Annotated in this window: 52 protein-coding genes (1 of these 52 cut by a window edge); 26 read left to right on the top strand and 26 right to left on the bottom strand. The window is 67.7% G+C overall.

The window, feature by feature from the left end; genetic code table 11:
• Positions 1 to 780, top strand: the 3' portion of a protein-coding gene (locus tag F9Z44_RS01305) for a LysM peptidoglycan-binding domain-containing protein (RefSeq protein WP_159602926.1). 471 nt of this gene lie to the left of the window's left edge; the window shows 780 of its 1251 coding nt (coding positions 472–1251); its start codon lies off the left edge, out of view; the stop codon is at positions 778 to 780.
• A 6-nt stretch (positions 781 to 786) separates the two neighbouring features.
• Positions 787 to 1902, top strand: a complete 1116-nt coding sequence (gene dprA / locus F9Z44_RS01300; protein ID WP_159602924.1) for a DNA-processing protein DprA — start codon at positions 787 to 789, stop codon at positions 1900 to 1902.
• 9 nt (positions 1903 to 1911) lie between these two features.
• Here dprA and F9Z44_RS01295 read toward each other — a convergent pair whose 3' ends face one another.
• Both F9Z44_RS01295 and F9Z44_RS01290 read right to left on the bottom strand, forming a co-directional pair.
• On the bottom strand, positions 1912 to 2550 hold the full coding sequence (locus F9Z44_RS01295) for an MBL fold metallo-hydrolase (RefSeq protein ID WP_159602922.1): 639 nt from the start codon (positions 2548 to 2550) through the stop codon (positions 1912 to 1914).
• Positions 2551 to 2586: 36 nt separating this feature from the next.
• The gene (locus tag F9Z44_RS01290; protein ID WP_159602920.1) at positions 2587 to 3495 is read right to left on the bottom strand and encodes an AraC family transcriptional regulator; all 909 of its coding nucleotides are present in this window, start codon (positions 3493 to 3495) and stop codon (positions 2587 to 2589) included.
• A 233-nt stretch (positions 3496 to 3728) separates the two neighbouring features.
• Here F9Z44_RS01290 and F9Z44_RS01285 point away from each other — a divergent pair, with 233 nt between their 5' ends.
• From F9Z44_RS01285 to F9Z44_RS01275, 3 genes are read left to right on the top strand one after another with little or no spacing between them, the layout of a single operon-like run.
• Positions 3729 to 4202: a (2Fe-2S)-binding protein gene (locus F9Z44_RS01285; protein ID WP_159602918.1), complete on the top strand. Its 474-nt coding sequence runs from the start codon at positions 3729 to 3731 to the stop codon at positions 4200 to 4202.
• Between the two features lie 11 nt (positions 4203 to 4213).
• Positions 4214 to 6451, top strand: coding sequence for a xanthine dehydrogenase family protein molybdopterin-binding subunit (locus tag F9Z44_RS01280; protein WP_159602916.1), 2238 nt, complete (start codon positions 4214 to 4216; stop codon positions 6449 to 6451).
• Between the two features lie 19 nt (positions 6452 to 6470).
• A complete protein-coding gene (locus tag F9Z44_RS01275; protein ID WP_159602914.1) occupies positions 6471 to 7517 on the top strand; it encodes an XdhC family protein in 1047 nt (348 codons plus the stop codon).
• Positions 7518 to 7520: 3 nt separating this feature from the next.
• Here F9Z44_RS01275 and F9Z44_RS01270 read toward each other — a convergent pair whose 3' ends face one another.
• A complete protein-coding gene (locus F9Z44_RS01270; protein ID WP_159608540.1) occupies positions 7521 to 8312 on the bottom strand; it encodes an exodeoxyribonuclease III in 792 nt (263 codons plus the stop codon).
• A gap of 10 nt (positions 8313 to 8322) precedes the next feature.
• On the opposite strand from F9Z44_RS01270, the gene pyrE reads away from it, so the two are divergent.
• Both pyrE and F9Z44_RS01260 read left to right on the top strand, forming a co-directional pair.
• The gene (gene pyrE, locus F9Z44_RS01265; protein WP_159602912.1) at positions 8323 to 9039 is read left to right on the top strand and encodes an orotate phosphoribosyltransferase; all 717 of its coding nucleotides are present in this window, start codon (positions 8323 to 8325) and stop codon (positions 9037 to 9039) included.
• An 11-nt stretch (positions 9040 to 9050) separates the two neighbouring features.
• The gene (locus F9Z44_RS01260) at positions 9051 to 9743 is read left to right on the top strand and encodes a DUF4124 domain-containing protein (RefSeq protein WP_159602910.1); all 693 of its coding nucleotides are present in this window, start codon (positions 9051 to 9053) and stop codon (positions 9741 to 9743) included.
• A gap of 27 nt (positions 9744 to 9770) precedes the next feature.
• Here the strand turns inward: F9Z44_RS01260 and gatB are convergent, their stop codons facing one another.
• Genes gatB through gatC form a run of 3 tightly spaced genes read right to left on the bottom strand, consistent with a single transcriptional unit; the run spans position 9771 to position 13029 of the window.
• The gene (gene gatB, locus F9Z44_RS01255; protein ID WP_159602908.1) at positions 9771 to 11240 is read right to left on the bottom strand and encodes an Asp-tRNA(Asn)/Glu-tRNA(Gln) amidotransferase subunit GatB; all 1470 of its coding nucleotides are present in this window, start codon (positions 11238 to 11240) and stop codon (positions 9771 to 9773) included.
• A gap of 2 nt (positions 11241 to 11242) precedes the next feature.
• Positions 11243 to 12733: an Asp-tRNA(Asn)/Glu-tRNA(Gln) amidotransferase subunit GatA gene (gatA, locus tag F9Z44_RS01250; protein WP_159602906.1), complete on the bottom strand. Its 1491-nt coding sequence runs from the start codon at positions 12731 to 12733 to the stop codon at positions 11243 to 11245.
• Entirely contained in the window at positions 12730 to 13029 is a 300-nt protein-coding gene (gene gatC / locus F9Z44_RS01245) for an Asp-tRNA(Asn)/Glu-tRNA(Gln) amidotransferase subunit GatC (protein WP_159602904.1), read from the bottom strand. The genes gatA and gatC overlap by 4 nt, the downstream gene beginning before the upstream one ends.
• A gap of 294 nt (positions 13030 to 13323) precedes the next feature.
• Between gatC and F9Z44_RS01240 the strand changes: the two genes are divergently transcribed.
• The 4 genes from F9Z44_RS01240 to mrdA all read left to right on the top strand — a co-directional run bounded on the left by F9Z44_RS01240 (position 13324) and on the right by mrdA (position 17952).
• Entirely contained in the window at positions 13324 to 14367 is a 1044-nt protein-coding gene (locus F9Z44_RS01240; protein ID WP_056264671.1) for a rod shape-determining protein, read from the top strand.
• A 60-nt stretch (positions 14368 to 14427) separates the two neighbouring features.
• Positions 14428 to 15366 (top strand): rod shape-determining protein MreC, encoded by a 939-nt coding sequence (mreC, locus tag F9Z44_RS01235; protein WP_159602902.1) that lies wholly within the window; start codon positions 14428 to 14430, stop codon positions 15364 to 15366.
• Positions 15363 to 15893 carry a rod shape-determining protein MreD gene (gene mreD, locus F9Z44_RS01230; RefSeq protein ID WP_159602900.1) on the top strand — a complete coding sequence of 177 codons (531 nt, stop codon included), beginning with the start codon at positions 15363 to 15365 and terminating at the stop codon, positions 15891 to 15893. Before mreC ends, mreD begins: the two co-directional genes overlap by 4 nt.
• A 109-nt stretch (positions 15894 to 16002) precedes the next feature.
• Positions 16003 to 17952, top strand: a complete 1950-nt coding sequence (gene mrdA / locus F9Z44_RS01225; protein WP_159602898.1) for a penicillin-binding protein 2 — start codon at positions 16003 to 16005, stop codon at positions 17950 to 17952.
• A gap of 25 nt (positions 17953 to 17977) precedes the next feature.
• Here the strand turns inward: mrdA and F9Z44_RS01220 are convergent, their stop codons facing one another.
• A complete protein-coding gene (locus F9Z44_RS01220) occupies positions 17978 to 18736 on the bottom strand; it encodes a sulfite exporter TauE/SafE family protein (protein WP_159602896.1) in 759 nt (252 codons plus the stop codon).
• A gap of 434 nt (positions 18737 to 19170) precedes the next feature.
• On the opposite strand from F9Z44_RS01220, the gene F9Z44_RS01215 reads away from it, so the two are divergent.
• Both F9Z44_RS01215 and F9Z44_RS22725 read left to right on the top strand, forming a co-directional pair.
• A complete protein-coding gene (locus F9Z44_RS01215; protein ID WP_159602894.1) occupies positions 19171 to 20496 on the top strand; it encodes an ammonium transporter in 1326 nt (441 codons plus the stop codon).
• 11 nt (positions 20497 to 20507) lie between these two features.
• Positions 20508 to 20948, top strand: coding sequence for a hypothetical protein (locus F9Z44_RS22725; RefSeq protein WP_201449993.1), 441 nt, complete (start codon positions 20508 to 20510; stop codon positions 20946 to 20948).
• 115 nt (positions 20949 to 21063) lie between these two features.
• On the opposite strand, the gene F9Z44_RS01205 is transcribed toward F9Z44_RS22725, so the two are convergent.
• The 3 genes from F9Z44_RS01205 to F9Z44_RS01195 are packed head-to-tail and all read right to left on the bottom strand — an operon-like array spanning position 21064 to position 24611.
• Complete coding sequence (locus F9Z44_RS01205; protein WP_159602892.1) at positions 21064 to 22773, bottom strand: GMC family oxidoreductase; 1710 nt, start codon at positions 22771 to 22773, stop codon at positions 21064 to 21066.
• Positions 22770 to 23066: a putative signal transducing protein gene (locus F9Z44_RS01200; protein ID WP_159602890.1), complete on the bottom strand. Its 297-nt coding sequence runs from the start codon at positions 23064 to 23066 to the stop codon at positions 22770 to 22772. The genes F9Z44_RS01205 and F9Z44_RS01200 overlap by 4 nt, the downstream gene beginning before the upstream one ends.
• Positions 23067 to 23099: 33 nt before the next feature.
• Positions 23100 to 24611 (bottom strand): CoA-acylating methylmalonate-semialdehyde dehydrogenase, encoded by a 1512-nt coding sequence (locus tag F9Z44_RS01195; protein ID WP_159602888.1) that lies wholly within the window; start codon positions 24609 to 24611, stop codon positions 23100 to 23102.
• 117 nt (positions 24612 to 24728) lie between these two features.
• On the opposite strand from F9Z44_RS01195, the gene F9Z44_RS01190 reads away from it, so the two are divergent.
• Both F9Z44_RS01190 and F9Z44_RS01185 read left to right on the top strand, forming a co-directional pair.
• The gene (locus F9Z44_RS01190) at positions 24729 to 25673 is read left to right on the top strand and encodes a LysR family transcriptional regulator (RefSeq protein WP_159602886.1); all 945 of its coding nucleotides are present in this window, start codon (positions 24729 to 24731) and stop codon (positions 25671 to 25673) included.
• Positions 25674 to 25805: 132 nt separating this feature from the next.
• The gene (locus tag F9Z44_RS01185) at positions 25806 to 26708 is read left to right on the top strand and encodes a Tim44 domain-containing protein (RefSeq protein WP_159602884.1); all 903 of its coding nucleotides are present in this window, start codon (positions 25806 to 25808) and stop codon (positions 26706 to 26708) included.
• Between the two features lie 84 nt (positions 26709 to 26792).
• On the opposite strand, the gene F9Z44_RS01180 is transcribed toward F9Z44_RS01185, so the two are convergent.
• The 3 genes from F9Z44_RS01180 to F9Z44_RS01170 form a co-directional block, all read right to left on the bottom strand.
• On the bottom strand, positions 26793 to 27221 hold the full coding sequence (locus F9Z44_RS01180) for an ankyrin repeat domain-containing protein (RefSeq protein WP_159602882.1): 429 nt from the start codon (positions 27219 to 27221) through the stop codon (positions 26793 to 26795).
• Positions 27222 to 27307: 86 nt separating this feature from the next.
• A complete protein-coding gene (locus F9Z44_RS01175; protein WP_159602879.1) occupies positions 27308 to 30592 on the bottom strand; it encodes a response regulator in 3285 nt (1094 codons plus the stop codon).
• 7 nt (positions 30593 to 30599) lie between these two features.
• Positions 30600 to 31565, bottom strand: coding sequence for an ABC transporter substrate-binding protein (locus F9Z44_RS01170; RefSeq protein ID WP_159602876.1), 966 nt, complete (start codon positions 31563 to 31565; stop codon positions 30600 to 30602).
• Between the two features lie 359 nt (positions 31566 to 31924).
• Between F9Z44_RS01170 and F9Z44_RS01165 the strand changes: the two genes are divergently transcribed.
• Positions 31925 to 33223 carry a BLUF domain-containing protein gene (locus F9Z44_RS01165; RefSeq protein ID WP_159602874.1) on the top strand — a complete coding sequence of 433 codons (1299 nt, stop codon included), beginning with the start codon at positions 31925 to 31927 and terminating at the stop codon, positions 33221 to 33223.
• Here F9Z44_RS01165 and F9Z44_RS01160 read toward each other — a convergent pair.
• From F9Z44_RS01160 to F9Z44_RS01150, 3 genes are read right to left on the bottom strand one after another with little or no spacing between them, the layout of a single operon-like run.
• The gene (locus tag F9Z44_RS01160; protein ID WP_162147745.1) at positions 33199 to 33894 is read right to left on the bottom strand and encodes a hypothetical protein; all 696 of its coding nucleotides are present in this window, start codon (positions 33892 to 33894) and stop codon (positions 33199 to 33201) included. The two genes, F9Z44_RS01165 and F9Z44_RS01160, sit on opposite strands and share 25 nt — an antisense overlap.
• On the bottom strand, positions 33887 to 34996 hold the full coding sequence (locus tag F9Z44_RS01155; protein WP_238407289.1) for an extracellular catalytic domain type 1 short-chain-length polyhydroxyalkanoate depolymerase: 1110 nt from the start codon (positions 34994 to 34996) through the stop codon (positions 33887 to 33889). Before F9Z44_RS01155 ends, F9Z44_RS01160 begins: the two co-directional genes overlap by 8 nt.
• Positions 34997 to 35017: 21 nt before the next feature.
• Positions 35018 to 35452 carry a CopG family transcriptional regulator gene (locus F9Z44_RS01150; RefSeq protein ID WP_238407288.1) on the bottom strand — a complete coding sequence of 145 codons (435 nt, stop codon included), beginning with the start codon at positions 35450 to 35452 and terminating at the stop codon, positions 35018 to 35020.
• Between the two features lie 128 nt (positions 35453 to 35580).
• Between F9Z44_RS01150 and F9Z44_RS01145 the strand changes: the two genes are divergently transcribed.
• The gene (locus F9Z44_RS01145; RefSeq protein ID WP_236574221.1) at positions 35581 to 36771 is read left to right on the top strand and encodes an AI-2E family transporter; all 1191 of its coding nucleotides are present in this window, start codon (positions 35581 to 35583) and stop codon (positions 36769 to 36771) included.
• Positions 36772 to 36783: 12 nt separating this feature from the next.
• Here the strand turns inward: F9Z44_RS01145 and F9Z44_RS01140 are convergent, their stop codons facing one another.
• Positions 36784 to 37671, bottom strand: a complete 888-nt coding sequence (locus F9Z44_RS01140) for a LysR family transcriptional regulator (RefSeq protein WP_159602870.1) — start codon at positions 37669 to 37671, stop codon at positions 36784 to 36786.
• Between the two features lie 97 nt (positions 37672 to 37768).
• On the opposite strand from F9Z44_RS01140, the gene F9Z44_RS01135 reads away from it, so the two are divergent.
• From F9Z44_RS01135 to F9Z44_RS01110, 6 genes are all read left to right on the top strand, one after another.
• A complete protein-coding gene (locus F9Z44_RS01135; protein WP_159602868.1) occupies positions 37769 to 38464 on the top strand; it encodes a Bax inhibitor-1/YccA family protein in 696 nt (231 codons plus the stop codon).
• 34 nt (positions 38465 to 38498) lie between these two features.
• On the top strand, positions 38499 to 38909 hold the full coding sequence (locus F9Z44_RS01130) for a hypothetical protein (protein ID WP_159602865.1): 411 nt from the start codon (positions 38499 to 38501) through the stop codon (positions 38907 to 38909).
• The gene (locus tag F9Z44_RS01125; protein ID WP_159602863.1) at positions 38906 to 39544 is read left to right on the top strand and encodes an exopolysaccharide biosynthesis protein; all 639 of its coding nucleotides are present in this window, start codon (positions 38906 to 38908) and stop codon (positions 39542 to 39544) included. The genes F9Z44_RS01130 and F9Z44_RS01125 overlap by 4 nt, the downstream gene beginning before the upstream one ends.
• A gap of 72 nt (positions 39545 to 39616) precedes the next feature.
• Complete coding sequence (locus F9Z44_RS01120; protein WP_159602861.1) at positions 39617 to 41092, top strand: UbiA family prenyltransferase; 1476 nt, start codon at positions 39617 to 39619, stop codon at positions 41090 to 41092.
• A gap of 9 nt (positions 41093 to 41101) precedes the next feature.
• Positions 41102 to 41461, top strand: coding sequence for an SMR family transporter (locus F9Z44_RS01115; protein WP_159602859.1), 360 nt, complete (start codon positions 41102 to 41104; stop codon positions 41459 to 41461).
• A gap of 7 nt (positions 41462 to 41468) precedes the next feature.
• On the top strand, positions 41469 to 43022 hold the full coding sequence (locus F9Z44_RS01110) for a glycosyltransferase family 39 protein (protein ID WP_159602857.1): 1554 nt from the start codon (positions 41469 to 41471) through the stop codon (positions 43020 to 43022).
• A 19-nt stretch (positions 43023 to 43041) separates the two neighbouring features.
• On the opposite strand, the gene alr is transcribed toward F9Z44_RS01110, so the two are convergent.
• A complete protein-coding gene (gene alr / locus F9Z44_RS01105) occupies positions 43042 to 44154 on the bottom strand; it encodes an alanine racemase (protein ID WP_159602855.1) in 1113 nt (370 codons plus the stop codon).
• A 196-nt stretch (positions 44155 to 44350) separates the two neighbouring features.
• Here alr and lplT point away from each other — a divergent pair, with 196 nt between their 5' ends.
• A complete protein-coding gene (lplT, locus tag F9Z44_RS01100) occupies positions 44351 to 45634 on the top strand; it encodes a lysophospholipid transporter LplT (RefSeq protein ID WP_159602853.1) in 1284 nt (427 codons plus the stop codon).
• Here lplT and F9Z44_RS01095 read toward each other — a convergent pair.
• Positions 45631 to 46830: a hypothetical protein gene (locus tag F9Z44_RS01095; protein WP_159602851.1), complete on the bottom strand. Its 1200-nt coding sequence runs from the start codon at positions 46828 to 46830 to the stop codon at positions 45631 to 45633. The genes lplT and F9Z44_RS01095 overlap by 4 nt on opposite strands.
• Before the next feature lie 182 nt (positions 46831 to 47012).
• Here F9Z44_RS01095 and F9Z44_RS01090 point away from each other — a divergent pair, with 182 nt between their 5' ends.
• Positions 47013 to 47495 carry a glutathione peroxidase gene (locus tag F9Z44_RS01090; RefSeq protein ID WP_159602849.1) on the top strand — a complete coding sequence of 161 codons (483 nt, stop codon included), beginning with the start codon at positions 47013 to 47015 and terminating at the stop codon, positions 47493 to 47495.
• A gap of 65 nt (positions 47496 to 47560) precedes the next feature.
• Positions 47561 to 48658 (top strand): IS630 family transposase, encoded by a 1098-nt coding sequence (locus F9Z44_RS01085; protein WP_159602847.1) that lies wholly within the window; start codon positions 47561 to 47563, stop codon positions 48656 to 48658.
• Here the strand turns inward: F9Z44_RS01085 and F9Z44_RS01080 are convergent.
• The 7 genes from F9Z44_RS01080 to glnK form a co-directional block, all read right to left on the bottom strand.
• Positions 48655 to 49395 (bottom strand): LrgB family protein, encoded by a 741-nt coding sequence (locus tag F9Z44_RS01080; RefSeq protein WP_159602845.1) that lies wholly within the window; start codon positions 49393 to 49395, stop codon positions 48655 to 48657. The two genes, F9Z44_RS01085 and F9Z44_RS01080, sit on opposite strands and share 4 nt — an antisense overlap.
• Positions 49392 to 49736 (bottom strand): CidA/LrgA family protein, encoded by a 345-nt coding sequence (locus F9Z44_RS01075; RefSeq protein ID WP_159602843.1) that lies wholly within the window; start codon positions 49734 to 49736, stop codon positions 49392 to 49394. The genes F9Z44_RS01080 and F9Z44_RS01075 overlap by 4 nt, the downstream gene beginning before the upstream one ends.
• Entirely contained in the window at positions 49733 to 50974 is a 1242-nt protein-coding gene (glcF, locus tag F9Z44_RS01070) for a glycolate oxidase subunit GlcF (RefSeq protein ID WP_159602841.1), read from the bottom strand. The genes F9Z44_RS01075 and glcF overlap by 4 nt, the downstream gene beginning before the upstream one ends.
• Before the next feature lie 5 nt (positions 50975 to 50979).
• Positions 50980 to 52104 carry a glycolate oxidase subunit GlcE gene (gene glcE, locus F9Z44_RS01065; RefSeq protein ID WP_159602839.1) on the bottom strand — a complete coding sequence of 375 codons (1125 nt, stop codon included), beginning with the start codon at positions 52102 to 52104 and terminating at the stop codon, positions 50980 to 50982.
• A gap of 72 nt (positions 52105 to 52176) precedes the next feature.
• The gene (locus F9Z44_RS01060; RefSeq protein WP_159602837.1) at positions 52177 to 52404 is read right to left on the bottom strand and encodes a hypothetical protein; all 228 of its coding nucleotides are present in this window, start codon (positions 52402 to 52404) and stop codon (positions 52177 to 52179) included.
• A 176-nt stretch (positions 52405 to 52580) separates the two neighbouring features.
• On the bottom strand, positions 52581 to 54128 hold the full coding sequence (locus F9Z44_RS01055) for an ammonium transporter (RefSeq protein WP_159602835.1): 1548 nt from the start codon (positions 54126 to 54128) through the stop codon (positions 52581 to 52583).
• 31 nt (positions 54129 to 54159) lie between these two features.
• Complete coding sequence (glnK, locus tag F9Z44_RS01050; RefSeq protein ID WP_056264790.1) at positions 54160 to 54498, bottom strand: P-II family nitrogen regulator; 339 nt, start codon at positions 54496 to 54498, stop codon at positions 54160 to 54162.
• Positions 54499 to 54617: the final 119 nt, after the last annotated feature.

Raw genomic sequence — 54617 nt, 5'->3', positions numbered from 1 at the left:
GCCGTGCCGCCGGTCAACCTGCAGGCCATCGAGTCCTTCCTCACCGAGCCGCTGATCGTGGACGAAGCCACGTTCTCGCGGGCACCTCGCATCGTCGCCACGCAGGAAAACCGCGTCATGCTCAGCCGCGGCGACCGGGCCTACGCCCGTGCCCAGTACAGCGACGGACCACAAGCCGAGCCCCTGTCGGTGATCGATGGCCGCTCCACCCAGTACCGCGTCTTCCGCAACGCCACGCCACTGCGCGACCCCACGACCAGCCAGATCCTGGGCTATGAAGCGCAATACGTCGGCAAGGCCAGCGTGGTCAGCGGCGAAACCACCCGCCCTGGTGTCGATGCCAAGGGCCAGACCGTCACCGAGCTGGTGCCGGCCGCCATCGACATCCTGGCCGCCAAGGAAGAAATGCGCGTGGGCGACCGCCTGCTGCCCGAACCCCCACGCGAGCTCACCAACTTCGTTCCGCGCGCTCCCGAAGGCGTGCAGACCGGCCAGATCGTCTCGGTGTACGGCAACGCAGTGAACTACGCCGCCCAAAACCAGGTCGTGACCATCAACCGTGGCAAGGAACATGGGCTGGAGCGCGGCCACGTGCTGGCGCTGCAGCGCGAGAGCAACCTCATCACCGACAGCACGGACACCACGCGCACCCAGCTGCGCCTGCCCGGTGAACGCAACGGTCTCATGATCGTCTTCCGCACCTTCGACAAGGTGTCCTACGCCCTGGTGCTGCAGATCAGCGACGGCGTCAAGGTCGGCGACCGCTTCATCAATCCCTAAGCCGCCATGCAGCGGCAGGAGTTGGCCGCCTGGCTGCGGCTGCTGCTCACGCCCGGCGTGGGCAAGGAAACGGCCCGCAAGCTGCTGGCAGCCTTCGGCTTGCCCGAGGCCGTCTTCCAACAAGGTCTAGACGCCTTGCAGACCGTGGTGGGGCCCAAGACCGCCCACGCGCTGCAACAAGCCCCCGACGAACTCGATGCCCAGGTGGAGCGGGTGCTGGCCTGGCTGGCAGAAGGCGCCCAGCGCCACGTGTTGACACTCGCCGACCCCCGCTTCCCGCCTGACCTGCTGCAGATGGCCGACCCGCCTGTGTTGCTCTACGTGATGGGCGACCTGGAGGTGCTGGCGCACCCACGCCGCCTGGCCATGGTGGGCAGCCGCAACCCCACGCCGCAAGGTGAAGCCAATGCGCACCAGTTTGCCCACGCGCTGGGCCAGGCCGGCGTGTGCGTGGTCTCGGGCCTGGCGCTGGGTGTGGACGGCGCGGCCCACACGGGCGCACTCGAAGGCGGCGCGCCCACCATCGCCGTGGTGGGCTCCGGTCTGGACCGCGTCTACCCCAGGCGCCACCTCTCGCTGGCGCACCGCATCGCCGCACACGGCGCCATCGTGAGCGAGTACCCGCTGGGCACGCCGCCGCTGAATGCCAACTTCCCCCAGCGCAACCGCCTGATCGCAGGGCTGTCCCAGGGCACGCTGGTGGTGGAAGCCACCTTGAAGTCGGGCTCGCTGATCACCGCCCGCCTGGCGGCCGAGCAAGGACGCGAGGTGTTTGCCATCCCCGGCTCCATCCACGCCCCGCAGTCGCGCGGCTGCCACGCGCTCATCCGCCAGGGTGCCAAGCTGGTGGAGTCCGCGCAGGACATTCTTGAGGACCTGCGCATGGTCGATCCACGCGACCTGTCGGCGACGCCGGCCGGTGCCGACGAAGGTGACGGCGACGGCATCGGCCCCGACAGCCTGCTGGACGCGATGGGCTTCGACCCGGTCAGCCTGGACGCGCTGCAAGCCCGCACCGGTCTGGACACGCCCCATCTGCAGGCCCGCCTGCTCGAACTGGAACTCGACGGCGCCGTCGGGCGCTTGCCCGGCGGCCTGTTCCAGCGCCTGGGTCGGGGCTGAATCCGCGCGTCAGGCGTCCCGCACGTGCGGGTTGTGCCGGCGCTCGGCGCCAAAGCTGCTTTCTGGTCCGTGGCCCGGAATGAACACCGTGTCATTGCCCATGGGCCACAGCCGTTCCTTGATGCTGCTGATCAGCTGCTCGTGGTTGCCCTGCGGAAAATCGGTGCGGCCGATGCTGCCGGCGAACAGCACGTCGCCCACAAAGGCGCGCTGGGCCTCGGCCGAGTGAAACACCACATGGCCCGGGGTGTGCCCCGGGCAATGGCGCACCCGCAGGACGCTGTGGCCGATCTGCACCGTGTCGCCATCGGCCAGCCAGCGCGTGGGGGTGAAGGCGCGCGCTGGCGGAAAGCCGAACATGGCGCTTTGCTGCGGCAGCCCGGTGATCCAGAACTGGTCGCCCGGGTGCGGGCCGATGATGGGCAGGCCCAGCTGCTCGGCCAGGTCGGCCGTGCCGCCTGCGTGGTCGATGTGCGCGTGCGTGAGCCAGATCGCCTTCAGGTTCACGACCAGGCGCTGCACCTCGGCCAGCAGCCGGTCCAGATCACCGCCGGGGTCGATGATGGCCGCGTCCCGGGTTTCGTCGCACCAGACGATGGAGCAGTTCTGGGCGAATGCGGTCACAGGGACGGTGAGGTAGCGCAGCATGGGAAGTGATTCAAAGGACGGGCCGGGGAGCAAGGGTCAGAACGACGACGCGCCCACACCTTCGGTGGGCTGGTGCCGCATGCGCTTGATGTCGCGCTGGGGCGGTGCACCAAACAGGCGGCTGTAATCGCGGCTGAATTGTGAGGCGCTTTCGTAGCCCACGCGCGCCGCGGTGCTGCCGGCGTCCAGCGCCTGGTAGAGCATGAGGTGGCGCGCCTGCTGCAGTCGCAGCTGTTTCTGGTACTGCAGCGGGCTCATGCCGGTGAAGTGGCGAAAGTGCAGCCGGAAGGTCGACGGGCTCATGTGCACGCGCTCCGCGAGTTCGTCCATCAGCACGTCGCGCACGTAGTTCTGCGTGAGCCAGGCCATGGCCTGTGCGATCTGGTGGCTGGGTGAACCCGCCGACACGAGCTGGCGCAGGTAGGGCCCGTGCGGGCCAGACAAAAGCCGCACCATGATTTCCTGCTGGACCAAGGGCCCCAGGGTGGCCAGCAACGCGGGCTCGTCCAGCAACTGCACGAGGCGGGTCGTGGCGTCGAGCAGGGAGGCGTCCAGCGCGTTCAGCGAGATCGCCCGGGGCGCCTCTTCGCGGGGCACCGGCGGCAGGTCCATCTCGGCGGCCTGCTGCATCAGGGCGCGCGCATCCAGCGTGAGGAACAGGCACATGAACGGCTGGGCCAGATCGGCCCGGGTGACATGCGCCACCACCGGCAGGTCGGCGGTGATCAGCAGCGACTGACCCGCACCGTAGTCCAGCACCTGTTCGCCCACGGTGACCTGCTTGCCGCCCTGCGCCACCACCGCCAGGCCCAAGCCATAGATGCAGGGCATGGGTTCGGTCTTGAGGCTGCGCCGGTGCAGCGAGAGCTGCGGGATGGCGGTGGGATGGTCACCGTCGATTCGGGCAATCTTGCCGATGGTGTGGGCCAAGGTTTCAATGGACATGATTGGCCGGCCTGGCGGGTTGGTTGAGATTGAGGTGACGCGGGTTTTACAGGGAAATCACTTGTGCAGACTGTACAACCCGCCCTTGGGGGTCGATCCTGGGCCACCGGATAAACATCGGAATTGGCAAAACAAGCGTCAAAAACGGCAACCGCATGCGGCGCCCAGCCCCGAAACTTCCCAACAGCGATTTTCTGCCCCACACCGCCCACCCCACGGAGAACGGACCCACCATGAGCACCCTCAACGTCAACGGCAAAACCCACACGGTCGATGTCGACCCCGGCACCCCCATCCTCTGGGCCCTGCGCGACTCGCTGGGCATGACGGGCACCAAGTTCGGCTGCGGCGCGGCGCTGTGCGGCGCCTGCACCGTGCACCTGGACGGCCAGGCCATCCGCTCCTGCATCACGCCCATCGCGGCGGCCGAGGGCAAGAAGATCACCACCATCGAAGCCGCCACCAACGGCAGCGACCGCGTGGGCGCCGCCGTGCACAAGGCCTGGGTGCTGCACGACGTGGCGCAGTGCGGCTACTGCCAGAGCGGCCAGATCATGAGCGCCACCGCGTTCCTCAAATCGCTGCCCAAGGGCAAGCAGCCCACCGCCGACGAGATCGACTCGGCCATGGCCGGCAACGTCTGCCGCTGCGGCACCTACGCCCGCATCCGCGCCGCCGTGACCGACGCCGCCAAAGCCATCGCCTGAAGGACACCACCATGTTGAATCACACCGATCCTGTTGAACTGCCGCGCGCCTTGCAACACATGCTGGAGCGCGACCAGGCCACCGAGCCCGCCACACTGCCACGCCGCAGCTTCCTCAAGGTGGTGGGTGCCGGGGGCTTTGCGCTGGGCGCCTTCCCCCACCTGGCCATGGGGCAGACCGCCCCGGCAGCCGGCGGCCTCAAGCCCACCGAGCAACCCCTGGCGTTCGTGCGCATCGCGCCCAGCGGCGAGGTCATGGTCACCGTCAACCGGCTCGAATTCGGCCAGGGCGTGCAGACCGGCCTGCCCATGATCCTGGCCGAGGAGCTGGACGCGGACTGGAGCAAGGTTCGCAGCCAGCACGGCACGGCAGACCCGGCCTACGCCGACCCCCTGTTCGGCATCCACCTCACCGGTGGCTCCACCGCCATCAAGCACAGCTACACGCAGTACCGCGAGCTCGGCGCGCGTGCCCGGGCGATGCTGCTGTCGGCCGCCGCCGCGCGCTGGAAGGTGGACGTGTCCACCCTGCGCACCCAGGCCGGCACCGTGATCGGCCCCGGCGGGCGCAAGGCGAGCTATGGCGAACTGGCCGAGGCGGCCATGGCCCTGCCGGTGCCCGAGAAGGTGGCGCTCAAGGACCCGAAGGATTTCCGCATCATTGGCCGCCCCACCCCACGGCTGGACTCGCGCGCCAAGAGCAGCGGACAACAGAGCTTCGGCATCGACGTGCGCCGCCCCGGCCAGCTCACCGCCTTGGTGGCGCACCCACCGGTGTTCGGCTCGAAAGTGAAGACCCTGGACGACAGCGCGGCGCGCGCCATCAAGGGTGTGAAAGCCGTGCTGCGCGTGCCGCTGGACCGTGGCGCCGAAGGCGTGGCCGTGATCGCCGACGGCTACTGGCCCGCCAAGCAGGGGCGCGACGCACTCAAGCTGACCTGGGACGACTCGGCGGTGGAGAAGGTCGACAGCGCGCGCCAGCTGGTGCAGTACCGCGAGCTGGCCAAACAGCCCGGCCCGCGCGCGTTTGACGCCGACATGGCGCCGCTGGCCAACGCGCCGCGCAAGATCGAAGCCGAGTTCGTCTTCCCCTACCTGGCCCATGCGCCCATGGAGCCGCTCAACTGCACGGTGCAGTTGTCCGAAGGCCGTGCCGAGCTGTGGGTGGGCACCCAGTTCCCGGGTGTGGACGCGGGAGCCGCCGCGCGCGTGCTGGGCCTCAAGCCCGAGCAGGTGACGATGAACGTGCAGATGGCAGGGGGTGGTTTCGGCCGGCGCGGCCTGCCCAGCAGCGACTACGTGGTCGAGGCTTGCGAGATCGCCAAGGCCGCACGCGCCGCCGGCATCAACGCGCCGGTGCGCATGGTCTGGAGCCGCGAGGACGACATCAAGGGCGGCTACTACCGGCCCATGCACCTGCACACCGCGCGCGTCGGTTTCGACGAGCGCGGCAACGTGCTGGCCTGGGACCACGTGCTGGTGGGCCAGTCCATCATGGCGGGCACCTTCTTTGAAGGCGGCATGGTCAAGAACGGCATCGACGCCACGGCCACCGAAGGCATGCGCGAACCCTATGGCCTGCCCATGCGCCTCACCGTGCACCACCCCAAGGTCAACGTGCCGGTGCTGTGGTGGCGCAGCGTGGGCTCGACCCACACCGCCTTCGTCATGGAGACCTTGCTCGACGACATCGCGCGCGCCACGAAACAGGACCCGGTGGCCTACCGCATGCGCCTCTTCGGCGACAAGCACCCTCGCCACCGCGCCGCGCTGCAACTCGCCGTGGACAAGAGTGGCTACGGCAAGAAGCAGCTGCCCGCCGGCCGCGCCTGGGGCGTGGCGGTGCACGAGTCGTTCAGCTCGGTCGTGGCCTACGTGGTGGAAGCCTCGGTGAAGGACGGCAGCCCGGTGCTGCACCGTGCCACCGCCGGCGTGCACTGCAACCTGGCCATCAACCCGAAGAGCCTGGAAACGCAGGTGCAGGGCGCCGCCGTCATGGGCCTGTCGATGTGCCTGCCCGGCTCGGCGATCACGCTGAAAGACGGCGTGGTCGAACAGAGCAACTTCGGCGACTACACGGTGGCCCGCATCACCGACATGCCCGAGATCAACGTGCATGTGGTTCCCAGCGCCGACCCACCCACCGGCATCGGCGAGCCCGGCCTGCCGCCGCTGGCGCCCGCGTTCGCCAACGCCCTTGCGCAACTCACCGGCAAGCCGATGCGCGAGCTGCCGTTCAAGCTCGCCTGAGGTCGCACGGAGCCCATTGATGGAAGACCTCGACACCCGCGTGCTGCGCACCGCCGTGGGCTGGCACGCCGCCGGCCTGCCGGTGGTGCTGGTGACGGTGGCACGCACCTGGGGCTCGTCGCCCCGACCGCCGGGCTCGCTCATGGCCATCAACGGCCAGGGTGAGACGGTGGGCTCGGTCTCGGGCGGCTGCATCGAGGACGACCTGATCCACCGCATCCGCGAAGGCGGTGTGCAGGCGGCCTGCGCCACCGACACCCCCGCCGTGTTGCGCTACGGCATCTCGGCCGACGAGGCGCACCGCTTCGGCCTGCCCTGCGGCGGCACGGTGGAGCTGGTGCTGGAGCCCGTGTCGGCGCGCAGCCGACTGGATGAGTTGCTGCAAGCCTGCCTGCAGCGCCGCAGCACCAAGCGCGTGCTCAATCTGCACACGGGCGAGGTGGGCCTGCATGAGGGCGGGCGCGACGGCCTGCCGCACCTCGACGACCAGCGCCTCACCACCCACCTCGGGCCCCAGGCCCGGCTCATCGTCATCGGCGCGGGCGACCTCTCGCGGTTCCTGTGCCAGATGGCGCTGGGCCTGGGTTTCGAGGTGATCGTGTGCGACCCGCGCGAAGAGAGCCGCGCGAGCTGGCAGCTCGATGGTGCGGAGATCAGCCATGAGATGCCGGACGACCTGATCCTGCGCCTGAGACCCGACGCGCGCACCGCCGTGGTGGCCGTGACGCACGACCCCAAACTCGACGATCTGGCGCTGATCGACGCACTGCAGTCGGACGCCTTCTATGTGGGCGCCATTGGTTCGCGCCGCCACAGCGAACTGCGCAAGAACCGGCTGCACGAACACTTCGACCTGTCGCAGGACGCGCTGCAGGCGCTGCACGGACCGGCCGGCCTGTACATCGGCAGCAAGACCCCGGCCGAGATTGCGCTCTCGATCATGGCGGAGGTGGTGGCGGTGAAGAACGGTGTGGGGGCTTCCGCCGTGGAGCCGGTGGCGGCGGGCAAGGCCCGGGTCGACCAGCCCGGGCGGGAGGCGTTCACCGCACCGGTCTGCGCGGTCTGAGGTTCACAGGCTCAGGTCGTACCCGATCGTGATCGGCGCGTGGTCGCTGAACTTCACGTCCTTGTAGATGTGCTCCGTGCGCGCCAGCGCTGCCAGGGCCGGTGTGGCCAGGTGGTAGTCGAGCCGCCAGCCCACGTTGTTCGCGTAGGCCTGGCCGCGGTTGCTCCACCACGTGTAGCAGGTGTCGGTGGTGTCGGGCTGCAGGCGGCGGTAGACATCGACCAGACCGCCGTCGGTGAGCAACGTGGTCATCCAGGCGCGCTCTTCGGGCAGGAAGCCGCTGTTCTTCTGGTTGCTGCGCCAGTTCTTCAGGTCGGCCTGCTGGTGGGCAATGTTCACGTCGCCACACAAAATGAATTCGCGCTCGCCCTTGAGCGCCATCAGGTGCGGGTGAAATGCCGCCAGAAAGCGGAACTTGGCCTCCTGACGCTCAGGGCCCGACGAACCGCTGGGAAAGTAGGCGCTGATCAGCGAGAGCTTGCGGCCCGGCGTGTCAAAGCGGAGCTCGGTGTAGCGGCCTTCTGCATCGAACTCGGGACATTGAAAGCCCGTGATCACGTCGCTGGGCTCATGGCGGGTGTACACGCCCACGCCCGAGTAGCCCTTTTTTTCGGCAAAGTGGAAGTGGCCGCGCAGACCGGCGAGCTGCTCGAAGCGCCCGCTCACATCGGGCTCCTGCGCCTTGACCTCCTGCACACAAATACAATCCGGCTGGTGCGCGGCCAGCCAAGTCTCCAGCCCTTTGGTGGTGGCGGAGCGGATGCCGTTGAGGTTGAGGCTGGTCAGTTTGAACAAGGAAACCCCCATGGTGTTGGATACAGGCGCGGCCCACGTGGGCGCCCCGGACGCTGCGCTGGCGCAGGAATTCGTGCAATTCTGTGTGGACGCCGGCGTGCTGCGCTTCGGTGAATTCAAGACCAAGGCGGGCCGGCTCTCGCCGTACTTCTTCAATGCCGGTCTGTTCGACGATGGCGCCAAGCTCGGGCGGCTCGCGCAATTCTATGCAAAGGCCCTGATCGCCAGCGGCGTCGAGTTCGACATGATCTTTGGCCCGGCCTACAAGGGCATTCCGTTGGGCGCAGCACTCGCCATCGAACTCGCGCGCCTGGGACTCAACGTGCCTTTTGCCTACAACCGCAAGGAAGCCAAGGACCACGGCGAGGGTGGCTCGCTGGTGGGCGCGCCGCTCAAGGGCCGCGTGCTGATCGTCGACGACGTGATGTCGGCCGGCACCGCCGCGCGCGAGTCGATCGCCCTGATCCGCGCTGCCGGGGCCACGCCCCACGCGGTGACGATCGCGCTGGACCGCCAGGAAAAGGCCACCGAGGTCGGACCAGACGGCACTGTTCGAGACGTGGATCACAGTGCCGTGCAATATGTGCAGCGCCAGCTCGGACTGCAGGTCTGCGCAATTGCCACCCTGGCGGATTTGCTGCAGTATCTGAGCGTTCACACCGGGGGGGAGCTCGACGCACACCGCCAGCGGGTGCAGGCCTACCGCCTGCGCTACGGTGTGAGCTGAAGCCCCCAACCATGAACACTGCCAGCCCCCCGACCGAATTCCAGCCGCGCACCGTGCGGCTGAGCGCCAGTGCATGGGTGGTGGGCGCGGGCCTGTGGGCAATAGCCAGCGCACAGGCCCAGGGCATTTACGTCTGCACCGACAGCAAGGGCCGACGCATCACCTCGGACCGCCCGATCGTGGAATGCCTGGACCGCGAGCAGCGGCAGCTGGGCAAGACGGGCACCGTGCGCCAGGTGGTTCCGCCGAGTTACACCGCTGACGAGCGCGCACGGCTGGAAGAAAAACAGAAGGCCGAGAACGACATCAAGGCACGCGCCACCGAGGAAAAACGCCGCGAGCGCGCCCTGCTGATCCGCTATCCGAACCAGGCGGTGCACGACAAGGAGCGCGCCGAAGCACTGGCCCAGATCGACGAGGTGATTGCTGCCGTGAACAAGCGTGAAGTGGCGCTGAAGCAGCAGCGCAAGGAAGTCGATGTGGAGATGGAGTTCTACCAGGCCGACCCGAGCAAGGCGCCGTTCTGGTTGCGCCGCAAGCTCGAGGACAGCGAGAAGCAGACGGTGGTGCAAAAGCGCTTCCTGGAAGAGCAGGCCCAGGAGAAGCAGCGCATCAACCAGCGTTTCGATGAAGAGCTGGTCAAGCTGCGTGCGCTCTGGCCGCCCTCGTCGGCCGCTGGCAGCGCGGGCACCGTCAAGCGCTGACGCCCGCCCTTTTCAGGCGGGTTCAACTCACTGCAGTTTCTGGCGCAGCACGTCGTTGACCTGCTGCGGGTTGGCCTTGCCCTTGCTGGCCTTCATGACCTGACCCACCAGCGCGTTGAAGGCTTTCTCCTTGCCGGCACGGAACTGGGCCACGTTGTCGGCATTGGCGGCCATCACCTCGTCGATGATTTTTTCCAGCGCGCCGGTGTCGTTCATCTGCTTGAGGCCTTTGGCTTCGATGAGGGCATCCACATCCGCGCCCTCACCAGTCCACAACGCATCGAACACCTGCTTGGCCGCGTTGTTGCTGATGGTGCCGTCGGCGATGCGCCCGATGAGCGAGGCAAGCTGCGCGGCGCTCACCGGCACGCTCGCCATATCGCCCTCGTCGGCATTCAGCCGGCGCGAGACCTCGCCCATGATCCAGTTGCTCACCAGCTTCGCCTGACCGCTGGGATCACCCAGAAGTTTCGCCGCGGTCTCGAAGTAGGCCGCCATGGCCGGGCTTTGCGTGAGCGTGGTGGCGTCGTACTCGGGCAGGCCGTAGTCGCGCACCAGGCGTTCGGCCATGGCGCGTGGCAGCTCGGGCATTGACGCCCTCACCCGCTCCACCCAGTCGCGCGCAATCACCAGCGGCGGCAGGTCCGGATCGGGGAAGTAGCGGTAGTCGGCCGCGTCTTCCTTGGTGCGCATGGCGCGCGTCTCGCCCGTGTCGGGGTCGAACAGCACCGTGGCCTGCTGGATCGCGCGGCCGTCCTCGATCTCTTCGATTTGCCAGCGGATCTCGTAGTCGATCGCCTGCTGCATGAACTTGAACGAGTTCAGGTTCTTGATCTCGCGGCGCGTGCCCAGCGGGGCGCCGGGCTTGCGCACCGAGACGTTGGCGTCGCAGCGGAACGAACCCTCCTGCATGTTGCCGTCGCAGATGCCGATCCAGGTCACGATCTTGTGCAGCTCTTTCGCGTAGGCCACGGCCTCCGCGCTGGAGCGCATGTCGGGCTCGGTCACGATCTCCAGCAGCGGCGTGCCTGCTCGGTTGAGGTCGATGCCGCTCTGGCCAATGAAGTCTTCGTGCAGGCTCTTGCCGGCGTCTTCTTCGAGGTGCGCGCGCACCAGGCGCACGGTCTTCTTCTCGTCACCCAGGAAGAAGCTCACTTCGCCGCCCTGCACCACCGGGATCTCGAACTGGCTGATCTGGTAACCCTTGGGCAGGTCGGGGTAGAAGTAGTTCTTGCGCGCGAACACGCTCTGCTCGGCGATGTGCGAGCCCAGCGCCAGACCCAGGCGGATCGCGAGCTCCACCGCGCCCTGGTTCATCACCGGCAGCGTGCCCGGCAAGGCCAGGTCCACCGCGCAGGCCTGCGTGTTGGGCTCTGCACCAAAGGCCGTGGGCGCGCGGCTGAAGATCTTGGACTGCGTGGCGAGCTGGGTGTGTGTCTCAAAGCCGATGACGACCTCGTAGCCTTGCACCAGAAGGGATTTTTGGGTGTTGCTCATGATCAGAATCCCGAGGGCGACCGGGCATGCCAGTCGGTCGCCTGCTGGAAGGCGTGCGCGGCGTGCAGCAGCTCGCCTTCCTTGAAATAGTTGCCCACCAGCTGCAGGCCCACCGGCATGCCGCTCGCCCCAAATCCCGCCGGCACGCTCATGCCGGGCAGGCCCGCCAGGCTGGTGGAGAGGGTGTAGATGTCGGCCAGGTAGTTGGCCAGCGGGTCGTCGCTCTTCTCGCCGATCTTCCACGCCACGGTGGGCGCCACGGGGCCGGCGATGAGGTCGCAGCGCTCGAACGCGGCTTGAAAGTCTTGCGCGATGAGGCGGCGGATCTGCTGGGCCTTGAGGTAGTAGGCATCGTAGTAGCCGTGGCTCAGCACATAGGTGCCGATCATGATGCGGCGCTGCACCTCGGGGCCAAAGGCCTCGCTGCGCGACTTCTTGTACATGTCGAGCAGGTCGTCGTATTTCGCGGCGCGGTGGCCGAACTTCACGCCGTCAAAGCGGCTGAGGTTGCTCGACGCTTCGGCCGGGGCAATGATGTAGTAAACGGGGATGGAGAGCTCGGTGCGGGGCAGCGAGATGTCGACCAGCGTGGCGCCGAGCTTCTCGTATTCGGCCAGCGCGGCGCGCACGGCGGCCAGCACATCGGGCGCACAGCCCGCGCCAAAAAACTCGGTGGGCAAGCCGATGCGCAGGCCTTTGAGCGGCTGGGCGGCGGTGGCACCTTCGCGCGGGCGGCTGATGGCGGCGCTGTAGTCCTCGGCCGGGTGGTCCAGGCTGGTGGAATCGCGGTCGATGTCGGGGCCAGCCATCGCACTCAGCAAGGCCGCGCAGTCGGCCGCGCTGCGCGCCATGGGGCCGGCCTGGTCGAGGCTGGAGGCGAACGCCACCATGCCGTAACGCGAGCAGCGGCCGTAGGTGGGCTTGATGCCGGTGATGCCGGTGAAGCTGGCGGGCTGGCGGATCGAACCGCCGGTGTCGGTGCCGGTGGCTGCAGGCAGCAGGCGCGCAGCCACGGCAGCGGCCGAACCACCCGACGAACCGCCGGGCACACGTGTCACGTCCCAGGGGTTGTGCACCGGTCCAAAGGCCGAGTTGTCGTTGCCCGAACCCATGGCGAATTCGTCGCAATTGAGCTTGCCCAGCGACACAGCACCCTGCGCGGCCAGGCGTTGCACCACGGTGGCGTCGAACGGACTCTGGTAACCCGCGAGCATCTTGGAGCCTGCGGTGGTGGGAAAGTCTTTCGTGACGAAGATGTCCTTGTGCCCCAGTGGCACGCCCAGCAGGGGCGTGCGCTCACCAGCGGCCATGCGCGCATCGGCCGCGCGGGCCTGGGCCAGCGTGGCTTCTTCGTTGAGGGCGAGGTAAGCGCCCAGCGAGGCGAACTGCTTGGCGCGGGCCAGCAGGTGCTGCGCAGCCTCGACGCTGCTGGTCTGTTTCCCTGCGATGGCGGTGGCGAGTTCAAGCACGCCCATATCGTGAATGGTCTTCATTCGATCACCTTCGGCACGAGGAACAGGCCGCGCTCAACCGCAGGGGCGCTCTTTTGGTTCGCTTCCCGGTTGTCGGGTTCGCTGGCCACATCGGGGCGCAGGCGCAGCGAGACGTGGTCGATCACGGCGGTGGGGTGGGCCAGCGGCTCCACGCCGGTGGTGTCGACCGCGTTCATCTGTTCCACGGTGTCGAAGAAGCCGTTGAGCTGGGCCAGCATGCGTTCGCTCTGCGGCTCGGTGAGCTCCAGGCGCGCCAGGTTGGCGATGCGGCCGATGTCGGACAGGGTCAGGGACATGTCGAGGTGGTTCCGGAAGGATGGATCTGCAGCGCCCCAAGAGCAGCCAAAGGCGCTGAAACGCCGTGTAAATGCGAGAAATGGGGCTGGGTTGCGTGCAGTTATGCACAGGGGATACGGTATTATCCAAGGTTTAACGGCAGACCCCGTGCCGCCACGGTTTTTGCCTTGGAATCAAACACTTAGAACCGATGTCCGGCCTACCTTCTGGCTCCATCCCAGGTCCCGCATTCGGCCTCATTTCCGGCTTGGAGCGCGCCATGCCGCGCCCCGGCTCCACAGGATCCACCCACCATGTTTGAAGCTTTCCGTCGGCAATTCTCGACCGACCTGGCCATCGACCTCGGCACCGCCAACACCCTCATCTACGTTCGCAACAAGGGCATCGTGCTCGACGAACCTTCGGTGGTCTCGATCCGCCACGAAGGCGGCCCGCAGGGCAAGAAGACCATCCAGGCCGTGGGCCACGAAGCCAAGGCCATGCTGGGCAAGGTGCCCGGCAACATCGAAGCCATTCGCCCCATGAAGGACGGCGTGATCGCCGACTTCACGGTGACCGAGCAGATGCTCAAGCAATTCATCAAGATGGTGCACCCGCGCTCGATGTTCAAGCCGAGCCCGCGCATCATCATCTGCGTGCCCTGCGGCTCGACCCAGGTCGAGCGCCGCGCCATCCGCGAATCCGCCCTGGGCGCAGGCGCCTCCGAGGTCTACCTGATCGAAGAACCCATGGCCGCAGCCATCGGTGCCGGTTTGCCGGTGTCCGACGCGTCGGGCTCCATGGTGGTCGACATCGGCGGCGGCACCACCGAGGTGGGCGTCATCAGCCTGGGCGGCATGGTCTACAAGGGCAGCGTGCGCGTGGGCGGTGACCGTTTCGACGAAGCCATCATTGCCTACATCCGCCGCAACTACGGCATGTTGATCGGCGAGCCCACGGCCGAGGCCATCAAGAAGCAGATCGGCTCGGCCTTCCCGGGCTCGGAAGTCAAGGAAATGGAAGTCAAGGGCCGCAACCTCTCCGAGGGTGTGCCGCGCAGCTTCACCATCTCCAGCAACGAGATCCTCGAAGCCCTGACCGACCCGCTGAACAACATCGTCACGGCCGTCAAGATGGCGCTGGAGCACACGCCGCCCGAGCTGGGCGCCGACATCGCAGAGCGCGGCATGATGCTCACCGGCGGCGGCGCGCTGTTGCGCGACCTGGACCGCCTGCTCGCCGAAGAAACCGGCCTGCCGGTGCTGGTGGCCGAAGAGCCGCTGACCTGCGTGGTGCGCGGTTGCGGCATGGCCCTGGAGCGCATGGAGCGCCTGGGCACCATCTTCACCAGCGAATAAGGCACGCGCCGCACTCCGGCGCACGTTCACCCACACACCACCAGACCCTCCCCGAGCGTCATGCCACTGGGCACCCTGGACCGCACCCCGCCCCCCTTCTTCAAGCAGGGGCCATCGGCCCTGTCCAAGCTGGTGGTGTTCAGCGCGCTGGCGCTCTTTCTGATGGTGGCCGACCTGCGTTTTGAAGTGGCACGCCCGGTGCGCGCGTCGATCGCAGCGGCCTTGTACCCTGCGCAGTGGCTGGTGCTGCAACCAGTGCAGGCCCTCGCAGGTGTGGGCGGGTATTTCACGTCGCTGCACAAGGCTCAGCAAAGCGAAGGCGAAGCGCTCAAGCGGCTGGCCACGCAGGCCGACCGCAACCTGCAGCTGGAGCAGATGCAGCTGGAAAACCAGCGCCTGCGCGCGCTGCTGGCCATGCGCGAACGCACCGGCACCCAGGCCATGGGCGCACAGGTGCTCTACGATGCAGCCGATCCCTATTCGCGCAAGATCGTGATCGACCGTGGCCAGACGCAGGGCGTGCAGGCGGGCTCGCCCGTGATCGATGAGAGCGGTGTGCTCGGTCAGGTCACGCGTGTGTACCCGCTGGTGTCCGAGGTGAGCCTGCTGATCGACCGCGACATGGCCATCCCCGTGCTGAACACCCGCACCGGCGTTCGCAGCGTGGCCTATGGCCAACCCTCCACCAAGGGCGACGGCATGGAGCTGCGCTACACGCTGGCCAGCGCCGACATTGCCCAGGGCGACTTGCTCACCACCAGCGGCGTGGATGGCGTGTACCCGCCGGGCCTGCCTGTGGGGCGCGTGACGTTGGTGGAGCGCCAGGCCGAATCGTCCTTTTCACGCATCGAAGCGGAGCCACTGGCCCAGGTGCAGGGCACGCTGCATGTGCTGGTGCTCACGCCGGCCGGTGCCACGCTGCCACCCTCACCGGTGTCCGAGCCGACCCGCGCGGCCAGCCCGATCGATCGCCCGGGCGTGCGGAGCAACGCGCCATGATCATGCGTCCCGGCCAGCAGCTGCTGCTGCCCGCCAACCCGGTCTTCATCTGGTTCAGCCTGATCGCTGCACTGATGTTCAACATGCTCATGAACATGGGCCTGTGGGGCCGCGCGGCCTGGGTGCCCGATCTGCTGGCGGTGGCCCTGGTGTTCTGGAGCGTGCACCAGCCGCTGCGCATTGGCGTGGGCGTGGCGTTTGCATTCGGGCTGGCCATGGACGTGCATCAGGGCGCCTTGCTCGGTCAGCACGCGCTGGCCTACACGGTGCTCGGCTTTCTGGCCATTTCCATGCACCGCCGACTGCTCTGGTTCGGCGTGCCCAATCAGGCGGTGCAGGTGCTGCCGCTGTTCGTGGCTGCGCACGTGCTGGAGTTGCTGGTCCGCATGGCTTCGGGGGGCAGCTTTCCGGGCGTGCTGTATTTCCTGGCACCGGCGCTGGAGGCGGCGCTGTGGCCGGTGGTGAGCGTTTTGCTGCTCGCACCACAACGCAGGGCGCCCAATCCCGACGACAACCGCCCTCTATGAAGGCTTCCACGCTTCACCGCCGCGCGGGTCGCTGCCCCCCGAGGGGGCTGTTTTTTATCGGGGCGGCCCGGCGGCGAAACTTCTCTCACCCGCTTGAAGTCCATCCCCGATGACCGAACTGCGAAACGTCGAAGCCGACCTGGCCCAGTTCCGCACCCGCTTGCTGGTGATCGGGCTGGCGGTGGTGTTCGCGTTTGGCCTGGTGGCTGCGCGCATGGTGTATCTGCAGGTGGTGCGCCACGACGACCTGCTGGCGCAGGCCGAGAGCAACCGCACGGCGGTGATTCCGGTGGTGCCCAACCGGGGCCAGATCGTGGACCGCAACGGGCGTGTGCTGGCCACCAACTACTCTGCCTACACGCTGGAGATCACGCCCTCGCGCGTGCTCGACATGGAGGCCACAATCGCCCAGCTAGGCGAGCTCATGGAGATCACCCCGCGCGATCAGCGCCGCTTCCGCAAGCTGCTGGAAGAGTCGCACAGCTTCGACTCGCTGCCCATTCGCACCCGCCTGACCGACGAGGAGGTGGCGCGTTTCACCGTGCAACGCTACCGCTTTCCCGGGGTGGACGTGCGCGCGCGCCTGCTGCGCCAGTACCCCAACGGAGAAACCGCCAGCCACGTGATCGGCTACATCGGGCGCATCAACCAGCGTGAAAAGGAGTCGATCGCCGACTGGGCCGAGGAAGAACAGGCCAACTACCGCGGCACCGAGTACATCGGCAAGCTTGGCGCCGAGCAGAGTTACGAGCAGACCCTGCACGGCACCACCGGTTTCGAGCGGGTGGAAACCTCGGCTGGGGGCCGCGCCGTGCGCTCGCTGGCCAACACCCCGGCCACGCCTGGCGACACCGTGGTGCTGTCGATCGACATCCAGCTGCAAAAGCTGATCGAGGACATGTTCGGCGAGCGGCGCGGCGCGTTGGTCGCCATCGATCCGCGCACCGGCGAAGTGCTGGCCTTCGTGAGCAAGCCCACCTTCGATCCCAACCTGTTCGTCGAGGGCATCGACGTGGAGAACTGGCGCGCGCTCAACGAGTCGCTGGACAAGCCGCTGTTGAACCGGGCCCTGCGGGGAACGTACCCACCAGGTTCGACCTACAAACCTTTCATGGCACTGGCCGCGCTGGAGACGGGCACACGCAGTGCGAGCTTCGTCATGAACGACCCGGGCTTCTGGATGTTTGGCAGTCACCGCTTCCGCAGCCACGGCGACGGCGGTCTGGGCGCGGTCGACATGAAGCGCAGCATCGTGAAGTCGAGCAACACCTACTACTACTCGCTGGCCAACGACATGGGCGTGGACACCATGCACGACTTCATGAAGCCCCTGGGCTTTGGCCAGATCACCGGCATCGACCTGCGCGGCGAGGTGCGCGGCGTGCTGCCCAGCCAGGCCTGGAAACGCAACACCTACAAGCGCCCCGAGCAGCAACGCTGGTACGCGGGCGAGACGATCTCGCTGGGCATCGGCCAGGGCTACAACAGCTTCACCATGCTGCAACTCGCACATGCCATGGCCACGCTGGCCAACGGTGGCGTGAAGTTCGCACCCCACCTCACCATGGCCACCGAAAACGTGATCACCCGCGAGCGCAAGCCACTGCCCGCGCCGCCAGCGGTGAGTCTGGGCTACAAGCCCGAGCACGTGCGCACGGTGCTCGAAGCCATGCAGGCGGTCACCACCGAGGGCACGTCCACCCGCGTGTTCGCCAATGCCGGGTATGCCAGCGGTGGCAAGACCGGCACGGCACAGGCGGTGACGATCGGCCAGCGAGACCGCTACGACGCGCGCAAACTCGAAGAGTTTCAACGCGACCACGCGCTGTACGTGGCCTTCGCGCCGGTCGACCAGCCGCGCGTGGCGATTGCGGTGGTGGTGGAGAACGCCGGCTTTGGCGCGGCGCACGCAGCACCGATCGCGCGGCGCGTGTTCGACTACCTGCTGCTGGACCAGTACCCGAACCCGCAAGACCTGGCCGCCGTGCGCGCGGGCCAGGCCAGCGCCCCCATGGGCGTGCCGCTGAAGGCCAGTGAACGCCCCTGGCCGCCGCAGTAGAGGCGCCGCTTCGCGGCGCAGGGGGCTACCTGAGCCAGGCGTCGTAGGTCGTCTTCAGGATCAGCGCCGACACCACCACGATGAACGCGATGCGCACGAAACCGCTGCCGTGCTTGAGCGCCAGGCGCGTGCCCAGCAGGCTGCCCACCACGTTCGCCGTGGCCATGGCCAGCACGAAATGCCACCACACGTGGCCCTTCCAGGCGAACAGCATCAGGGCGGCGAGGTTGGTGGCGGTGTTGATGAGCTTGGCGCTGGCGCTGGCGTGCAGGAAGTCGTAGCCCAGCCAGCGCACGAACAGGAACACGAAAAAGCTGCCCGTGCCCGGTCCGAAGAAGCCATCGTAGAAGCCAATCGTCAGGCCGAGCACGCAGGCGGCGGCGGCTTCCTGCCGACCGCTGAAGCGCGGTGCGTGGTGGCGCCCGAGGTCCTTGCGCGCCAGTGTGTAGCCCAGCACGCCCAGCAACACCAGGGGCAGCGCGCGGCGCAGGAAATCGGGCGAGATCACGGTCACCGTCCAGGCCCCGGCCATCGATCCCGCAAAGCCCACAGCCGCCGCGGGCAGCAGGGCGTGCCACGGCATGTTCACGCGCCGGGCGTACTGCAAGGTGGCCGCCGCAGTACCCCACACCGAGGCACCCTTGTTCACGCCGAACAGCGTGGCCGGGTGGGTGGTGGGAAACATGGCGAACAGTGCGGGCACGAGGATGAGGCCGCCGCCGCCCACGATCGAATCCACGAAGCCGGCGAAGAACGAAGCCAGCGAGACAAGAAGCAATTCCATCCGGGGATTGTCGCCCCCACGCTCCGCCGCTTCGCGGGTCGCTGACCCCCAAGGGGGTTCGACCCGCCTTGGGAACGGCCCGGCGGCGGGCCCTGTCGCCCCCACGCTCCGGCGAAAAAAAACCGACCACGAGGGTCGGTTTGAGGAATCTGGCATCTCTGGGGACGCTGAAACACGTTTTTATGATTGGACTGGGTTGTCTCCTCGGTCCCCCGCGGTCACCAGCGCAGTGCGCTTGAGCGAGTGCGGAGACTTTAACGGTCCGCACCAGCGCTGTGCATCCGGGCTTTCCCTTGGCCGGGAGAACCCTTGGCACAGGATATGCACTGGCCCCGGGGTCGTTGGAAACAGGTAACAAAATGCACCATAACCGTGTGAACGCCCTTCTTCGTCCACCCCGCAACCCGAGAAACCTTCTTTCATTGCCTGGCCTGATGGCCGCCTTGCTGGGGCCCCTGACGGCCGCAGCACAAAGCGCAGCACCCACGGCGCCCGCTGCCCCCCCGCTCACGTCGCCAGGGCTGGTGGCGGCCAGCACGATCCAGGGTGCGGACACCGCCTGGCTCATGGTCAGCACCGCGCTGGTCCTGCTCATGACCTTGCCCGGCATTGCACTCTTCTACGGCGGCATGGTTCGCCGCTTCAACGTGATCAACACCATGGCCAGCGTGGTCGGCATTGCCGCCGTGGTGAGCCTGCTGTGGTTCGGGGTTGCTTACTCGCTGGCGTTCACACCGGGTGGCGCGCTCGGCGGCTTCATCGGCGGCTGGGAGCGCATCGGCTTCTCGGGCATGGAGTTCCTCGGCTCCACCTCGCAGGTGGCCGTGAGCCACATAGCCAAACACGTGCCCGAATCGGTGTTTGCCATGTTCCAGCTCACCTTTGCCATCATCACCTGCGCGCTGGTGGTGGGTGCGCTGGTGGAGCGCATGCACTTCGGCGCGCTGCTCACCTTCACCGGCCTGTGGTTGCTGCTGGTGTACGCACCCATCGCGCATTGGGTGTGGGAGCCGGGCGGCTGGCTGGCGCAACTCGGCGCGCTGGATTTCGCGGGTGGCTCGGTGGTGCACATCAACGCCGGCGCCGCAGCGCTGGTCTGCGCCTACGCGCTGGGCCCGCGCGAGGGCTATGGCCGCGAGCCGTTCATTCCGTTCAACCTCGGACTCACCATGGCCGGCACCGGCCTCTTGTGGGTGGGCTGGTTCGGCTTCAACGCCGGCTCCGCGCTGGCCGCCGACGGCCGCGCCGGCCTGGCCATGGCGGTCACGCACATCGCGGCGGCCGCGGGCGCGCTTTCGTGGATGGGCGCCGAGTGGCTGGCGCGCAAACGCGCCTCGCTGCTGGGCCTGTGCTCGGGTGTGGTGGCGGGTCTGGTGGCCATCACCCCGGCGGCGGGCTTTGTCACGCCGCGCAGCGCGCTCATCATTGGCCTGGTGGCGGGTGTGGCCTGCTACTGGGGCGCCACCGCGCTCAAGCGCAAGCTGCGCGCCGACGACTCGCTCGATGTGTTTGGCGTACACGGTGTGGGCGGCCTGGTGGGCGCGCTGCTCACCGGCTTGCTGGCCGACCCGGCGATCTCGGGCGTGGAATCGAGCCTGCTGGCACAGGTGATCGCCTGTGTGGCCGTGCTGGCCTACAGCCTGGTCATGACGGCCGTGGTGCTGTGGATCACCTCGCGCTTCACCTCGCTGCGCGTGCGCGAGTTCGAGGAGCGCGCCGGGCTTGACGTGTCGCTGCACAACGAGCAGCTTGGCCACTGAGGCACCCCCTCATGACCTCCAACGACGTGTTTGCCATGGCCGCGCACCTGCATGTGTTGCTGCGGCGCAAGACCGGCCGCGTGACCGACACCGAGTGGCTGACCAGCAATGCGGACTACGCGCGCGAGATCGTGCGCTTCACGCGCGAAAAGGCCACGGCGGACGAACACGCCGACCTGCGGGCCCTGGCCGACAAACTCGAAACCGCCCTTCCGCTGATCGCAGCACCCGGGCGCAAGCCCTTGCTGCAGGCCGCCGCCGACACGCTGAAAGCCGGCCAGGTCAGCACAACCACGGCCCAGCAGGCGGCCACGCCGCGATCGGGCGGGTTTGCCCATTCGGTGCCGGGGCAGCACAGCGGCTTCATCGAATCCACGCTGATCTCGGCCTTTGGCGGGTCGCGCAAGGAGAGCGAGGACCCGGACGCCCGCTACGTGGGCGGAATCCGGTAGCGGGTAAAAAAGAGCCCCCACGCTCCGCCGCTGCGCGGGTCGCTGCCCCCCCAGGGGGCTGTTTCGCCTTGGGGCGGCCCGGCGGCGAAACCTTGGCCCCCACGCTCCGCCGCTCTCAGTCTCCGCTGACGATCCAGCGCGCGGCTTTCTCCGCGATCATGAGGGTGGGGCTGTTGGTGTTGCCGCTGGTGATGGTGGGCATCACGCCGGCGTCGACCACGCGCAGACCCGCCACGCCGCGCACGCGCAGGTGGCTGTCCACCACCGCCATCGGGTCGTTGTCGGCGCCCATCTTGGTGGTGCCCACCGGATGGAAGATGGTGCTGGCAATGTCACCGGCCAGGCGCGCGAGTTCTTCGTCGGTCTGGAACTGCACACCGGGCTTGAACTCCTCGGGCTTGTACCGGGCAAGCGCGGGCTGCGAGACGATGCGCCGCGTCACGCGCAGGCTGTCGGCGGCCACCTGGCGGTCCTCTGGGGTGCTCAGGTAGTTGGGCGCGATCGCGGGCGCGTCGTTGAAATGCGGGCTGCGGATGCGCACATGGCCACGGCTGGTGGGGTTGAGGTTGCACACGCTGGCGGTGAACGCCGGGAAGCTGTGCAGCGGCTCGCCAAAGGCATCCAGACTGAGCGGCTGCACGTGGTATTCGATGTTCGGGTGCGGCTGGTTCGCATCGCTGCGGGTGAAGGCACCAAGCTGGCTGGGCGCCATGCTCATGGGGCCGCTGCGCTTGAACGCGTATTCCAGTCCGATGGCGGCCTTGCCCCACACCGAGCTGGCCAGCGTGTTGAGGGTCTTCACGCCTTGCACCTTGTAGACGGAGCGGATCTGCAGGTGGTCCTGCAGGTTGTCGCCCACGCCGGGCAATTCGTGCTGCACCTCGATGCCGTACTCGCGCAGCAGCGCCGCCGGGCCAATGCCCGAGAGTTGCAGGATCTGCGGCGTGCCCACGCTGCCGGCGCACAGGATCACCTCGCGCGTGGCAACGGCGGTGGTCATCTCGCCGCCGGTCCACACCTGCGCGCCGGTGCACCGTTTGCTGCCGTCGGGCTGGGTCTCGATCACGAGCTTGGCCACCTGGGCACTGGTCCATTGTTCGAAGTTGGGGCGGCCATAACAGGTGGGGCGCAGAAAGGCCTTGGCGGTGTTCCAGCGCCAGCCGGCTTTCTGGTTCACTTCGAAATAACCCACACCTTCGTTGTTGCCACGGTTGAAGTCGTCGGTGGCCGGGATGCCGGCCTGCTGGGCGGCCTGGGAAAACGCGTCAAGCACGTCCCAGCGCAGGCGCTGCTTCTCGATGCGCCATTCGCCGCCGGCCCGGTGGTGGCGCAGGAGGTGGAGCCACAGGTCTTCGCTCTCGGTGGCTGGCTGGGCCAGCATCTCGCTCGGGCTGCCCTTGGCGCCGTGCCACCCGGTGGCCCCGAGGTGGTGGTCCTCGTGCATCTTGAAGTACGGCAGCGCCTGGTGCCAGCTCCAGCTGTCGTCGCCGGTGAGCTGCGCCCACTGGTCGTAGTCGCGGCTCTGGCCGCGCATGTAGATCATGCCGTTGATGCTGGAGCAGCCACCCAGTGTCTTGCCGCGCGGGTAGCGCAGCGAACGCCCGTTGAGTCCGGCCTCGGGTTCGGTGTTGTAGAGCCAGTCGGTGCGCGGATTGCCGATGCAGTAGAGGTAACCCACGGGAATGTGCACCCAGTGGTAGTCGTCGCGGCGACCGGCCTCGATCAGCAGCACGCGCTTGCTGGCATCGGCCGAGAGGCGGTTCGCCATCAGGCAGCCCGCTGTGCCGGCGCCGATGATGATGTAGTCGAAGGTGGTGTCGTTCATGAAGGCGTCTCGTCGTCAAGATGATCGTCGCTCAGGCCGTAGTCGCCGCGCTCATATGCGGCGAGCACTGTTTCAGCTTGCGCGCGGCGGTGCTCGGGCACCTGAACTCGCACGGGAATGGCGCCGGCCAGCAGCGTGTAGGCCTGCACCAGGTGCGCATCGGCCGCGGCCGCCGGCACGCCGGCGGCTTGCAACACGCCGCGCAGCAGGTACGCCTCGGTCGGGCTGAACACGGTGATCAGCGTCTGCCAGTCACCGTTGGCCGGGTCGTAGTCCGAATTGCCATCGGTCACGAGAAGCACCTCCGGCGCGCAAGGGGGACATCGTTACTTCGCGGTGGGCATCACGAATTCGGCGCCCTTGCCGATGCTCTCCGGCCAGCGCTGCATGATCGATTTCTGCTTGGTGTAGAAGCGCACGCCCTCTTCGCCATAGGCGTGCATGTCACCAAACAGGCTCTTCTTCCAGCCACCGAAACCGTGCCAGGCCATGGGCACGGGGATCGGCACGTTGATGCCGACCATGCCCACCTGGATGCGGCGTGCGAACTCGCGGGCCACGTTGCCGTCGCGGGTGAAGCAGGAGACGCCGTTGCCGAACTCGTGGTCGTTGATGATCTGCACCGCTTTCGCAAAGTCGGGCACGCGCACGCACGAGAGCACTGGGCCGAAGATCTCTTCCTTGTAGATCTTCATGTCGGTGGTCACGTGGTCGAACAGCGTGCCGCCCATCCAGAAGCCTCCTGAGCAGCCGTCGCCGGTCTGCGCTGCGTCGAACACGCGGCCGTCCACCAGCATCTGCGCGCCTTCTTTGGCGCCTGCCTCGATGTAGCCGGTGATGCGCTGGTGCGCAGCGGCGGTGACGATGGGGCCCATCTCGGCGGCCAGGTTGGTGCCGTTGAGCACCTTGAGCGCCTTCGTGCGCTCGATCAGCTTGGGCATGATGCGGTCGCCCACGTCGCCCACCAGCACCGCCACGCTGATGGCCATGCAGCGCTCGCCCGCCGAGCCATAGGCCGCGCCAATGAGCGCATCCACCGCCTGGTCCAGGTCGGCGTCGGGCATCACCACCATGTGGTTCTTCGCACCGCCCAGGGCCTGCACGCGCTTGCCATGGTGGGCGCCGGTCTCGTAGATGTAGTTCGCGATCGGAGTGGAGCCCACGAAGCTCACGGCCTTCACGTCGGGGTGCACCAGCAACGCGTCCACGGCTTCCTTGTCGCCCTGCACCACGTTGAACACGCCGTCGGGCAGGCCGGCCCGCTTGAACAGCTCGCCCATGAACAGCGAGGCCGAAGGGTCGATCGGGCTGGGCTTGAGCACGAAGGTGTTGCCCGCGGCGATCGCCACCGGGAACATCCACATGGGCACCATCACGGGGAAGTTGAACGGCGTGATGCCGGCCACCACACCCAGCGGCTGGCGCAGCGTCCAGTTGTCCATGCCGGTGGACACCTGGTCGGTGAAGTCGCCCTTGAGCAACTGGGGAATGCCGCATGAGAATTCGATGATGTCGATGCCGCGCGCCACCTCGCCCTGCGCGTCGGTGAAGACCTTGCCGTGCTCGGCGGTGATCAGGTGGGCCAGTTCGTCCTTGTGCTGGTTGACCAGCTCCAGGAACTTGAACATCACCCGCGCCCGGCGGATCGGCGGCGTGTCGGCCCAGGCCGGGAACGCGGCTTGCGCGGCGGCCACGGCGGTGTTCACGTCGGCCCCGTTGGCCAGCGCGACCTTGCCGGTCACGGCGCCCGTGGCGGGGTTGAACACGTCTTGCGCGCGGGTGGAGGTGCCGGCTGCGGTTTGGCCGCCGATGAAGTGGTTGATATTTGTAATGCTCATGGTCAGTCTCCAAAGAATGGCGCGAGTGTGAAATGAAAAGGTGCAAAAGGCCAATGAAATCGCCTGAGGCGAGCTATAAGCAACACAAATAATGATGCCACCTGCCCTGGAGTCCCCATGACCTCCCCGACCCTCACCCACGTGGACCCGCAAACCCTGCGGGCGTTTGCCGCCGTGGCCCGCGAGGGCAATGTGTCGCGCGCCGCGCAACGCCTGCACCTGAGCCAGCCGGCGGTGAGCCTGCAGCTCAAGGCCCTGGCCGAAGCCACCGGCCTGCAGCTCTTCACCCGCACGCCGCAGGGCATGGCGCTCACGCACGACGGCGCCGCCCTGCTGCCGCTGGCCGACAAGGCCCTGGCCGCGCTGGCCGATTTCGGCCAGGCCGCCGCCGGCTTGCACAACACGGTGCGTGGCACCTTGCGCATTGGCACGATTCTCGACCCCGAATTCACCCGCCTGGGGGCCTTTTTGAAGCAGCTGGTGGAGTCCAGTCCGCAGGTGGGCACCGAGCTGCGCCAGGGCATGAGCGGCGACGTGCTCGCCCAGATTGACCGCGGTGACCTCGACGTGGGCTTCTTCCTCAACCTGCCCGACGACCCGGCCGGCCCGGCCTACCGCTTGCGCGCGCTGACGCGCTTCACCTACCGCGTGCTGGCCCCCGCCGGCTGGGGCCCGCAGGTGATCGGCAAGGACTGGAAAGCCCTGGCCGCCCTGCCCTGGCTGGCCACGCCACCGGCCAGCGCCCACCACCGCCTGCAGCGCCGCGTGTTCGGCCCGGGCTCGCTCACCGGCGTGGAGCCGCACCGCGTGGCGCTGGTGGACCAAGAGGCGTCGATGCTTGACCTGGTGAAAAGCGGCGTGGGCCTGTCGCTCGTGCGCGACTCGATCGCCATGCGCGAGGCCCAGGCGCGTGGTCTGGTGATTGCCGATCAGGTGGAACTGGCCTGCGACCTCAGCTTCGTGTGTCTGTCCGCGCGCGCGGGCGAGCCGGTGATCGAGGCGGCGTGGGCGGCGCTGGGTGCGGTCTGGGATCAGGGCATGGTGGGTCGGGCCACGACTTGAGCGCCCGGGTCGTGCCCGGTTGATCTGGAACCGCTTGTTTTTTCGAACTTATTGTCTTGATATCTCTGCTTTTTCAGATTCTTCACGAGGGCTACCCTGTAGGGTACTCAACTTTTCTTGATGGAGATTCTGATGAAAAAGTGGCTTTCCCTGCTCGCCGTGGTCCTGACCTTGGGTCTGGGCACGGCCCATGTCGACGCCGAAGCCAAGCGCATCGGCGGCGGCAAATCGTTTGGCATGCAGCGCCAGTCTGCTCCACCGGCCAAGGCGCCCACGGCCCCGACCGCCGCACCCGCGACGACGGGCGCCGGAGCCGCAGCAGCCAGCACCGGCCGCAGCTGGATGGGTCCGATCGCGGGTCTCGCTGCCGGTCTGGGCATTGCGGCCCTGGCTTCGCACCTGGGCTTTGGTGAGGGCCTGGCCAACATGCTGATGATCGGCCTGCTGGTGGCGGCTGCCATCGCGGTGTTCGGCTTCATCATGCGCAAGCGCGCGATGGCACAGCAGGGCGGTGCGGGTGGTCTGGCGTACGCCGGTGCCGGTGCCGGTGCCGGCGCCCAGCGCCAGAGCACGCCCGAGGTCCATGCCCTGCGCACGCCTGTGAACGGCGGTGGCGGTTCGATGATCGGCAGCTCGCTGGGTGAGGCCAACGCCAGCCGCATTCCGGCCGACTTCGACGTGCAGGGCTTCGAGCGCAATGCCAAGGTCAACTTCATCCGCCTGCAGGCTGCCAACGACGCCGGCAACCTCGACGACATCCGCGCCTTCACGACGCCGGAGATGTTTGCCGAGCTGCAGATGGACCTGAGCGAGCGTGGCGCGGCCAGCCAGCACACCGACGTGGTGCGCATCCAGGCCGCGGTGATCGACGTTGAAGAAGGCGACAGCCGCTATGTGGTGAGCGTGCGCTTCACCGGCGAGACGCGCGAGAACGGCGCCGCGCTGGCCGAGAGCTTCGACGAAGTCTGGCACCTGACCAAGCCGCGCCAGGGCAATGGCGGCTGGCTGCTGGCAGGTATCCAGCAAAGCGCCTGATGCGGCTGCGGGGTCATGCCCCGCCGATGCCTCTGCACCCAGGCCCTGGCACCCACGTGTCAGGGCCTTTTTTCTGCCCGCGTTTCAGGTGGGTTTGCCTGGTGCCGCCTGGCGTTGCAGCCGGTCCCAGTCCTTGAGGGTCTGCTGCAGCCGATTCCTGGAGTCGGGGTGGCCCTTGCTGAAGGTCTTGGTGAGGAACGAGCGCAGGCCCTCGTCGGGCGCGGGCGCACCGCCGGCCTTGAGCGCGTCGATCAGCAGCATCACCACCTGAAAACTTTTCGCGCGGGCCGCCATGTGCAGCATGCCCTGGCCGGCCGGCGTGCGGTCCTGCGGATTGGCGCCGTTGTCCAGCATGTAGCGCACCAGGCCCGCCTTGCCCTCGCTGCAGGCCCAGTGCCAGGGCACCAGACCGCCCTCGGCCGGGGCGCTGAAATCGGCACCGGGCGCGAGCAGCTCGGGCGCCAGCGGCCAGCCCGAGGCCTTGATCATTTGCTGGGTCTTCCAATCGGTCATGTGCTGCGTGTTGTGAGTTGATGCGGGGTTATCGCACGATTCCACCGCACTCGACCGGGCCCTGCCCCCGAAACGGGTCCGACCCGTCAGGCCGAGGCGGGTGCGGGCAACAAGGCCAGCGCCTGTGGGAAGTCCAGCGCGAGCACGACCGAGCGCAGTTGTTCGCAGGCCTGGGCGTCCAGCAGGTGGGCCAGGCGCGGAGCCAGTTTCTCGAACACGTCCAGCGCGGCCAGGTCTTGCGTGCGCAGCAGCTGGGCGAGCTGCTCGATGTCGTCGGCCGACGGGGGTTCGGCGGCATCCGGGCCGTTGTGCCGGGCCAGGCGCGCGGCCTGGCTCTGCAGCAAGGCCTGGCGGCTGGCTTGCTCCAGCGCGGCCAGGGCGCTGCCGAGCGCCTGCTGCGACGGCTGTGCGTCCTGCTCGGTGCGCAAGACGGCCTCCAGCCGGGTGGCGGTGCGGTGCAGCTGGGTGGCGCCGACCGCGCCGGCGGCGCCGCGCAGCTTGTGCACGCGCGCCGCCAGGGCCGCGCGCTGGGCTTGTTCGGTCGGCTCGGGCCGGGCCAGGTCGCCGAATTCGCCCAGCAGGCGTTCGAGCATGGCCATGAACAGCGCCGTGTCGTTGCTCAACCGGGTGGCCGCGGCCACCGCATCGATGCCGTCGATTTGCGGCCAGCTGGCGAGGGCCTGGGCGTCGTGCCCGCCGCGCGTCTCAATCTGCGCAAACGCCGGCGCCCGGCCGGTGGCGGCCTTGATGGCGCGGCGCACGCTGCGGATCAGGATGGTGGGGTCCAGCGGCTTGCTCATGAAGCCGTCCATGCCGGCGGCCATGGCGCGCCGACGCTCCTCCACCAGTGCGCCGGCGGTGAGCGCGAGGATGGGCAGCCCGGCCATCGTCGGGTTCTGGCGGATGCGGCGCGTGGCTTCCAGTCCGTCCATGTCGGGCATCTGCACGTCCATGAGCACCACGTCGAAGGCATCGGGGTGGCGGCTCAGCTGGTCGAGCGCCTGCTGGCCGTCGGTGCACACCCGCACCACGGCGCCTTCGCGTTCGAGCAGGCGTTGGCCGATGTCGAGGTTGATGTCGCTGTCGTCGACGAGCAGCACCCGCACGCCGGGCAACCACCGGCGGTGTGCGGCCGCGAGTCGGGTGGCATCAACCACCTGGCAGGCGTCGCCCCGCTGCGCCAGCACCGCCTGGTGCACGGCGTCAAACAGCGTGGGTGCGTCCACCGCCTGCGCCAGTTCCACAGCGGGTGGCAACGTGGGGTCGTTCAGGCGCGCGGCCTCCATCAGCTGCCGGGCGTGTTCGTCGCCATCGCAGTCGACGATCCACACCTCGGACCAGGGCTCGGCGCGGGCGCGGCGCTGATTGAGCGCGGCCAGTGCTTCGCCCACGCTCGCCATGCCCACGGTCTGCCAACCCAGTTCCAGTGCGGCCGCTTCCAGCGGACGCTGCCCGCCCGCAACTTCACCCACCACAAAGACCTCCAGCCGCCCGGTGCCCCGGTCAGCCGTGTCGTGCAGCCGCAGCGAAAGCGGCAGCTGGACCCAGAATTCGCTGCCCACACCGGGCAGGCTTTGCACACCGACGTCGCCACCCATGAGCCGGGCGAGGTGCTTGACGATGGACAGGCCCAGCCCGGTGCCGCCGAAGCGGCGTGTGGTGGACGCGTCGGCCTGGGTGAACGGGGTGAACAGGCTGGCCAGCACGCCGGGTTCGATGCCCAGGCCGGTGTCCTTGACGGTGCAGCGCAGCACCGCACGCTCGTCGAGCAGTTCGACCAGGTCGATCGACACCAGCACACTGCCCCGCGCCGTGAACTTCAGCGCGTTGGAGGTGAGGTTGCTCAGGATCTGGCCAATGCGGATGTCATCGCCGACCAGCCAGGCCGGCACGCCCGCGCCCACCGACACGAGCAGTTCCACCGCCTTGGTCTGGGCCTGGGGTGAATGGAGTGCCTGCAGACCGGCGGCCAGCGCTGCGATCTCGAAAGGCCCTTCGTCCAGCGCCATTTCGCCGGCCTCGATCTTGGCCAGATCCAGCACGTCGTTGACGATGCCCAGCAGCGAGTGGCTGGCGATCCGGGCCTTGTGCAGCAGGTTTTTCTGGTCCTCGTCGAGCGCCGAGTCGGCCAGCAGGTGGGTGACGCCGATCAGGGCATTGAGCGGCGTGCGGATCTCGTGGCTCATGTTGGCCAGGAACAAGCTCTTGGCTTCGTTGGCGGTTTCGGCATCCACCTTGGCCTGGCGCAACTGCTCGGCGAATTCACGGTCCTCGGTGACATCCTGGACCGCACCGATCAGGCGCACGGCCTTGCCGTCCTGGAATTCGACGTGTCCGCTGAGTCGCATCCAGCGCTCGCGGCCCCGGGCCGTGACCATCGGCAGTTCGATGTCCCACGGCTCGCCCTGCCGCACCGCCGTTTCGAGCGTGGACCGCAACAGGGTGCGGGCAAAGGGAAGGTAGAAGGCGAGGGCCTGCTCGACCGTGGGCTCATACCCCGGGTCCACCTCGTGGATGCGGCGGGTCTGGGCGGTCCAGATCATCGACTCGGTGCGCAGGTCGAGCTCCCATCCGCCCAGGCCCACGATGCGCGAGGCGCGGTCCAGAAAGGCCTCGCTGCGCACGAGCTGGTCGTTGAGCGACTGCAGGGCCAGTTCGCGGTCTTGCAGCCGCGTGGTCATGGCATCGAAGCGCTGCGAAAGCAGGCCCAGTTCGTCGCCACTGCGGTAACCGGTGCGGGCGGTCAGATCGCCCGACTTGACCGCCTGCGCCACCCGCGTGAGTTCCGCAAGGGGCCGCAACACGCGCCTGAGCAGCAGCCAGGCCATGAGCAGGGTGATGGTGACCAGCAAGGCGAGCGTGAACAGATCCAGCAATCCGTGCTGGCTCTCCGCCTCGCGCCGGCGCTCGCCCAGGCTCCAGGCCAGGTCGAAGGCCCCGTCGCTGATGCGGCGGGTCTCGTTGATGAGTTGGTCGGTGATGAGTTCGCGCCGCGCACTCAGGTCGGCGGAGTCACCGCCCATGGACTTCTCCAGGCCGGCGAACAGGGAAGGCAAGGTGGCGGTGACCGCCCGCAGTCCGCCAGCCTCTTCGGCCTGGGCGTCACCCACGGCAGCGTACGCGTCGATTGCGCCCGTGAGTTCGGCATGCAGGGCGCCCCATTGGCGCGCCGCGCGCGGGTTGTCGTGCAGCATGAAGTCCTGCGTGAGCACGAGCAGCCCGGCTGCATCGCGCGCCATCACTTCCACCGCCTGCTGCTGCATGTCCAGCCGCGCGGCGTCCTGGATGTCCCGCGAGATCAACAGCAGCCGGCTGCTGGAGAGGCCCAGGGCCAACGCCACACAGACGAGCAGCAGCGGACGCAGTTTCATGACGCGCTCACTTGATGACGGTGACGGCGCGCCGGTCGATCGATCGCAGCGGCGCGTCGCGCACCATGTCGAGGTAGTTGGGCATGGTCTTGTTCTCGACCAGACCTTCACGCACGGCCCAGCGCGACTCCGATTCGAGCGTGGTGATCAGGGCCTGGTCCAGCACCAGCCGGAACTCGTAGTCGCTCCACATGGTCTGGAGCACCGGTGGTTCCAGCTGCAACTTGCGCCCCACGATCATCTGCGCCACCTGGGGATGCTGGCGCATGAGCACCAGGGCGCGCTCCAGCGCGCGCAGCACCTTGCGCACATCGCCGTCGCCCAGGCTCGCCTGCGCCACCAGATTCATGGTCACGGTGTAGAGCTGCGGCACATGCAGTTGCACCGCCTTGTCACCCAGCAGTTCGAGGGCGCGCAGGCCATGCGGGTTGTACAGACCGGCCACATCCACCTCGCCCGACGCCAGCTGTTCGGGCGCCCGCGCCGGGTCCAGCGCAACCAGGGTGAGGTCTTGCTGTCTCAAACCACTGAAGGTCAGGAAGTTGTCGGCAAAGAAATGGGCGCTGGTGCCGCGGATGAACCCCAGCCGCTTGCCCTTGAGATCGGCCGCGCTGCGGATGGCGCGGTCACCCCGCGCAATGAGCCGGTTGCCGCCTCGCGAGGTGGCCATGGTGGCCACGATGCTGAACGGCTTGCCGGCGTGGGCGGCCATCACCATCGGGGTGTCGGCCACGGTGGCCAGCGCGGCCTCTCCGTCGGTGAGGTGCTGCAGGCAGCGCCGGCCATTGATGCACCGGATCACCTTGACGTCCAGACCCTCGGACGCGAAGAAGCCCGCCTCTTCGGCCACCAAGGCGGGCGAGAAAGCAGGCAGGTCGGCGATGGCAAAGGTCAGGGGAGCGGCGGTGGCCACCGCGGTGACCAGCGCGCCCAAGGTGGCGAGAACCCATCGGGTGATCGGTGAAGTCGGCATGCGTTGTCCTGTGTGGCGCTTGCTGTGACGCACGCGCTCGATCGTCGTCCACCGATGATGGGCGGTTGGCGGCCACGCAATGGCGCGAAAAGCACCGGGTTTGTGGCGTTCCTGCCGGGACCACTGAAGCGATCCGACCGGCGGGGCGAATCGTTTAGCACTACTTTTTTTCGTGCTGGCCCGGGACGCGATGTGCCCAGCTGCTCTGGCGCGGGGAAACCCTTCCTTGACACCGCCTCGGGCACGCGCCGATCATCCAGAGCACCGAGAGTTCCGTCGCCATCGAGCGCCCGGGCTCGGCGTGACTGCACCGTTCCGTGCGACACGCTTTTTTTTCTGCGGCTCACGAGTGCATCCCCTTGGCCCGTTTCACGTCCACCCGTTCACAACACACCCGCCAGGATCTGTTGGCGCACAGCGCCGAGCCTGCTCTGGCCACGCTCGTTTACCGAAGCCGCTGCGTCACGCCACTGGACGACCCCGGGCTGAACCAGCTGGTGGAGGCCGCCCTGCAACGCAACGCCGCCGAGTCGGTCACGGGTTTGCTGATTTACGACGGTGGGCGTTTCCTGCAGTGGCTTGAAGGCCCGACCGAGAGCGTGGACCGCATCTGGCAGTCGATCCGGGCGGACAGCCGGCACACCGACGTGGAGATCCTGGGCCACATGCCCAGCACCGTGCGCTGTTTCCCCGACTGGGGCATGAAGCTGGGCGAGCGCGATCCGAGCCAACGCCCGGATGCCGCCAACGATGCGCTCATGAGCCCTCCGCACAATCTGCTGGAGTTGTTGCGCAGCCAGCAGGGGGTGCCGCATTCGCTGGCCACCGACCTGTGGCAGAAGGCCCCCGCGCAGCCCGCGTTTGAAAACGAATTCGCGCGACTGGACCACGAAATTCTCAAGCGCGTGGTGGACTCCACCGTGCTGCCCCAGGTAACGCCGCGCTACGGCTCCGGCGAGTCCCTGCACATCGAACACCTCCGCGATCCCCGCATGGCCAGCCTGGCGCGCCTGCTGGTGGCCACCGACCCTGCCGAGGCGTTTGCGCTGCTGGACATCCTGCACGCCGAAGCGGGTTCGTTGCGCGCGTCGTGCATGTGGGTTTCGGAGCCGGCCGCGCGCGACCTGGGCGACCTGTGGGCCTCCGACGAATGCTCCGAGTTCGACGTGACGCTCGGGCTCGGGCGACTGCAGCAGTCGTTTCGCAAGCTGTGCCTGGAAGCCGACCACAACGATCGGCCGCAGGAGCGCCTGCGGGGCCGCATCCTGATCGCACCACTGCCCGGCGAGCAGCACCTGATGGGTGCGGTGTTCGACGCCGAAATGATGTGGCGCGAAGGCTGGGACACGCGCTGCGAGTTTCCCGAAGACACCGCCACACTGACCCGACTGGTGAAGCGCGAATGGTTTGATGTGGTGGACCTGTCACTGAGTCTGGCCTTCAACCGCGAGGACTGGATGCCGCGCATGGCGGCCACCATCAGCGCGGTGCGCAGCGCTTCGCTCAATCCAGCCCTGGTGGTGGTGGTGCGCGGGCGCGTGTTCTTCGATCACGACGAGCCCTTGCCCGAACTCATCCACAGCGTGGGCGCTGACGGCGCGAGCACCGCAGCGGTGCTGGTCGTGCCCTCGTTTCAGCGATCGGCGTCCTCCGGCTGAAGCAGCCGCACCGGCAACCCGGCCGAGCGCAGCTGCTCGGTGATGTCCCCGGGAGCATGGTGCACCACCAGCCAGCGCACCGGGTGCGCAAACCGTGTCGATGACCGCGCCATGGCGTTGATGGCATCCACCAACGCTTGCCCTGTCCAGTCCATTGCCACCACGAGCGTGGCCCGGCGCGGCTCGAAACGCGCGAGCGCCGCCCGCGCGGCGGGCTCGTTCAACGCATAGCCGCAGTCCCACGGATCGGTGGGCCGGCGGCCGCGCCACCACGCCACGTCGCGGGCCTTCACGCGCAGGCGCAGCAGCAGACCCCCCAGCGCGCCCCCGGCGGCGAGCAACTGGTGGCTGCCGTCCAGGTGGCGGCAGAAGGCGTCGATCAGATCGTGCTCGGTGCGACCGGCCGCTGTGGGCCACAGCGCCACCGAGAAGCGTTGGTCCATGAGCGCCAGCCGGGTGGGCTGCAGCAGCGGACTGCGGCCATCACCGACGCCCTCAAAACACCAGGCTTGCAGCGGTGCCCAGCGCGCGGCTTGTGCGGCCGTGGGGATGCGCACTGCCTGGCCGTCCTGGCCTGGCAGCGCCACGCGCAGGGCCGCGCCGTCAAAGCGCGCACGCAGCGTGGCCAGCAGGTGGCGCCTGGGGGTTTGCACCGAAGCTGCCTCAGCCACGCGGTGGCTGCGCCAGGAAGAAGCGCAGCATCTCGGCCGAGGCGTCGGGCCCAGCGTTGTCGGTGCAGGAGCCTGCTGCGTCGCCTCCCGACCACGCATGCCCGGCGCCGTGCACGGTCCAGTGCTCCACCCGGGCGCGGCCGGTGGCGTCGGTGTGTATTTCGCGGGTGTAGCGGCGCCCGCCCGCGGCGGTGCCGGTTTCGCTGCGGGCGCTCAGGGCCGGCTCTGCACGGCGTGCCTGCTCGGTGATGTGTTCACCGTTGCTGTGCCGCACGGTGTGGTCGCGGTCGCCATGAAACACGATGGTGGGCACGGCGCGCGTGGCGCGGCGCCAGGGGTCGCCGGTGGTGCCGCGCCCCTTCATGGCGGCCAGGGCCGAGGGAATGTCGTGCGCGGCGGCGAACGGCAGGCCCGAGTGGGCGCCCACGGCGGCGAAGCGATCGGGCCAGGTCTCACCCAGGATCACCGCCATGGCCGCACCGGCCGAGAGCCCGGCGACATACACACGCCCGGCGTCCACCGGGTGCTCGTCCATGACGGCCTGCACCATGGCCGCGATGAGGGCGGGCTCGCCACCTTCGCGCAACTGGTCTTGTGGACGAAACCAGTTCCAGCAGCGCGACGCATTGGCGCTGGCCGACTGCTCGGGGTAGAGCACCAGAAAACCGTGTTCGTCGGCCAGTCGGTTCATCTGCGTGCCCGCGGCAAAGTCGTCGGCCGACTGGGTGCAGCCGTGCAGCATCACCACCAGCGGCCGTGGTTCGCCCGGCGCGTACGCCCGTGCCGCGGGCCGGTAGAGCTTGTAGTCCCGAACGCCAGCGCAGTGGTGAATCGTGCGGGCCCTGAATTCACCCCGGCCTTGCGGCGCGGGCTGAGCGCAGATGTTGCGCGCCGCCACCTCGATCACGTCGGTGTCGGTGTCGGTGTCGGCGGGCGGAACCATGAAGCCGCCCCCCAGGCCGGCCGAAGCGAGCGCCTGGCGGATGGTGTCGGTCACGCCCTTGAGCGGCCCGGTACGGGTGTCGAGCCCGGCTTGCGCAAGCGCTTTGCCGATGGTGTCGTTGATGTTCACGGCCAGGGTCGGCGAAATGGGGAGTTTCAATGGGGGTTCAACCGGGACGATTCAAAACGTGCGTGGCGCCAGCGCACGGCGCACCGCGGGGCTGGCGTGGAAGGCGCCCAGCACCGACACGGATTCAATGGCGGCCAGGGCGAGGTCAGGGGTGACGTCGTGGTCGACGCGGGCCAGGCCCACCACCTGAATGCGCAGGCGCTCCCCGGCGGCCACGGTGCGCTCCAGATCGGCGCGGGTGAAGTGCTGCAGTCCCAGGGTGAGCATCTTGCGGGCCACGGTCTGCTTGACGGTGTCGGCATGGGTGGCGAGCAGGTTGCGCACCGCCGTGCGCACCAGGTCGGAGCGGTTCGAATAGAAACCTTCCTGCACCAGCAGGTCGACCTGGCCGAGATCGACCACGCCCAGGTTCACGGTCATCTTCTCGGAGTCGCCGACCCGGGGGCGGACGTCCAACGGCCGGTTTGTCATTGATTTGCCATCCATGTGGATTCCATATGGATGGCATTTAAGCACGTTCTGGCGCATGGCCAAATTGTGAACGCCACGCAACGCGGCAGTGAGCTGGCGAACAGCGCCATACTCGGCGCGCCCTCAAACTCCTGGCTGTGAACATGACAACACCTGCCGCAACCGACGCCGTCGAATCCACCTCCAGCGAGCCACAGGTGCTGTCACCCCTGTCCGTTCCCGCGGTTTCGGCGCCGCTCACGCTGCGCCTGATGCTGGCCGGCGTGACGGTGGCGTTTTTCTGGATCCTGCTGCCCTTCTTCGGCACCATCCTGTGGGGCTCGATCATTGCGCTGATGTTCGCGCCGCTCTACCGCTGGCTGTTGCCGCGCATGAACCACCGGCACACGCGCGCGGCGCTGGCCACCATGGGCGCAGCGCTGGTGGTGGTGGTGCTGCCGGCGGTGCTGGTGCTGATCTCGCTGGCGCGCGAGGCGGCGCAGATGTACGCCCGCATCCAGTCGGGCGAAGTGAACCCGGCGCTGATGCTGCGTGGGCTGTTCAATGCCCTGCCCGATGGCGTGATCGCGCTGCTCGCGCGCATGGGTCTGGGCAATTTCGACCGGGTGCAGCGCAAGTTCAACACGGTGCTCACACAGGGCAGCGAATTGATCGCCGCGCACACCTTCAACCTGGGACAGGACGCTTTCACCCTGGTCATCAGCGTGTTCATCACGCTGTACCTGGCGTTCTTCCTCACCCGGGACGGCGCCAGCATCGTGCGCAGCATCCGCATGGCGATTCCGCTGCCGCCCGACCACAAGCAGGAACTGCTGCAGCGCTTTGGCACCGTGCTGCGCGCCACCGTCAAGGGCAACCTGGTGGTGGCGCTGGTGCAGGGCATGCTGGGTGGCCTGGCGTTCTGGGCGCTGGGCGTCAACGGAGCACTGCTGTGGGCGGTGCTGATGGCGGCGCTCTCGCTGCTACCCGCCGTGGGCGCCGGCCTGGTGTGGCTGCCGGTGGCGCTGTACCTGTTTGCCATGGACCAGGTCTGGCAGGGCACGGCCCTGGTGGCCTACGGCGTGCTGGTCATCGGGTTGGCCGACAACGTGCTGCGCCCGCTGCTGGTGGGCAAGGACACCGGCATGCCCGACTACCTGGTGCTGATCACCACGCTGGGCGGCATCGCGGTGATGGGCATCAACGGCTTCGTGATCGGTCCGACCATTGCGGCAATGTTCGTGGCGGTCTGGCACATCCAGACCACCACACGCCCGCCCATCCCGCCGCACAAGCCAGCCGAGGTGGAAGCGCCGCCGGAGCCGGGCACGCCGCTCGATTCAGCCGCGCCCTGAGGAGATCGGGTCTCAGCCCGCTGTCGCGCTGAGCAGGCGCTGCACCAGCGGATGTTGCACCTTGCGCGCGGTGCCGATGGCGTAGAAGTGTTCGCGCACGCCGTCGCACGGGCCGATCCATTCCAGGCCGTAGGCTGCCAACAGCCTGTCCCGCATGCCCTCGGAGGCGGGGAACACGCCCATGCCCGACGAGCCGAACGTGGCCAGCAACGCACTGTCCTCAAACTCCCCCACCACGCGGGGCAACACACCGTGCCTCTCGAACCACTGGTCGATGCGCAGGCGCACCGAAGCGTGGGCCGTGGGCAGCAGCACCGGCACCGTGGCCAGGCTGTTGGGGAAATCTTCGCGCGCCTGGGCCAGCCAGGCCTTGGGCGCGTACCAGCCCAGGGCCGATGAGCCCAGCGCGTGGCTGTAAAGCCTGAGGTTGGGGTTGGCCGGGGCCGGCCGGTCGGCCAGCACCACGTCGAGTCGGTGCAGCGCGAGATCGGCCAGCAGATCGTCGAATTCGTCTTCGTGGCATTGCAGGCGCAGGTTCGGCTCCGCCAGCGCCGGCTCCAGCAGGTCGCGCACCGCCAGCTTGGGCAAGCCATCGGAAATGCCCACCACCAGCCGGACCTCGCTGACCCGCGTGGCGTCGCGCACCGCAGCGGGCAGCTGCTCACCCAGGTGGAAGATCTGCTCGGCCACCTGCAGCGCAGCCTGCCCCGCTTCGGTGAGCGCCAGGCCGCGCCCGGCGGGCTTGAAGAGCGCATGGCCCAGCGACTGCTCCAGCAGGCGCACCTGCGCGCTCACGGTCTGCACCGCCAGCCCCAGGCGCTCGGCGGCGTGCGACATGCCGCCTTCCTTGGCCGTGACCCAGAAGTAATACAGGTGCTTGTAATTGAGTTCCGTGTTCATGCTTCGGCTTTTAAGGATCGTATTGCAGTCATTTTCTGCTTTTTCAGGAGCCTTTGCACGCCTATCCTCGCGGCTTTCTTCCACCCTGGAGTCCTTCATGGAAAACGCTTCCCGCAGCACAGCCTTGGCCCGCCGCATGGGCGCGGCATCCGCCACCGACGCCACCCCGGCACAGACCACGCGGGTGCTCAAGAACACCTACGCCCTGCTCTCGCTCACGCTGCTCTTCAGTGCGGGCGTGGCCGCCACGGCGGTGGCCAACAGCTGGCCGGCACCCGGCCTGGTGATCACGCTGGTGGGCTATTTCGGCCTGCTGTTTGCCGTGCACAAACTGCAAAACAGCGGGTGGGCGCTGCCCGCGGTGTTCGCCCTGACCGGCTTCATGGGTTACACGCTGGGTCCCATCCTCACCCACACGCTGGGCCTGCCCGGCGGTGGACAGACCATCGTGGCCGCGCTGGGCGCCACGGGTGCCACCTTCCTGGGTCTGTCGGCCTACGTGCTGACCACGCGGCGCGACTTCAGCTTCATGGGCGGCTTCCTGTTCGCCGGCATGGTGGTGGCGCTGGTGATGGCGCTGGCCGCGTTCTTCTTCAGCATGCCCGCACTCGCCCTGGCCGTATCGGCCCTGGTGGCCCTGCTGTCGGTCGGCATGATCCTGTTCGAGACCAGCCGCATCGTGAATGGCGGCGAGACCAACTACGTGCTGGCCACCGTGGGCCTGTTCGTCTCGCTGTTCAACCTCTTCACCAGCCTGCTCAGTCTCATGGGACTGGGCGGCAGCAACGAGTGACCGTCACGCCGCACCCAAGAGAAAGAGCCTTGCCATGAGAACCATCGTCTGGGGCGTCTTTGCCTTTCTCGCCGTCTGCTGGACCGCGCTGGTGGCGCTGTCGGTGCAACTGACCGAATGGCTGCTCGGTGCCGTCGGCTCGGGCCAGGCCACGGCAGCGGCCATTTCGGTGGGCCAGTGGCCCGTGCCGGCCTGGGCCGCGTTGTGGGTCGACCCGGCCTGGCTGCAGGCGCTGCAGCGGATGTGGGTCGACACCGTGCAGTGGCTGGGCCAGGTGGCGCCTTCGAGCGAGGGCCTGATGGGCTGGATCACACCGCTGCTGTGGGCTGGCTGGGGTCTGGGCACGCTGTGCCTGCTGGTGCCCGCCGTGGGCCTGCACTGGCTGGTCGGCCGCCTGACAAGTCCCACCTTGTTGCGTACCGTGCCCACGCAGGGCCAGGCTTGAGTCAACAGCTCGCTCAGTCGCTGCGCCGTGCCGCCAACGAGCACGAGGCCGGCGCACGGACGCAGCCCGCTGCCGACCCGGCCGGCCTGCGTCTGAACCTCGCCGGGCTGCTGCAACTGCACGGCGAGCGTTCGACGGCAGTGGTGCTGATGCTCCTGGCCCTGCTCACCGTGGTGCCGATCGCGGGTGCCGGCACGGTGCTCAGCCTGGGCATCCTGGCCATTGCATGGGCGTGGATGCGCGGACACGACACCCTGGACCTGCCGGGCCGCCTGGGCACGCTCAGCCTGAACGAGCGCTGGAGCGGCCGCTGCCTGCGCGGCCTGGCGTGGATGTATGAACAGGCCAACCGCTGGCTGCGTCCGCGCTGGTCGCTCTGGAGCCACGGCGCCACACGCTGGGGCTGGGGCGTCTGGATCGCCCTGATGGCCGCGGTGATCTTTCTGCCTCTGCCGCTGGGCAATGTGCTGCCCAGCCTGAGCCTGATCCTGCTGAGCCTGGGCTGGATGTTCCGCGACGGCGTTGCGCTGGCGGTCTCCGCGCTCACGGGCGGTGCGGCCATGATTTACACCGCCTCGCTGGCGCACCTGCTGGTGCAACTGGTGGACCGCGCCTGGGCCTGGCTGCCGAGCTGACGCCCGCAGGGAAGGGGTCATGGCCCGTGGGTGTGGCGCCTAGAATCGGCGCACATCCACCGGACCCTTCGTTTGACGCCTGACGCCACCACCGCCCGCCTCGCCGACACCTGCCCGCTGTACGTGGATCTGGACGGCACGCTCACGCCCAGCGACACGCTGTACGAATCGGTGATGCTGTTCATCCGGCGCAACCCGCTCAACCTGCTGCGCCTGTTCATGTGGCTGCTGCTGGGCAAGGCCGGCTTCAAGCTCAAACTGGCCAACGCGGTGCGCCCCGACCCGGCTCGCCTGCCTTACCACGAGCGTTTCGTGCAGTACCTGCGCGAGGAACACGCGCGCGGCCGCAGCCTGGTGCTGGCCAGCGCGGCGGACGCGCGCATCGTGCGCGAGGTGGCCGCGCACCTCAAGCTGTTTGACGACACCCTGGGCACCAATGCCCGCGCCGACGGCGTGAACCTCAGCCGGGGCAACAAGCGCGACGCCATCGCTGCCCACGCGCAGGCTCATGGCCACAGCACCTGGGCCTACGCCGGCAACAGCGCCGACGACATCGCTGTGTGGCAGGGCAGCGCGCAGGCGGTGGCGGTCAACGCACCCGCTCGCGTGATCAGCGCGCTGAAACAAGTGCACCCCCAGGCGCGCGTGTTCGAGCGTGAACCGCTGCACCTGAAAACCGTGCTGCGCGCGATCCGCCTCAAGCAGTGGTCGAAGAATGCGCTGCTGTTCCTGCCGCTGCTCGCCTCGCACCGGCTCGACCCCCACCTCTGGGCGCTGGTGCTGGTGGCGTTCGTGGCCTTTGGCCTGTGCGCCTCGGCCACCTACCTGTTCAACGATCTGCTGGACCTCCCCAACGACCGCGCGCACCGCCTCAAGCGCCATCGGCCGCTGGCCGCGGCCACCATCAGCATCCCACTCGCGGTGGTGCTCGGCAGCGCGATGCTGGCGCTGGCCTTCGTGCTGGCCTGGGCCGTGTCCCCCGGGTTCAGCGCCATGCTGCTGGTCTACACCGTGACCACGCTGGCCTATTCGCTGGTGCTCAAGCGCCTGGCGCTCATCGACGTGCTGGTGCTCTCGGGCCTGTACACCTTGCGCATCGGCGCCGGTGCGGTGGCGGCTCAGGTCAGCCTCTCCAACTGGCTGGCCGCCATCTCGATCTTCCTGTTCCTGAGCCTGGCGCTGGTCAAGCGCTGCGCCGAACTGGAAGAGCTCGACGATGAACGCGCCACGCTGGCGCCTGGCCGGGGCTACCAGCCACGCGACCTGTCTTCGCTGCGCGCCATGGGCATGGCCAGCGGGTTTCTGGCGGTGATGGTGCTAGCCTTGTACATCGACAGCCAGAACAGCGAGAGGCTCTACGCCAACCCCGAGTGGCTGTGGGCCGCAGCACCCGTGCTGCTGCTGTGGGTCATGCGCATCTGGCTCAAGACCGGGCGGCGCGAGCTGCACGGAGAAGACCCGCTGCAGTTCGCCTTGAAAGACCCCTTCAGCTGGATGACGCTGCTGGCCATGGGCGGCATCGGCATCGCAGCCACCCTCGGACTCTGAAGCGCCCCCATGAAATCCATCGCCATCGGCCTGGCCGTTTTCTGTGTGCTGCTCTCGTCAGCGGCACAAATCGCCATGAAGCGCGGCATGGGCGCGCCCAGCGGCGCCGACGTGGGTGCCACCTACCTTCATGCCCTCACCAGCCCGATGGTGTGGCTGGGTCTCGTGCTGTACGGGGCCAGCGCCGTGCTGTGGCTGTGGGTGCTCTCGCGGCTGGACGTGAGCCTGGCCTACCCGCTGGTGAGTCTGGGTTTTGTGGTGACCATGGCGCTGGGCGTGCTGTGGCTGGGCGAGCCGTTTTCATGGCTGCGCGTGGCGGGCTGCACCTTGATCGTGGTGGGCGTGTCGTTGCTGGCCATGGACGCCTGAACCAACCATGCGCGCTTCCGAATTTTCTGCACACGCCAGCCGCCAGGTTTTCTGGTCGATCTTCGCCGTCACGCTGGTCCTGAAGATCGCCCTTGCGGCGGGCTTCCCGTTCACGGGCGACGAAGCATTCTTCTACCAGTGGGGCGTGTTTCCGGCCTGGGGCTACTCCGACCACCCGCCCATGGTGGGCTGGCTGCTGGCGGTGCTGCGCCAGGTCAGCGAGCACCCGCTGGTGCTGCGCAGCTTCACGCTGCTCGTCACCAGCGTGATTGCGCTCGGCATCGTCGATGCGCTGCGACGCTGGCTGCCCGACGAGCGCGAGTCCAGTGCCTGGCTGGCCGGCGCGGTGTACCTGGTCATGCCCTGGAGCTGGCTGTTCGTGCTGGTGACCACCGACACGCCGCTGATCTTCTTCATGGCGCTGTCGGCCTGGGCCTACCTGCGCGCCGACACCAGCGCCCAGCGCAGCGCGCCCTGGTACGCGCTGGCGGGTCTGTTCCTGGGACTGGCGTTCCTCTCCAAGTACTTTGCCGCCCTGCTGGGCTTTGCCTACGCGGCGCACTGCTTTGGCTGGCGGCGCGAGCGTTGGTGGGCCCCGTTCCTGATCTTCGCGCTGGCCCTGCCTTCGATCGCGCTCAACGTGGCCTTCAACGCCACGCACGGCTGGACCAACGTGATGTTCAACGTGTTCAACCGCAACGAAGGCTCGGCCTGGTCACTGAAGACCTTCGGCGTGTACGTGGGCATGGCGCTCTACCTGCTCACGCCCTGGCTGTTGTGGCGCGGTGTCAGCGCGCGCCCAGCGCCAGGCACCTCGGCCACCACGCGCACCACACTGGCGGTGCTGTGGCTCTTCCCCATCCTGGTGTTTGCGTTGCTGAGCACACGCCGCACCATCGGCCTGCACTGGGTGCTGGGCTTCGTGCCGGTGTTCGTGGTCTGGGCAGGGATGCGGCTGGAGGCACGGCCTCTGCGCAGCGCGCTGAGGTGGACGGTGGCGCTCTCCGTGCCCCACCTGCTGGTGGTCGCCGCCATTGCCTGGGCGCCGCTGGCCTGGTGGCAGCCCTTCAAGATTTACGACCGGGCGGTGTTCCTGCGCGAGACCCCCGCGGTGGTGGCTGCCCTGCGCCACGATCTGCCACCGGGTGCCACGCTGATGGCGCGCACCTACAACCCGGCGGGCATGCTGGCGTTTCACCACGGCGCCTACATCCCGGTGTTCGGCGTGGGCCGCCACCACGCGCGGCAGGACGACCAGATCGTGGACTTCCGCGTGTACGACGGCAAGGCGATCCGTGTGTTCCTGTACGACGAACCGGTGCTGGCCGAGTTCGCTCCGTACTTCGAGCGGGTGAACGTGAAGCGCTTCGAAGTGGAAGGCGTGGCGTTCTTTGCGGTGGATGGGGTGGGGTTCCGCTTCCAGGCCTATCGCGACGGGGTGCTGGCGGAAGTGGCACGGGAGTTCCACAACATACCCCAGTGGTTGCCGGTGCTGGGGAGTCCGTTTTGCGAACGGTATGGTTTTGTTTCTTGCTCGCCGGAGCGCTCTTCCTTGAAGTGAGGCGACGGCGGACAGGCCCTCAGGTAGAGAACGGCACGCGCGCGGCCACAGCGCACATCAGCTCGTAGCCGATGGTGCCCGCCGCCGACGCGACCTCGTCGATCGGCAACACGCCGCCCGCTGCCGCGCGCCCCCACAACACCACCTCCGAACCCATGCCCGCGGCGGGCACGGGCCCGAGGTCGACCGTGACCATATCCATGCTCACCCGGCCCACCACCCGCGTGCGCACGCCATCGACCAGCACCGGTGTGCCGTTGGGCGCATGGCGCGGGTAACCGTCGGCGTAACCGCAGGCCACCACGCCGATGCGCATCGGGCCGTCGGCGGTGAAGGCCGAGCCGTAGCCCACGGTGTCACCGGCCTGCAGGGACTGCACGCCAATGATGCGGCTCGACAAGGTCATGGCGGGTTGCAGGTTCCAGTCGGCGGCCGAGCGCGCGGGGAAGTCGGGCGCGCTGCCGTACAGCGCAATGCCTTCGCGCACCCAGTCGGCGGCGAGTGTGGTCACGCCTTCGCCACGCAGCGCATCGCCCGGATTGCGCAAGAGCGCCGCGCTGTTGCACAGCGTGCGCTCGCCCGGCAGGTCGGCGGTGGCGGCCTCGAAAGCGGCCACCTGGTGGGCAATGCCACGCGCTCCGTCGGCGTCACTGAAGTGGGTCATGAGCGAAATCTCGTCGACCTGGGGCAACGCGTTGAGCCGCGCCCAGGCGCTGCGAAAAGCGCTGGGCGTGAAGCCCAGGCGGTTCATGCCGCTGTTGAGCTTCAGGAACACGCGATGCGGCACCAGGGTCTTGTGCGCGGCGAGCCAGTCGATCTGCTCGGTGCAATGCACCGTGTGCCACAGGTGCAGGCGCGAGCAGAGCTCCAGGTCGCGCGGCTCGAACACGCCTTCGAGCAGCAGGATCGGGCCGCGCCAGTCGAGCGCGCGGATGCGCTCGGCCTCGGCCAGATCGAGCAGCGCAAAGCCGTCGGCAGAACGCAAGGCTTCAAAGCAACGCTCGATGCCGTGGCCGTAGGCGTTGGCCTTGACCACCGCCCAGACACGCGCGTCGGGGGCGCATTCGCGGGCGCGTTGCAGGTTGTGGCGAAGGGCTTCGGGGTGAACGGTGGCGAGGATGGGGCGGGGCATGGGGCGGGCGGGCGTGAGGTCCGTCATCGAAGGGCGTTGCACGCGAGTCCAACACCGGTGAATTCGGTGTCGTTCAGGGGTGGCGTGCTATAACCCCGCATCCCCTGGAGACACCTGTCAACTGTCGCATAAAAATGCCGCTGCGACCCGCTCAGCCTCTCTCTGCTGAAGCCACCCGGCGCTCAAAATCATCGCCATGAAGCGCGGCTTCTACACCATCATGACGGCGCAGTTCTTCAGTTCGCTGGCGGACAACGCGCTGTTCGTGGCCGCCATCGAACTGCTGCGCACGCGCGGTGCGCCCGAGTGGCAAAGCGCCGCCCTCGTCCCCCTGTTTGCCCTGTTCTATGTGGTGCTCGCGCCCTTCGTGGGGGCCTTCGCCGACGCGCGACCCAAAGGCCAGGTCATGTTCATCAGCAACGCCATCAAGGTGGCGGGCTGCCTGCTCATGCTCACCGGCGTGCACCCGCTGATGGCCTACACGCTCGTGGGCCTGGGTGCGGCGGCCTACTCGCCCGCCAAGTACGGCATCCTCACCGAGCTGTTGCCACCGTCGCAACTGGTCAAGGCCAACGGGTGGATCGAAGGCCTCACCATCGCATCCATCATCCTGGGTGTGTTGCTCGGGGGTCAGCTGGTGAGCCCCTGGGTGTCGGCTCACTTGCTGGCGATCGACATCCCGGGCTTTCACACCGGCATCCACCACCCCGCACAAGCAGCCGTGGCCGCGCTGATGTTCGTCTACATGCTGGCCGCCTGGTTCAACACGCGCATCCCGCTCACCGGCGTGACCCCGCGCCCCATGCCCACCAATCCCTGGGCACTGCTGCCCGATTTCTGGCGCTGCAACAGCCGCCTGTGGCGCGACCGCCTGGGCCAGATCTCGCTGGCCACCACCACGCTGTTCTGGGGGGTGTCGGGCAACCTGCGCTACATCGTGCTGGCCTGGGCCGGCGCGGCACTGGGCTACGGCACCACGCAGGCTTCATCGCTGGTGGGCGTGGTGGCGCTGGGCACCGCGGTGGGCGCGGTGGTGGCCTCCATGAGAATGCGGCTGGACCAGGCCACGCGGGTGATGCCGCTGGGCATCGCCATGGGCGTGCTCGTGATCCTCATGAACTTCATCGACAACGTGTGGGTGGCCGCGCCTTTCCTGGTGCTGCTGGGCGGCCTGGGCGGCTTCCTGGTGGTGCCGATGAACGCACTGCTGCAACACCGCGGTCACAACCTCATGGGCGCGGGCCGTTCGATCGCGGTGCAGAACTTCAACGAGCAGGCCTGCATCCTCACGCTGGGCGCGTTCTACAGTTTCTCCACCGGCATGGGTTGGTCGGCCTTTGCGGCCATCACCGCGTTCGGTTTGCTGGTGGCCGGCTTCATGGCCCTGATTGCGCTCTGGCACCGCCACAACCAGCGCACGCACCCACATGAGCTGGAACGGCTATTGGAAATCGCGCGCCGCGACGACCTGCACGGCTAGAACCCCACGTTGGTGGGGGCAAAACCGTCGAGGCTGACCAGCCGATGCTGTGCCAGCACCTTGTACAGATCGCTCTCGCTCACCGAGCGCGACAGGTAGGCGTCGCTGCCGGCGAGGCCCGCCTTCATGCGGTCCATGCTGCCGGCGGTGGGCGCGAACATGATCACCACCGGCGCACCTTTCGGACCTTTGGCCTGCTTGGCAGACCGGCAGATCTGGTTGGCGTCGGGCTCGCCCTTGAGGCGGTCGATCACCACCAGCCGATACGGGTTGGCCTTGAGCATCACCAGCGCCTGCGCCGCTTCGCGCGACCAGTCGATGGTCAGGCCGTAGCGCTTGAAGCGTTTGAGCAGGATGCGGCCTTCCACCAGACTCTCGGCCACCAGCAGCATGTCGCCACGCGGCACATCGGGCACGGCCGCCTTGTCGGCACCGATCCTGGAGCGGGGCGCGCGCGTGGAGCGCGGCGCGGGCGGGGACGGCAGATCGTCCAGGCCACCAAAGTCGGTCAGGCGCATGGTGCCCTGGCGGTTGGCGCCAGCGGCACGCTGCGCGGCCACCGGCGCGGGCGCTGCCGAGGCGGCGAGGGATCGCTGTTCGTCCCGCTCCATGGGGCGGGTGGGCGGAAATTCGGTGTCGGCCGAGCGGCGTCGGCGCGCGCTCACGGCCGGCGCCATGGGGCGTGGCGGTGCCTCGAATGGCTGCGTGGCGGCGAAGCTGCGGTCAGCGCCGGCTCGCGAGGCCACCGGCGGTGCGGGGTCGGGTGCGACGTGACGGCCGCTGGCCAGTCGCATGCTGGCGTCCAGCCCTTGCAGCTGGGAGTTCTGGTAAGGCTGGGTGGCCATGAAGCCGCTGGCCGGTGGGCGCTTGTCTGCCGGGGCCGAAGGACGCACACCAACGATGACGTCCAGCGCATTGAGCACCGACACCAGCTTGACCGGCTTGAACTGGATCGGCCAGCCCGTGCCACCGTCGGACTGGCCCACCAGCAGGATCTTGCCGGGCAACTCGGCGTAGCGCACGAGGTGCAAGGCCTGGGAATTGTCGGCGTTGACGATCAGGATCTGCGCATCCATCACCTCGTCTTGCACCGTGTAGCTGGGTGGGCGGCGGGCGGCCATGCGGAAGAAGGACTCGAAGGTGGCGGATTCGGCTTGCGTGAAGCCCACCAGCGCCACCGAATATGCTGCCACCATCGATTTGTCCCGCCCGCTGAGTTTTTGGTTGAGTCCGGAATACCCTTGACGAGTATGCCTTTTTTGTAACGGAATACGCTGTAAGCGATACAAGTGTCCTTTGAAATGCGACGCCTGTGGCGCGGCACTGGTCACGATTCCAGCGCTGACTTTTCCCCGAGCAACTTCCCTTGGAGCCCTCCATGTCCAGCATCCACGACTTTGAAGCCCTCTCCATCGACGGCAAGCCCGTGTCACTTGCACAGTTCAAGGGCCAGCCCATGCTGATCGTCAACACCGCCAGCGCCTGCGGCTTCACGCCGCAGTTTGGCGGGCTGGAAAAGCTGCACAAGACCTACGGCGAGCGTGGCCTGGTGGTGCTGGGTTTTCCATGCAACCAGTTCGGCAGCCAGGACCCGGGCAGCAACGACGAGATCGCCAGCTTCTGCCAGCTCAACTTCGGCGTGACCTTCCCCATGATGGAGAAGATCGACGTCAACGGTGCCCAGGCCCACCCGCTGTACCAGTGGCTCACGGCCGAGGCACCCGGGCTGCTGGGCAGCAAGGCCATCAAGTGGAACTTCACCAAGTTTCTGGTGGGCAAGGACGGGCGGGTCATCAAGCGCTACGCGCCACAGGACGCGCCGGAGAAGCTGGCGGCCGACATTGAAGCCGCTCTGGGCTAGTGTCCTGTCCCGTTAATTCGTAGGCACAGAAACTGCATGGGATGAAGCATCCTTGGAGATGCCCTATGCCCAACGCATACACCCGTACCAATGTGGTCACGCTGACCGAGATGGAGCGTGCCGAATTGACCTCGATGGCGAGATCGCGCTCGCTGCCTGCTGCCCTTGCCTTGAGAGCGCGGATTGTGCTGGCCTGTGAAGGATCGGACATTGCGAGCACGCAGGTTGCCAAAGCGCTAGGGCTGGATCGAAACACGGTGAACAAGTGGCGCGGTCGGTATGTGCGAGATCGCATCGCTGGTCTGTACGATGAGTTGCGCCCGGGACGGCCGCGCACGGTCGATGATGAGCGAGTCGCGCAGCTGATCACCAAGACATTGCACACCAAGCCTGCAGATGGCTCGACGCACTGGAGCACTCGGGGCTTGGCGGGCGAGACAGGCATCAGCAAGAGCACGGTGGCGCGCTACCTGCAGGCGTTCCAACTCAAGCCGCACCGTGTGGAGAGCTTCAAGTTGTCGACCGATCCCCTGTTCATCGAGAAGCTTCGCGATGTGGTCGGGCTGTACCTGAATCCTCCTGAGAACGCGCTGGTGCTATGCGTCGATGAGAAAAGTCAGTGCCAAGCGTTGGAGCGCACTCAGCCCATGCTGCCGATGGGGTTGGGCTATGTGGAAGGCGTGACCCACGACTATGTGCGCCATGGAACGACCACGCTGTTTGCCGCGCTCAACGTGATGAATGGGCAGGTGCTGGCGCAATGCCGCCCGAGGCACCGGCACCAGGAGTTTCTGGACTTCCTGCGCACGATCGACAAGGCGGTGCCGCAGGCACTGGACGTGCACTGCATCGCCGACAACTACGCCAGCCACAAGCACCCGAAGGTGCGCGCCTGGCTCGCACAGCGGCCACGCTGGCATATGCACTTCGTGCCGACCTACTCGAGCTGGCTCAATCAGGTCGAACGCTTCTTCGCCATCATCACCGACAAGGCGATCCGTCGCGGCTCGTTCAAAAGCGTCAAGGAGCTGACGAACAAGATCAACTCATTCGTCAGTCAATACAACGAGAACTGCAAGCCCTTCACCTGGATGGCAACAGCCGACTCGATCCTCGAAAAGCTCGCCCGGCTATGCGGACGAATTAACGGGACAGGACACTAGACCCATTTCAGCAGCAGGCCCGCCACCAGCGGCAGCGCCACTGCGCTGAACAAGGCCGACAGGCCCATCGCCAGGCCTGCGAAGGCGCCCATCTCTTCGCTCACCTGAAACGCACGCGCGGTGCCGATGCCGTGCGCGGCCGTGCCCAGCGCGAAGCCGCGCACCACGGGGTCTTTGATGCGCAGGGTATCGAACAGGAAGCGTGCGCTGGCCGCACCGATGATGCCGGTGGCCGCCACCAGCACGGCGGTGAGCGAGGGGATGCCGCCGATCTTCTCGGCGATGCCCATGGCCACCGGGCTGGTGACCGACTTGGGCGCCAGCGATGCCAGCGTGGCCTTGGACGCGCCCAGCGCCCAGCCCACGCCGATGGCCGTGACGGTGGCCGCCAGCGTGCCGACCACGAGCGCGCCCACGATGGGCAGCCACAGGCGTTTCAAACGAGCGAGCTGCTCAAACAGCGGAATGGACAGCGCCACGGTGGCAGGCCCGAGCAGGAAATGCACGAACTGCGCACCCTCGAAATAGGTGGCGTAGGGCGTGCCCGTGGCCCACAGCAGCGTGGCCAGCACCGCGATGGCGATGGCCACCGGGTTGGCCAGCGGGTTGAAACCGCTGCGCTGGTACAGCAGAAAAGCGCCGTGGTAGACCAGCAGCGTCAGCGTCAGGCCCAGCAGTGGCGTGGCCGAGAGGTAAACCCAGATGTCGGCCAGCGCGCCGGGCAGGGCGGGGCTCATGTGCGGGTGCGTTTCATCAACCAGGCCATGGTGAGCGCCGCACTCGCCAGTCCCACCAGCGTGCTCACCACCAGCGCCACCCCGATCGCCAGCGCCTCGTTGCCCAGGCGCTGCAAGTGCAGCATCACCCCCACACCGGCCGGCACGAACAACAACGAGAGGTGCTGCAACAGCGTCTGCGCGGTGGGCTTGATGGCGCCCAGCACCGAGGGCCGCAAGACCAGCGTCAACAGCAGCAGGGCCAGGCCGACTACCGGGCCGGGCATCGGCGCACCCGAGGCGAGCACCAGCGCTTCGCCCAACAACTGAAACACCAGCAGCGTGGCCAGCGCAGGGATCATGGCGCCGACAGCGCCTCGTCCAGCACTTCCACCCAATGCCGCACCGGTGTCGTGGTGCCACTCTGCAGGTGCGTGATGCAGCCGATGTTGGCGCTGGCGATCACGCTGGGCTGGAGTTCGCCGAGGTGACCGAGCTTGCGGTCGCGCAACTCGTAGGCGATCTCCGGGTTGAGCACCGAGTAGGTGCCGGCCGAGCCGCAGCACAGGTGGGCCTCGTTCTTAGCCACCTGCACCGTGAAACCGAGCGCGGCCAGGTGCTGCTCCACACCGCCCTTGAGTTTCTGCCCGTGCTGCAGGGTGCAGGGCGGGTGGAAAGCGATCACGCGCGAGGCGTCGGGCTGGTGTTTGAGCAAAGGCCGCAGCGCGGGCACCAGCGCGGGCAGCAGTTCGCTGAGGTCTTGCGTGAGTTCGCTGATGCGCGCGGCCTTGGCCGCATAGGCCGGGTCGTCGCGCAAGATGTGGCCGTATTCCTTCACCGTCACACCGCAGCCCGAGGCGTTCATCACGATGGCTTCGACCGCGTTCGGGCCGTCGACCAGCGGCCACCAGGCGTCGATGTTGGCGCGCATCTGCGCCATGCCACCGCTCTGGTCGTTGAGGTGGAACTTCACGGCGCCGCAGCAGCCGGCCGCCGGCGCCAGCACGCCCTGAATGCCGGCGGCGTCCAGCACGCGCGCGGTGGCGCTGTGGATGCCGGGCATCATGGCCGGCTGCACGCAACCCGCCAGCAGCAGCACGCGGCGCGCGTGGGTGCGGGTGGGCAACGGGCCGGCGGCGCGGGGCGCAGGCACCTTGTTCTGCAGCGAGGCCGGCAGCAGCGGGCGCACCAGCTGGCCCAGCTTCATGGCCGGGCCGAACAGCGGTGAGGGCAGACCTTCCTTGAGCAGCCAGCGCACGGTTTTCTCCGTTGCCGGGCGCGGCACTTTTTCATCCACCAGCTTGCGGCCGATGTCGATCAGGTGGCCGTAGTCCACACCACTGGGGCAGGTGGTTTCGCAGTTGCGGCAGGTGAGGCAGCGGTCCAGGTGCAGCTGCGTCTTGCGCGTGGGTTCGGCACCTTCGAGCACCTGCTTCATCAGGTAGATGCGCCCGCGCGGGCCGTCGAGCTCGTCGCCGAGCAACTGGTAGGTGGGGCAGGTGGCGGTGCAGAACCCGCAATGCACGCACTTGCGCAGGATGGCCTCGGCCGCGCGGCCGTCGGCGCGGGCCTGGTATTCGGGGGAGAGCTGGGTTTGCATGTGATTCAGGCCATGCGACCTGGGTTGAAGATGCCGGCGGGATCGAAGGATTCGAGCAAGCGGGCCTGGATGCTTTGCAGTGCGGCGCTCTGGCTCTGGAAGCGGGGCACGCCCGGCGCGCCATCGGCACCAGCGCGGAACAGCGTGGCGTGGCCATTCACTGCGCTGGCCGCCGCACGCAACTCAGCGGCCGCCGAGGCCGGCGCCCACAACCAGCGTTGAGCGCCCTGCCACTCAATGAGCTGCGCATAAGGCAATGCCAGCACCGACGCCGTCTGCGGCACCGAGAGGCGCCACAGGCACGCATCGGGCGAGGGCGCGTCGAAGAAGGGCAGGCGCTGGTCGCGGCAAGCGTCCCAGTCGGGCCCGGCCTGTGCGTTGTCCATGCGGGTGCCGCTGGCCTCGCGCGCCATGCGTTCGCACGCCGCCTCCACCGCCGCCACCGCGCCACGCAGGCGCACGAACAGCAGCTCGGGCGCATCGGCCTGGGTGTCGTCCTTCACCCAGCACGAGGCGTTGATCGGCAGCGGCTGGCCGCCCCAGCGGTGCAGTTGTTCCAGGGCCTCGTGCTGGCCGAGCGAAAAGACCAGCGTGGCTTCGGCCAGCGCCACCGGCAACACCTTGAGGCTCACCTCGCTGATCACGCCCAGGGTGCCCATCGATCCGGCCATGACGCGGCTGACGTCGTAACCCGCCACGTTTTTCATGACCTGCCCACCGAAGGTGAGCAGCTCCCCGCGGCCGTTGATGAAGCGCGCGCCCAGCACGTAGTCGCGCACCGAGCCGGCGCTGGCCCGCGCCGGGCCGGCCAGGCCGGACGCCACCATGCCGCCCACGGTGCCGCCCCGGCCAAAGCGTGGCGGCTCGAACGGAAAACACTGGCCTTGCTCGGCGAGCAGCGCCTCCACCTCGGCCAGCGGCGTGCCGGCCCGCACGGTGATCACGAGCTCGGTGGGCTCGTAGCTGACGACGCCCGACCAGTCGGCGGTGGAGAGTTCGGCGCCTTGCGTCGGCGTTCCGTAAAACGATTTCGTGTCGCCGCCGACGATGCGCAAGGGCTGGCGGGCCGCGGCGGCTTCGGTGATCTGCTCGATCAGGTGGCTGGGGTGGTCGGTGGTGCTGGCTTGCATCCAATCGATGGTAGTCGCCGATCCTTCGCCAGACTTTGATTTTTTTGCACGGCAGGTTGCAAACGCGCTGGCTTACCGTGTGTGGCCGAGGCACATACCGGCGTTCGCCCGGCCCTTGCATTCGTGCTTGAGACGCCGCTCCCGCGCTGCGGGGCTTTCTTCCGAAGGGGCCTTGTGAAACGTCACCGAAGTGGCTTTGCGCTGGGGGTCGGACTTGCCGCCCTGCTCGGCCGCTTGAGCGGTGAGGGTGATCGCGGCACACAAGGCCGTCAGGATGCGGGACAAAGAAGCTCGGGTCATGGGTTCCTCCGGGTTGTTGCGCTGAAAACGCAGTAACTATAAAGAACTCAATGGGCGCAAAAAACCCGCGTGCCGGGCGGCAACGCGGGTTCAACTTCCACAGGAGATGCTCAGCAATCGCGCGGTGGGGGCCTTCGTTGAAGAACGGACCGCACCGCGCGTGAGACCTGCAGGGCTTAACGGTTGTAGGCCGTCTCGCCGTGGGACGAGATGTCCAGACCTTCGCGTTCCTGCTCTTCGGTCACGCGCAGGCCCACGGTCAGGTCAACCACCTTGAAGGCGATGAAGGAGACCACACCCGACCACACGATGGTGATCAGCACGGCCTTGGCTTGCGTCCAGACCTGGCCGGCAATGCTGTAGGCCTCGGGGGCCACCATGGCAACCGTCGTCCAGTCGGCCACCAGGCTCGGGCCACCCAGGTTGGGCGAGTTGAACACGCCGGTGAGCAGAGCGCCCACGATACCGCCCACGCCGTGCACGCCGAACACGTCGAGCGAGTCGTCCGCACCCAGCAGTTTCTTCAGGCCGTTGACACCCCAGAGGCAGGCGAAACCAGCGATCACGCCGATGACCAGTGCGCCACCCACGCCGACGTTGCCGGCTGCGGGGGTGATGGCGACCAGACCTGCAACGGCACCGGAAGCGGCACCCAGCATGGAGGCCTTGCCTTTGCCCAGCGATTCACCGATGCACCAGGCCAGCACGGCGGCTGCGGTGGCGGCCAGCGTGTTGATGAAGGCCAGCGCAGCGAAGCCGTTGGCTTCCAGAGCGGAGCCGGCGTTGAAGCCGAACCAGCCCACCCACAGCATGGCGGCACCGACCATGGTCAGCGTCAGGCTGTGAGGCGCCATCGATTCCTTGCCGTAGCCAATGCGCTTGCCCACCATGTAGGCGCCCACCAGACCGGCCACGGCCGCGTTGATGTGCACCACGGTGCCGCCAGCGAAGTCCAGCGCGCCCATCTGCCAGATGTAGCCGGCCTTGCTGTTCATGGAATCCACCACGTCGGCGGCGGTGTAGGCGTCAGGGCCCATCCAGTACCAGACCATGTGGGCGACCGGGGTGTAGCTGAAGGTGAACCACAGCGCGCTGAACAGCAGCACGGCGGAGAACTTCATGCGCTCGGCAAAGGCGCCCACGATCAGCGCGCAGGTGATGCCGGCGAACGTGGCCTGGAAAGCCGCGAACACGATCTCGGGGATCACGACACCCTTGCTGAAGGTGGCGGCGGGCGTGAAGGTGCCGGCGACGTTGTCCCAGGTTCCTGCGAGGAACAGGCGGTCAAAGCTGCCGATGAAGGCGTTGCCCTCGGTGAACGCCAGGCTGTAGCCGTACACGACCCACAGCACGACGATCAGCGAGAAGACCACCATGACCTGCATCAGGACCGACAGCATGTTCTTGCTGCGGACCAGGCCGCCGTAGAACAGGGCCAGGCCGGGAATCGTCATGAAGACCACCAGCAGGGTGGACACCATCATCCAGGCGGTGTCGCCCTTGTTGGGCACAGGAGCGGGGGCGGCTTCTGCGGCGGCAGGCGCTTCGGCCGGTGCAGCAGCAGCGGGGGCCGCGGCGGGAGCCGGTGCCTCTGCAGCAGGTGCAGCGGCTGCGGGCGCTGCCACGGCGGCGGGCGGCGCTTCGGTCGTGGTCTGCGCGGTGGCGTTGAGGCCGGCAAATGCCAGGCCCACACCCAGCAGCAGGGTTGCAATCAGTTTTTTCATGTCTGTGATCTTTCTTGTTCAGTGGCGATGATCAAAGCGCTTCTTTGCCGGTCTCGCCGGTGCGGATGCGAACCACCTGTTCGAGCGAGGTGACGAAAATCTTGCCGTCGCCGATCTTGCCGGTGCGGGCCGCACCTTCGATGGCTTCGATCACGCGATCGACCAGGTCGTCGGACACGGCTGCTTCGATCTTGACCTTGGGCAGAAAGTCGACCACGTACTCTGCGCCGCGGTACAGCTCGGTGTGGCCCTTCTGACGGCCGAAGCCCTTGACTTCGGTCACGGTGATGCCTTGCACGCCCATGCCGGAGAGTGCTTCACGCACTTCGTCCAGTTTGAACGGCTTGATGATGGCTGAAACCATTTTCATGCTGCTATTCCTCTTCTTGAACAGGAGGGTGATGAGACCGGATGGCCGACACCTGGGGGTGAAACGAGTTCGGTATGCCCGGGAGCAAACCAATCACGGTGAGCTGACTGCCGCATGGA

The organism is Hydrogenophaga sp. PBL-H3 (genome assembly GCF_010104355.1).
Taxonomy (GTDB): domain Bacteria; phylum Pseudomonadota; class Gammaproteobacteria; order Burkholderiales; family Burkholderiaceae_C; genus Hydrogenophaga.
The sequence above is the reverse complement of the archived record's forward strand: the minus strand, read 5'-3'. Positions and strand labels throughout refer to the sequence as shown.

What these genes read in the sequence shown, in the direction of transcription:
- dprA (WP_159602924.1), top strand. Translation starts at nt 787, where the DNA reads ATGCAGCGGCAGGAGTTGGCCGCCTGGCTGCGGCTGCTGCTCACGCCC.
- F9Z44_RS01295 (WP_159602922.1), bottom strand. Translation starts at nt 2,550, where the DNA reads ATGCTGCGCTACCTCACCGTCCCTGTGACCGCATTCGCCCAGAACTGC.
- F9Z44_RS01290 (WP_159602920.1), bottom strand. Translation starts at nt 3,495, where the DNA reads ATGTCCATTGAAACCTTGGCCCACACCATCGGCAAGATTGCCCGAATC.
- F9Z44_RS01285 (WP_159602918.1), top strand. Translation starts at nt 3,729, where the DNA reads ATGAGCACCCTCAACGTCAACGGCAAAACCCACACGGTCGATGTCGAC.
- F9Z44_RS01280 (WP_159602916.1), top strand. Translation starts at nt 4,214, where the DNA reads ATGTTGAATCACACCGATCCTGTTGAACTGCCGCGCGCCTTGCAACAC.
- F9Z44_RS01275 (WP_159602914.1), top strand. Translation starts at nt 6,471, where the DNA reads ATGGAAGACCTCGACACCCGCGTGCTGCGCACCGCCGTGGGCTGGCAC.
- pyrE (WP_159602912.1), top strand. Translation starts at nt 8,323, where the DNA reads ATGGTGTTGGATACAGGCGCGGCCCACGTGGGCGCCCCGGACGCTGCG.
- F9Z44_RS01260 (WP_159602910.1), top strand. Translation starts at nt 9,051, where the DNA reads ATGAACACTGCCAGCCCCCCGACCGAATTCCAGCCGCGCACCGTGCGG.
- gatB (WP_159602908.1), bottom strand. Translation starts at nt 11,240, where the DNA reads ATGAGCAACACCCAAAAATCCCTTCTGGTGCAAGGCTACGAGGTCGTC.
- gatA (WP_159602906.1), bottom strand. Translation starts at nt 12,733, where the DNA reads ATGAAGACCATTCACGATATGGGCGTGCTTGAACTCGCCACCGCCATC.
- gatC (WP_159602904.1), bottom strand. Translation starts at nt 13,029, where the DNA reads ATGTCCCTGACCCTGTCCGACATCGGCCGCATCGCCAACCTGGCGCGC.
- F9Z44_RS01240 (WP_056264671.1), top strand. Translation starts at nt 13,324, where the DNA reads ATGTTTGAAGCTTTCCGTCGGCAATTCTCGACCGACCTGGCCATCGAC.
- mreC (WP_159602902.1), top strand. Translation starts at nt 14,428, where the DNA reads ATGCCACTGGGCACCCTGGACCGCACCCCGCCCCCCTTCTTCAAGCAG.
- mreD (WP_159602900.1), top strand. Translation starts at nt 15,363, where the DNA reads ATGATCATGCGTCCCGGCCAGCAGCTGCTGCTGCCCGCCAACCCGGTC.
- mrdA (WP_159602898.1), top strand. Translation starts at nt 16,003, where the DNA reads ATGACCGAACTGCGAAACGTCGAAGCCGACCTGGCCCAGTTCCGCACC.
- F9Z44_RS01220 (WP_159602896.1), bottom strand. Translation starts at nt 18,736, where the DNA reads ATGGAATTGCTTCTTGTCTCGCTGGCTTCGTTCTTCGCCGGCTTCGTG.
- F9Z44_RS01215 (WP_159602894.1), top strand. Translation starts at nt 19,171, where the DNA reads ATGGCCGCCTTGCTGGGGCCCCTGACGGCCGCAGCACAAAGCGCAGCA.
- F9Z44_RS22725 (WP_201449993.1), top strand. Translation starts at nt 20,508, where the DNA reads ATGACCTCCAACGACGTGTTTGCCATGGCCGCGCACCTGCATGTGTTG.
- F9Z44_RS01205 (WP_159602892.1), bottom strand. Translation starts at nt 22,773, where the DNA reads ATGAACGACACCACCTTCGACTACATCATCATCGGCGCCGGCACAGCG.
- F9Z44_RS01195 (WP_159602888.1), bottom strand. Translation starts at nt 24,611, where the DNA reads ATGAGCATTACAAATATCAACCACTTCATCGGCGGCCAAACCGCAGCC.
- F9Z44_RS01190 (WP_159602886.1), top strand. Translation starts at nt 24,729, where the DNA reads ATGACCTCCCCGACCCTCACCCACGTGGACCCGCAAACCCTGCGGGCG.
- F9Z44_RS01185 (WP_159602884.1), top strand. Translation starts at nt 25,806, where the DNA reads ATGAAAAAGTGGCTTTCCCTGCTCGCCGTGGTCCTGACCTTGGGTCTG.
- F9Z44_RS01180 (WP_159602882.1), bottom strand. Translation starts at nt 27,221, where the DNA reads ATGACCGATTGGAAGACCCAGCAAATGATCAAGGCCTCGGGCTGGCCG.
- F9Z44_RS01175 (WP_159602879.1), bottom strand. Translation starts at nt 30,592, where the DNA reads ATGAAACTGCGTCCGCTGCTGCTCGTCTGTGTGGCGTTGGCCCTGGGC.
- F9Z44_RS01170 (WP_159602876.1), bottom strand. Translation starts at nt 31,565, where the DNA reads ATGCCGACTTCACCGATCACCCGATGGGTTCTCGCCACCTTGGGCGCG.
- F9Z44_RS01150 (WP_238407288.1), bottom strand. Translation starts at nt 35,452, where the DNA reads ATGGATGGCAAATCAATGACAAACCGGCCGTTGGACGTCCGCCCCCGG.
- F9Z44_RS01145 (WP_236574221.1), top strand. Translation starts at nt 35,581, where the DNA reads ATGACAACACCTGCCGCAACCGACGCCGTCGAATCCACCTCCAGCGAG.
- F9Z44_RS01140 (WP_159602870.1), bottom strand. Translation starts at nt 37,671, where the DNA reads ATGAACACGGAACTCAATTACAAGCACCTGTATTACTTCTGGGTCACG.
- F9Z44_RS01135 (WP_159602868.1), top strand. Translation starts at nt 37,769, where the DNA reads ATGGAAAACGCTTCCCGCAGCACAGCCTTGGCCCGCCGCATGGGCGCG.
- F9Z44_RS01130 (WP_159602865.1), top strand. Translation starts at nt 38,499, where the DNA reads ATGAGAACCATCGTCTGGGGCGTCTTTGCCTTTCTCGCCGTCTGCTGG.
- F9Z44_RS01115 (WP_159602859.1), top strand. Translation starts at nt 41,102, where the DNA reads ATGAAATCCATCGCCATCGGCCTGGCCGTTTTCTGTGTGCTGCTCTCG.
- F9Z44_RS01110 (WP_159602857.1), top strand. Translation starts at nt 41,469, where the DNA reads ATGCGCGCTTCCGAATTTTCTGCACACGCCAGCCGCCAGGTTTTCTGG.
- alr (WP_159602855.1), bottom strand. Translation starts at nt 44,154, where the DNA reads ATGCCCCGCCCCATCCTCGCCACCGTTCACCCCGAAGCCCTTCGCCAC.
- lplT (WP_159602853.1), top strand. Translation starts at nt 44,351, where the DNA reads ATGAAGCGCGGCTTCTACACCATCATGACGGCGCAGTTCTTCAGTTCG.
- F9Z44_RS01095 (WP_159602851.1), bottom strand. Translation starts at nt 46,830, where the DNA reads ATGGTGGCAGCATATTCGGTGGCGCTGGTGGGCTTCACGCAAGCCGAA.
- F9Z44_RS01090 (WP_159602849.1), top strand. Translation starts at nt 47,013, where the DNA reads ATGTCCAGCATCCACGACTTTGAAGCCCTCTCCATCGACGGCAAGCCC.
- F9Z44_RS01085 (WP_159602847.1), top strand. Translation starts at nt 47,561, where the DNA reads ATGCCCAACGCATACACCCGTACCAATGTGGTCACGCTGACCGAGATG.
- F9Z44_RS01080 (WP_159602845.1), bottom strand. Translation starts at nt 49,395, where the DNA reads ATGAGCCCCGCCCTGCCCGGCGCGCTGGCCGACATCTGGGTTTACCTC.
- F9Z44_RS01075 (WP_159602843.1), bottom strand. Translation starts at nt 49,736, where the DNA reads ATGATCCCTGCGCTGGCCACGCTGCTGGTGTTTCAGTTGTTGGGCGAA.
- glcF (WP_159602841.1), bottom strand. Translation starts at nt 50,974, where the DNA reads ATGCAAACCCAGCTCTCCCCCGAATACCAGGCCCGCGCCGACGGCCGC.
- glcE (WP_159602839.1), bottom strand. Translation starts at nt 52,104, where the DNA reads ATGCAAGCCAGCACCACCGACCACCCCAGCCACCTGATCGAGCAGATC.
- F9Z44_RS01060 (WP_159602837.1), bottom strand. Translation starts at nt 52,404, where the DNA reads ATGACCCGAGCTTCTTTGTCCCGCATCCTGACGGCCTTGTGTGCCGCG.
- F9Z44_RS01055 (WP_159602835.1), bottom strand. Translation starts at nt 54,128, where the DNA reads ATGAAAAAACTGATTGCAACCCTGCTGCTGGGTGTGGGCCTGGCATTT.
- glnK (WP_056264790.1), bottom strand. Translation starts at nt 54,498, where the DNA reads ATGAAAATGGTTTCAGCCATCATCAAGCCGTTCAAACTGGACGAAGTG.